This is a genomic window from Bacillus sp. AFS029533 (assembly GCF_002585125.1).
In the GTDB taxonomy this organism is placed as follows: domain Bacteria; phylum Bacillota; class Bacilli; order Bacillales; family Bacillaceae_G; genus Gottfriedia; species Gottfriedia luciferensis_B.
The window spans coordinates 1-57,671 of record NZ_NUQC01000026.1 but is presented as its reverse complement, the minus strand read 5'-3'; the positions used below and the strand labels follow the sequence as shown (position 1 = coordinate 57,671).

Annotated in this window: 47 protein-coding genes (1 of these 47 running past the window's edge); 31 read left to right on the top strand and 16 right to left on the bottom strand. The window is 33.0% G+C overall.

The features are described 5' to 3' along the window. The 7 genes from COE53_RS15160 to COE53_RS24030 all read left to right on the top strand — a co-directional run. On the top strand, positions 1-146 hold the 3' end of the coding sequence (locus tag COE53_RS15160) for a PTS sugar transporter subunit IIB (RefSeq protein ID WP_069035316.1). 160 nt of this gene lie to the left of the window's left edge; only the last 146 of its 306 coding nucleotides appear in the window; its start codon lies off the left edge, out of view; the stop codon is at positions 144-146. 22 nt (positions 147-168) lie between these two features. After that, positions 169-1,485 (top strand): PTS cellobiose transporter subunit IIC, encoded by a 1,317-nt coding sequence (gene celB, locus COE53_RS15155; protein ID WP_069035315.1) that lies wholly within the window; start codon positions 169-171, stop codon positions 1,483-1,485. A 162-nt stretch (positions 1,486-1,647) separates the two neighbouring features. Continuing rightward, on the top strand, positions 1,648-1,968 hold the full coding sequence (locus COE53_RS15150; RefSeq protein ID WP_069035314.1) for a PTS sugar transporter subunit IIA: 321 nt from the start codon (positions 1,648-1,650) through the stop codon (positions 1,966-1,968). 16 nt (positions 1,969-1,984) lie between these two features. Beyond that, positions 1,985-3,316, top strand: a complete 1,332-nt coding sequence (locus COE53_RS15145) for a 6-phospho-beta-glucosidase (protein ID WP_098948354.1) — start codon at positions 1,985-1,987, stop codon at positions 3,314-3,316. Beyond that, entirely contained in the window at positions 3,313-4,020 is a 708-nt protein-coding gene (chbG, locus tag COE53_RS15140; RefSeq protein WP_025569152.1) for a chitin disaccharide deacetylase, read from the top strand. The genes COE53_RS15145 and chbG overlap by 4 nt, the downstream gene beginning before the upstream one ends. 686 nt (positions 4,021-4,706) lie before the next feature. After that, a complete protein-coding gene (locus COE53_RS15135; protein WP_098948353.1) occupies positions 4,707-5,966 on the top strand; it encodes a helix-turn-helix domain-containing protein in 1,260 nt (419 codons plus the stop codon). After that, a complete protein-coding gene (locus COE53_RS24030; RefSeq protein WP_180242434.1) occupies positions 5,963-6,115 on the top strand; it encodes a hypothetical protein in 153 nt (50 codons plus the stop codon). The genes COE53_RS15135 and COE53_RS24030 overlap by 4 nt, the downstream gene beginning before the upstream one ends. 139 nt (positions 6,116-6,254) lie before the next feature. On the opposite strand, the gene COE53_RS15130 is transcribed toward COE53_RS24030, so the two are convergent. Then, positions 6,255-9,281 carry an efflux RND transporter permease subunit gene (locus COE53_RS15130; RefSeq protein ID WP_098948352.1) on the bottom strand — a complete coding sequence of 1,009 codons (3,027 nt, stop codon included), beginning with the start codon at positions 9,279-9,281 and terminating at the stop codon, positions 6,255-6,257. Between the two features lie 326 nt (positions 9,282-9,607). Between COE53_RS15130 and COE53_RS15125 the strand changes: the two genes are divergently transcribed. Both COE53_RS15125 and COE53_RS15120 read left to right on the top strand, forming a co-directional pair. Further along, the gene (locus COE53_RS15125) at positions 9,608-11,320 is read left to right on the top strand and encodes an ABC transporter ATP-binding protein (RefSeq protein WP_091023137.1); all 1,713 of its coding nucleotides are present in this window, start codon (positions 9,608-9,610) and stop codon (positions 11,318-11,320) included. Positions 11,321-11,353: 33 nt separating this feature from the next. Continuing rightward, positions 11,354-12,103: a class I SAM-dependent methyltransferase gene (locus tag COE53_RS15120; RefSeq protein ID WP_091023139.1), complete on the top strand. Its 750-nt coding sequence runs from the start codon at positions 11,354-11,356 to the stop codon at positions 12,101-12,103. Positions 12,104-12,166: 63 nt separating this feature from the next. On the opposite strand, the gene COE53_RS15115 is transcribed toward COE53_RS15120, so the two are convergent. After that, positions 12,167-12,565, bottom strand: a complete 399-nt coding sequence (locus COE53_RS15115) for a DUF5412 family protein (protein WP_069035308.1) — start codon at positions 12,563-12,565, stop codon at positions 12,167-12,169. Between the two features lie 58 nt (positions 12,566-12,623). After that, positions 12,624-13,535, bottom strand: a complete 912-nt coding sequence (locus COE53_RS15110) for a bifunctional helix-turn-helix transcriptional regulator/GNAT family N-acetyltransferase (RefSeq protein WP_069035307.1) — start codon at positions 13,533-13,535, stop codon at positions 12,624-12,626. Positions 13,536-13,748: 213 nt separating this feature from the next. Here COE53_RS15110 and COE53_RS15105 point away from each other — a divergent pair, with 213 nt between their 5' ends. Next, on the top strand, positions 13,749-14,495 hold the full coding sequence (locus COE53_RS15105; protein ID WP_091023141.1) for a TerC family protein: 747 nt from the start codon (positions 13,749-13,751) through the stop codon (positions 14,493-14,495). Positions 14,496-14,553: 58 nt separating this feature from the next. Here the strand turns inward: COE53_RS15105 and COE53_RS15100 are convergent, their stop codons facing one another. From COE53_RS15100 to COE53_RS15090, 3 genes are all read right to left on the bottom strand, one after another. After that, positions 14,554-15,189 (bottom strand): FusB/FusC family EF-G-binding protein, encoded by a 636-nt coding sequence (locus COE53_RS15100; RefSeq protein WP_069035305.1) that lies wholly within the window; start codon positions 15,187-15,189, stop codon positions 14,554-14,556. A 633-nt stretch (positions 15,190-15,822) separates the two neighbouring features. Beyond that, positions 15,823-16,086, bottom strand: coding sequence for a CD3324 family protein (locus COE53_RS15095; RefSeq protein ID WP_069035303.1), 264 nt, complete (start codon positions 16,084-16,086; stop codon positions 15,823-15,825). Positions 16,087-16,391: 305 nt separating this feature from the next. Next, positions 16,392-17,294 (bottom strand): LysR family transcriptional regulator, encoded by a 903-nt coding sequence (locus COE53_RS15090; RefSeq protein WP_069035302.1) that lies wholly within the window; start codon positions 17,292-17,294, stop codon positions 16,392-16,394. Positions 17,295-17,832: 538 nt separating this feature from the next. On the opposite strand from COE53_RS15090, the gene COE53_RS15085 reads away from it, so the two are divergent. Continuing rightward, the gene (locus COE53_RS15085; RefSeq protein WP_069035301.1) at positions 17,833-18,519 is read left to right on the top strand and encodes a response regulator transcription factor; all 687 of its coding nucleotides are present in this window, start codon (positions 17,833-17,835) and stop codon (positions 18,517-18,519) included. Between the two features lie 76 nt (positions 18,520-18,595). Here the strand turns inward: COE53_RS15085 and COE53_RS15080 are convergent, their stop codons facing one another. After that, positions 18,596-19,360 carry a DUF2935 domain-containing protein gene (locus COE53_RS15080; protein WP_091023143.1) on the bottom strand — a complete coding sequence of 255 codons (765 nt, stop codon included), beginning with the start codon at positions 19,358-19,360 and terminating at the stop codon, positions 18,596-18,598. 224 nt (positions 19,361-19,584) lie between these two features. On the opposite strand from COE53_RS15080, the gene COE53_RS15075 reads away from it, so the two are divergent. Further along, on the top strand, positions 19,585-19,770 hold the full coding sequence (locus COE53_RS15075; RefSeq protein WP_091023146.1) for a hypothetical protein: 186 nt from the start codon (positions 19,585-19,587) through the stop codon (positions 19,768-19,770). A 101-nt stretch (positions 19,771-19,871) separates the two neighbouring features. Here COE53_RS15075 and COE53_RS15070 read toward each other — a convergent pair whose 3' ends face one another. Beyond that, on the bottom strand, positions 19,872-21,065 hold the full coding sequence (locus tag COE53_RS15070) for a M20 metallopeptidase family protein (protein ID WP_069035299.1): 1,194 nt from the start codon (positions 21,063-21,065) through the stop codon (positions 19,872-19,874). Between the two features lie 435 nt (positions 21,066-21,500). Between COE53_RS15070 and anmK the strand changes: the two genes are divergently transcribed. From anmK to COE53_RS15015, 10 genes are all read left to right on the top strand, one after another. Then, positions 21,501-22,649 (top strand): anhydro-N-acetylmuramic acid kinase AnmK, encoded by a 1,149-nt coding sequence (gene anmK / locus COE53_RS15065; RefSeq protein ID WP_286143760.1) that lies wholly within the window; start codon positions 21,501-21,503, stop codon positions 22,647-22,649. Positions 22,650-22,660: 11 nt separating this feature from the next. Further along, positions 22,661-23,755: a DUF871 domain-containing protein gene (locus COE53_RS15060; protein ID WP_098948351.1), complete on the top strand. Its 1,095-nt coding sequence runs from the start codon at positions 22,661-22,663 to the stop codon at positions 23,753-23,755. A gap of 187 nt (positions 23,756-23,942) precedes the next feature. Continuing rightward, positions 23,943-24,251, top strand: a complete 309-nt coding sequence (locus COE53_RS15055) for a PTS sugar transporter subunit IIB (protein ID WP_069035297.1) — start codon at positions 23,943-23,945, stop codon at positions 24,249-24,251. Positions 24,252-24,288: 37 nt separating this feature from the next. Continuing rightward, positions 24,289-25,581, top strand: coding sequence for a PTS sugar transporter subunit IIC (locus COE53_RS15050; RefSeq protein WP_069035296.1), 1,293 nt, complete (start codon positions 24,289-24,291; stop codon positions 25,579-25,581). Between the two features lie 403 nt (positions 25,582-25,984). After that, positions 25,985-27,319, top strand: coding sequence for a 6-phospho-beta-glucosidase (locus COE53_RS15040; protein WP_069035294.1), 1,335 nt, complete (start codon positions 25,985-25,987; stop codon positions 27,317-27,319). Between the two features lie 32 nt (positions 27,320-27,351). Continuing rightward, positions 27,352-27,669 (top strand): PTS lactose/cellobiose transporter subunit IIA, encoded by a 318-nt coding sequence (locus COE53_RS15035; RefSeq protein WP_069035293.1) that lies wholly within the window; start codon positions 27,352-27,354, stop codon positions 27,667-27,669. A gap of 50 nt (positions 27,670-27,719) precedes the next feature. Further along, positions 27,720-28,628 carry an N-acetylglucosamine kinase gene (locus COE53_RS15030; RefSeq protein ID WP_069035292.1) on the top strand — a complete coding sequence of 303 codons (909 nt, stop codon included), beginning with the start codon at positions 27,720-27,722 and terminating at the stop codon, positions 28,626-28,628. Between the two features lie 66 nt (positions 28,629-28,694). Further along, a complete protein-coding gene (murQ, locus tag COE53_RS15025; protein ID WP_098948350.1) occupies positions 28,695-29,585 on the top strand; it encodes an N-acetylmuramic acid 6-phosphate etherase in 891 nt (296 codons plus the stop codon). A 203-nt stretch (positions 29,586-29,788) separates the two neighbouring features. Continuing rightward, a complete protein-coding gene (locus COE53_RS15020) occupies positions 29,789-30,643 on the top strand; it encodes a MurR/RpiR family transcriptional regulator (RefSeq protein ID WP_069035290.1) in 855 nt (284 codons plus the stop codon). A 377-nt stretch (positions 30,644-31,020) separates the two neighbouring features. Next, on the top strand, positions 31,021-32,418 hold the full coding sequence (locus COE53_RS15015) for an Ig-like domain-containing protein (protein ID WP_098948349.1): 1,398 nt from the start codon (positions 31,021-31,023) through the stop codon (positions 32,416-32,418). Between the two features lie 116 nt (positions 32,419-32,534). Here COE53_RS15015 and COE53_RS15010 read toward each other — a convergent pair whose 3' ends face one another. From COE53_RS15010 to COE53_RS15000, 3 genes are all read right to left on the bottom strand, one after another. Further along, positions 32,535-33,869, bottom strand: a complete 1,335-nt coding sequence (locus COE53_RS15010; RefSeq protein WP_091023156.1) for a (Fe-S)-binding protein — start codon at positions 33,867-33,869, stop codon at positions 32,535-32,537. After that, entirely contained in the window at positions 33,866-35,278 is a 1,413-nt protein-coding gene (gene glcD / locus COE53_RS15005; protein WP_069035287.1) for a glycolate oxidase subunit GlcD, read from the bottom strand. Before glcD ends, COE53_RS15010 begins: the two co-directional genes overlap by 4 nt. An 86-nt stretch (positions 35,279-35,364) precedes the next feature. Beyond that, complete coding sequence (locus tag COE53_RS15000; RefSeq protein WP_069035286.1) at positions 35,365-36,483, bottom strand: CdaR family transcriptional regulator; 1,119 nt, start codon at positions 36,481-36,483, stop codon at positions 35,365-35,367. A gap of 247 nt (positions 36,484-36,730) precedes the next feature. Between COE53_RS15000 and truA the strand changes: the two genes are divergently transcribed. Further along, on the top strand, positions 36,731-37,474 hold the full coding sequence (gene truA, locus COE53_RS14995; protein ID WP_098948348.1) for a tRNA pseudouridine(38-40) synthase TruA: 744 nt from the start codon (positions 36,731-36,733) through the stop codon (positions 37,472-37,474). A gap of 44 nt (positions 37,475-37,518) precedes the next feature. On the opposite strand, the gene COE53_RS14990 is transcribed toward truA, so the two are convergent. The 5 genes from COE53_RS14990 to COE53_RS14970 form a co-directional block, all read right to left on the bottom strand. Next, a complete protein-coding gene (locus COE53_RS14990) occupies positions 37,519-38,748 on the bottom strand; it encodes an MFS transporter (RefSeq protein WP_098948347.1) in 1,230 nt (409 codons plus the stop codon). Between the two features lie 180 nt (positions 38,749-38,928). Continuing rightward, positions 38,929-40,119, bottom strand: a complete 1,191-nt coding sequence (locus tag COE53_RS14985) for a MalY/PatB family protein (RefSeq protein WP_098948346.1) — start codon at positions 40,117-40,119, stop codon at positions 38,929-38,931. Positions 40,120-40,139: 20 nt separating this feature from the next. Then, entirely contained in the window at positions 40,140-41,702 is a 1,563-nt protein-coding gene (gene malX / locus COE53_RS14980) for a maltose/glucose-specific PTS transporter subunit IIBC (protein WP_069035282.1), read from the bottom strand. 191 nt (positions 41,703-41,893) lie between these two features. Then, a complete protein-coding gene (locus tag COE53_RS14975) occupies positions 41,894-42,664 on the bottom strand; it encodes a MurR/RpiR family transcriptional regulator (protein ID WP_098948345.1) in 771 nt (256 codons plus the stop codon). Positions 42,665-42,849: 185 nt separating this feature from the next. Continuing rightward, the gene (locus tag COE53_RS14970) at positions 42,850-43,272 is read right to left on the bottom strand and encodes a VOC family protein (RefSeq protein WP_069035280.1); all 423 of its coding nucleotides are present in this window, start codon (positions 43,270-43,272) and stop codon (positions 42,850-42,852) included. 952 nt (positions 43,273-44,224) lie between these two features. On the opposite strand from COE53_RS14970, the gene COE53_RS14965 reads away from it, so the two are divergent. The 8 genes from COE53_RS14965 (at position 44,225) to COE53_RS14930 (ending at position 57,558) form a co-directional block, all read left to right on the top strand. After that, positions 44,225-47,734 (top strand): S8 family serine peptidase, encoded by a 3,510-nt coding sequence (locus tag COE53_RS14965; protein WP_098948344.1) that lies wholly within the window; start codon positions 44,225-44,227, stop codon positions 47,732-47,734. A gap of 179 nt (positions 47,735-47,913) precedes the next feature. Next, positions 47,914-48,768 (top strand): MurR/RpiR family transcriptional regulator, encoded by an 855-nt coding sequence (locus tag COE53_RS14960; protein WP_069035278.1) that lies wholly within the window; start codon positions 47,914-47,916, stop codon positions 48,766-48,768. A gap of 404 nt (positions 48,769-49,172) precedes the next feature. Then, the gene (locus tag COE53_RS14955) at positions 49,173-51,551 is read left to right on the top strand and encodes an immune inhibitor A domain-containing protein (RefSeq protein ID WP_098948343.1); all 2,379 of its coding nucleotides are present in this window, start codon (positions 49,173-49,175) and stop codon (positions 51,549-51,551) included. A 207-nt stretch (positions 51,552-51,758) separates the two neighbouring features. Continuing rightward, positions 51,759-52,823 (top strand): DUF871 domain-containing protein, encoded by a 1,065-nt coding sequence (locus COE53_RS14950; protein ID WP_098948342.1) that lies wholly within the window; start codon positions 51,759-51,761, stop codon positions 52,821-52,823. A gap of 92 nt (positions 52,824-52,915) precedes the next feature. After that, complete coding sequence (locus COE53_RS14945) at positions 52,916-53,524, top strand: methyltransferase domain-containing protein (protein ID WP_098948341.1); 609 nt, start codon at positions 52,916-52,918, stop codon at positions 53,522-53,524. 91 nt (positions 53,525-53,615) lie between these two features. Next, positions 53,616-54,707: a threonine aldolase family protein gene (locus COE53_RS14940; protein WP_069035274.1), complete on the top strand. Its 1,092-nt coding sequence runs from the start codon at positions 53,616-53,618 to the stop codon at positions 54,705-54,707. A 56-nt stretch (positions 54,708-54,763) separates the two neighbouring features. Continuing rightward, positions 54,764-55,162, top strand: a complete 399-nt coding sequence (locus COE53_RS14935) for a VOC family protein (protein ID WP_069035273.1) — start codon at positions 54,764-54,766, stop codon at positions 55,160-55,162. 173 nt (positions 55,163-55,335) lie between these two features. Continuing rightward, positions 55,336-57,558, top strand: coding sequence for a glycoside hydrolase family 65 protein (locus tag COE53_RS14930; protein WP_098948340.1), 2,223 nt, complete (start codon positions 55,336-55,338; stop codon positions 57,556-57,558). The last annotated feature ends 113 nt before the right edge of the window (positions 57,559-57,671 follow it).

Sequence of the window (57,671 nt, the reverse complement as noted above, 5' to 3'; positions counted from 1 at the left end):
GGCCCCAAGTAAGGTACCTACTCCCACAATTAAAAAAAGAAGGTTTACAAAAAGGAATACCAGTTGATGCCATCAATCCGGTTCATTACGGGATGTGTAAAGGAGCAGAGGTCCTGAAATTTGCAATCGATTTAATAGGTTCATAATTTCATATAGGGGTGATTTATGATGGCCAACTTTACTCAAACGTTAGAAGAGAAAGTAATGCCTATTGCTGGAAAAATTGCAGGTCAAAGACACTTGCAAGCATTACGTGATGGAATTATTTTAACACTGCCTCTTATTATTGTCGGTTCTATTTTCTTAATCTTAGGCTTCTTACCGTTTGACGGATATCCGGATTTTATGGCAAAAACATTTGGTGCCGCTTGGCAAACAAAGCTTCTTTATCCGGTAAGTGCTTCATTTGATATAATGGCGCTCATTGCAGGATTTGGTATCGCATATCGACTCGCTGAACATTACAAAGTAGATGCGTTGAATGCTGGTGCGATCTCGATTGCTTCATTTATTTTATCAACACCATACTTCACAATGTTTACACCAGATGGAGCAACTGCTGCTATTAAAGTAGGCGGAGTACTCCCTATGGCATTTTTAGGTAGTAAGGGTCTGTTTGTTGCTATTATAATCGCGTTGTTCTCAACTGAAATTTATAGATGGGTAATTCAAAGGAATTTTGTTATTAAGATGCCGGATGGTGTACCACCTAGTGTAAGTAAATCATTCGTTGCATTATTCCCTGCATTTCTAGTTATTCTCTTAGTATGGATTATTCGTTTATTAATTGAACATACACACTATGAAACTTTACACAATGTCGTTGGGGATCTATTACAAGATCCACTTAGTAGACTTGGTGGTTCATTAGCTGGCGCGTTAATTGCTGTATTATTAATTCAGTTATTATGGTCCGTTGGTTTACACGGTGCGGCAATTGTTGGTGGTGTAATGGGTCCAGTATGGTTAGCAGCAACTGATGCAAACCGTTTAGCTCTTCAAGCTCATCATGCAATGCCAAATGTTGTTACACAACAATTCTTTGATATCTTCATCTACATGGGTGGTTCTGGTGCAACAATTTGTTTTGCACTTATGATGCTATTATTTGCAAAGAGTCAGCATGCAAAACAACTAGGAAGGCTATCGATTGGACCTGGTATTTTCAATATTAATGAACCAATTACATTCGGTGCCCCTGTCGTAATGAATCCATTGCTATTAGTTCCATTTATTCTAACGCCATTAGTACTTGTTGTAACCACATATATAGGAATGAAAACGGGATTTGCTCCAAAAACACATGGTATTGCAATTCCTTGGACGACTCCACCAATTATCGGCGGTTGGCTAGCAACTGGAGGTAACTGGAGAGGCTCTGCAATGCAATTGATTAATCTTGTTATAGCATTCTTAATTTACTTCCCATTCTTTAGAATGTGGGATAAACAAAATTTACAAACTGAACAAGGCTCACCAAAATAAGAAAAGCAAAAAAGGGGATTGCCCAGACTACCTGCTAAGCGCTCGCTTTCAATTTGTCTGGGCACCTTTAGATTTTTGATTCTGTGTAAACACACTGGAAGCTTGCCTATAGGCAGGCTCTTGGTATTGTATTCTTACATTCTAGTAAAGGGTGTGATTCTAGTGACAAAAGAAGAATTGTACAACCTTTCCTTTCAGTTAATCTTGCATAGTGGAAATGCTAGAAGTCTTTCAATGGAGGGAATGTATGCAGCAAAAGAAAAGAATTTTGAGCTAGCTTTTGAGAAGCTTGCAGAGGCAGATCGCGAGTTTAGTCAAGCACATCGCTTTCAAACTCAATTGATTCAAGCAGAGGCTGGTGGAGAAGATTTTGATACGCCAATTCTATTAATTCATGCACAAGATCATTTAATGACAGCAATGACACTTAAAGATTTAGCAAGGGAGATTATTGAACTGCGGCAAGAGGTAAGCAACCAATAAAAGGAGGCTACATAGGATGGGAAAATCAATCAAAATTGCGACAATTGGTGGAGGATCTAGTTATACTCCAGAGTTAGTGGAAGGTTTTATTAAGCGGTACAATGAGCTTCCATTACGAGAGCTATGGCTTGTAGATGTTGAAGAAGGCAAAGAGAAATTAGAGATTGTTGGTCAATTAGCAAAACGAATGTTTCAAAAGGCAGGTCTTCCAGTAGAAGTTCATTTGACACTTGATCGAAAAGAGGCACTTAAAGATGCTGATTTTGTTACAACGCAATTTCGCGTTGGTTTGTTAGATGCGAGGGCAAAGGATGAAAGAATACCTTTAAAATATAGTGTACTTGGTCAAGAAACAAATGGACCAGGAGGATTATTTAAAGGTTTGCGAACAATTCCAGTCATTTTAGATATTGTAAAAGATATGAGGGATCTATGTCCAAATGCGTGGTTAGTAAATTTTACGAATCCCGCTGGTATGGTTACTGAAGCGGTACTTCGTTACACCGACCATCGAAAAGTAGTTGGTTTATGTAATGTCCCAATTGGAATGGAAATGGGAATTGCCAAATTATTAAATGTTGAGCATTCTCGTGTTCGGATTGATTTTGCTGGATTAAATCATATGGTTTATGGATTAGATGTGTTTGTTGACGGTGAAAGTGTAAAAGAACAAGTCATTGAATTATTAACGAATCCAGAAAACTCTAGTTTTGTTAAGAATATTCAAGGATATGGATGGGAACCTGAGTTTCTTCGTGCTTTAAATGCACTACCTTGTCCTTATCATAACTATTATTATAAAACTCGTGAAATGGTTGAAAAAGATATAAAAAATGCCGAAACTGTAGGGACTCGTGCTGAAGTTGTTAAAAAATTAGAGGATGATCTTTTTGAACTTTATAAAGATCCAAACCTCTCAATCAAACCACCTCAGCTCGAAAAACGCGGAGGAGCCTATTATAGTGATGCGGCGGTTCGCTTAATTTCTTCTATATATAATGATAAAGGTGATATTCAACCAGTTAATACGATGAATAATGGTTCGATTGCTAGTATTCCTAATGACTCAGCAGTAGAGGTTAGCTGTGTCATTACAAAGGATGGGCCAAAACCAATCGTAATGGGGGATTTACCGGTATCTGTAAGAGGGCTCGTTCAACAAATCAAATCATTTGAAAGAGTAGCTTGTGAAGCAGCGGTAACAGGTGATTATGATTTGGCAATTCTAGCATTAACGATTAACCCGTTAGTGGCATCGGATAAAGTTGCTAAGGAAATTGTTGATGAAATGCTAGAAGCACATAAAAAATACTTACCTCAATTTTTTAAAGAGGTGAAAGTTAAATGATTAAATTAATTGTGAATGCAGACGATTTTGGTTATTCAAGGGGAATTAATTATGGAATAATTGATGCACATAAAAATGGGGTTGTTAACTCAGCTACGATGATGATGAATATGCCCGGCGTAAGTCACGCAGTAGAGCTAGCAAAAGAAAATCCAAGCCTTCAAGTAGGAATCCATCTTGTTCTAACATGTGGAAAGCCCCTTTTAAATGATGTTCCAACACTTGTTAATGAACATGGTAATTTTAAAAGTAGACATGAATTCTTTGAAGATAAAAATATATCACTGGATGAATTAGAAAGAGAATGGACTGCACAAATAGAAAAATTCTTAGAATCGGGCCTAAAACCAACCCACTTTGATAGCCACCACCATGTTCATACCGTACCTGAGTTTTTACCAGTCGTACAGAAGTTAGCTCAAAAATATAATTTAAGTGCTAGACGTATTTCTGAAAATGCTTTACAAGGAGTCGCTCCTTTTACGGATGTATTTCTTCATGATTTCTATGGGGAAGGCGTGACAGATGATTATTTTGAAAAGATATTAACACGGGTTCAGAACGGTCAATCTGTTGAAGTCATGTGCCATCCTGGATATCTTGATCACGAGATACTAAACAATTCTTCTTACGCCAAAGATCGAGTAAAAGAGACACTAATTTTATCTACTGTAAAACTACCAAGAGTGATTGATTTATTATAGAGTAATTTAATTAACTAGCATAGAGTCTTTATAGGACAACTCTATGCTCAGAGTGTTGAAATATATAATGGTAAATAGGGAAAACGGACATTAAATGAACATCTATTTAATGTTAAAATTATCATTTTTTGGATGGCTATTAATGGTTTTAAATGTTAATATGTTTGAGCAATTTCATGATTCCAAAAACACTAGTAATGATTTTTTTTCAGAAATTAAAAAAATATGAGCTAATTTTTAGAAAAACAAATTCAATTAATTAGTTTAAGTAATGTTTGATATTAATTAACATACAAACTGATTAATAAACAAAACAACTGTTAGGTTACTCTAAGTAAAGGCTATTTGATTAGGGTTTATTGCAGACTTACTTTGATGAATAAGTTGATTGGAACGGAAGGATGATCGACTCCTATGGGATAAGCGGGAANNGCCCCATGGAAAGCGAGCATCCTGTAGTGGAAATCAACATCACTCTACTCCTTTTACGAAAATTTAGTAATTTAATTGACAAGGTTGTTTTTCAACAGCGTGAGCATAGAGTCTGTATTAGGCTCTATGCTTTTTTAGTATATATATATAATTAGAGTTTTATAATCTTGGGAAAAAATGTAAGATGAAATAGGAGTGGTTTTACACTATAATGAATATTAACAATATTAAAATAATATTTAAGGAAAATACCTATGAAAATTGGAAAAATTATTAATTACCATCGAAAAAAACAACAGATGACACAAGAACAACTATGTGATGGAATTTGTTCAATTTCTCATTTAAGTAAGATAGAGAACAACTCAAAAGAGGTTAATATCGAAACCTTAAACTTATTGTGTATGAAGCTAGGTATATCAATTGAAGATGAAAAAAATAAAGTTAGTCACATTAAATTAAAACTACAGGAGTTCTATGATGCAATTGAACGACTGCATCATAAAAAAGCAAATATACTCTATCTAGATCTCACAGAATATAAGGAGTTCGTCCAATATACAGAATTACTTTATGTATATCAATTATACATGCTAAGGTATACTTTGTTTTTAAATCAGGTCGATTTGGCAGAGAAATTAATTGAAAAAATGGGTCAAAATACGAAGATGTTTTCTGAGTTTGAACTATTTGTTTGGAATGTTTTAAATGCAATTTTTAATCATAAAAGGAATAATTTTATTAAATCTTTAGACTTACTGGAAGAGGTAAAAGATTTAAGAAAACAGTATCGTGACGACATTACTGAATATTATTATTTAAAATCCTTAATGCATTGTAGATTAGGACAATCTGCATTAGCAATCTATTTCGGTAATAAAGCTCTTGAAGTTTTCAAAAAAAGAAATAATATTATTAGAATGTTAGATGTGAAAACAATTTTATCAATCCATTTAACTGAAACAGGTGAATATGAAAGAGCAGAAAATTTATTAAAAGAAATACTAGATGATGCAGAATTAATTCAAAACACAACAATTGAAGAAATGGCTTGGCATAATTTAGGTTTTTTATATGGGACACAAAATTTTTCAGAAAAAGCGTTGGAGTGTTATTATAAATCACTTGCGTTAATAGAGAAATATACTGAGAGTTATTACCTTACAATAGGTAATATTGCTACTCATTTGCTAAAGCTACAAAAAAATAAACAAGTTGTGAATATGTTAGAACAAGAACTAGAGTCATTCGAAGATACAACAAGAATAGAATATGTGAAATTACGAGTATTATATTTTGAAGCAAAAAATGAAGAGAAGGCACTAATCCTGTATTTAGTGGCAGACGGCTTACCAATTATGGAGAAACATGGTAATCGAATGAAGGTTTATGAATACAGTGAACGAATTGCTGAATATTACCAAAGACAAGGCGACACACTTTTAGCTAATAAGTATTTACAAATCAGTTTACATCAAATGAAGAAGACACATAATACAGGAGTTCTCAGATGAAAAAGAAGATTAAACTTATCGCTCTTTCCTTAGTTATTACTGTTCTGGTGAGTGTAGGAATAAATACGATTCAAAGTCATTATTCGCCAAACAATGAAATTTACGCATCAAATAAGCAGGAAGATGATCCAAAACCTCCAGGAAGTTGATGCTGGTATAAACAAGAAACACAAGGTTAATTCATTTTCCTTGTGTTTTTGTTTTAATTTGAATTTAACCGAGTTCAAAAATTGAGGATCTTTAACCAAAGAAGGGATATCTCTAAAAAACGAGATATCCCTTTTTTATTTACAAACTTACTGGCTTACTAGTATCTTGCTGTCTACGCTGTTTTCTAGACTTTCTAAAATAAAGTAACTCATAAATAACAGGGATGACAATTAGTGTTAATAATGTTGAAACAGTTAGTCCGCCTATTACTACAACTGCAAGGCTTTGGGATACAAGGCTACCAGTTTCGGCTTTTTTGAATAGTAATGGTAGCATTGCGCAAATTGTAGCAACAGCCGTCATAAGAATAGGTCGAATACGAGTTACTGCAGCATCGATAATTGCTTCACGAAGAATCATTTGTTTTTCCTTTTGTTTTACTCGATCTAGTAATACGATTGCGTTTGTCACGACAATTCCGATAAGCATCAGTGCTCCTAATAGTGCTGTTGGTTCAACGGATATACGACTTATAATTAATCCAAGCACAGCTCCAATCGCCGCTAAAGGTAGAGAACATAGTATAGCAATTGGTGCACGGAATGTTTTAAATGTAATAATCATGATTAGGAAAACTAATCCGATTGAGACAAGCATGATCATATATAGATCTGAGAAATCTTGTGATTGTTGAGCAAGAGCCCCACCAATGTATACATTTACACCATCAGCAATTTTCATGCCTTTTGATTTTTTATCTCCAAAAATAACTTTATTTAAATCTGCATTAATTTTTGAAAGCTTATCTGGCTTTACTTCGGCAGAAATACTTAAATACGGATCGCCATCTTTATGATATAGATTAGAAGACTTTTCTTCTACTTTTAGTGTAGCTACTGATGATACTGGAATCATTCCAGTTTTCGTCATAATCGGTACTGATTTTATATCCTCAGGAGTTTTAGGTTCTAATATTGGTTCAAGATAAACATCAGTCGGTTGTTGATCAATTGTAACTGTACCAAGTGGACTTCGATTCAACATAACAAATAATTGTTGTGATAGTTGCTCTGCATTACCTTTGGAAGGGTCAACCTCTAAAGAATAAACAGTTTTTTTATCTTCCTCATTTGTAGTTACCTTTTTAACTCCATCAATATTTTTAATCTTATTTTTAATTTCGCCTGCGGTATTCTCTAAATCATTTAAATTATTTCCGACCACATCGATCGTAATTTGGGTTTTAGAACCTCCAAATAAACTAGATGCCATCGTAGTTAATTCTGCATCTGCATAGTTAGACTTTTGCGTGTTGATTTTTTTTACGACTTGGTCAGTAAGTTTTTTATCGTCTAATGTAATTAAATAGATTGCTTGAGTAGAAGAGCGGACATCTCCATATTTTGCAGCATCAGCTGTACTACCTAATTGAGTGTAAACTCCTTTTATCCCTTTTTGTTCAAGAATATACTTTTCTAGTTTAAGAGTGTTTTCTTTTACTTTTTCGACTGGTGTATCACTCGGATACGTTAAAGTTGTTTGAACAAAATCTGAAGAAGAATTATCTGTTGCCCCTTTTGGCATAGCGAAATAAGTACCAATTGAGCCGACAAATAATAATAATGAAACGACAACAATTACCCATTTATGATTCAATGACCAAGTAAGAACTTTTTTATATCGTAATGAAGGATTATGTGCTTTTAATTTAGCATTTTTAAGGAAGAATGCACTTAATAATGGAACGACCGTCAATGCAACAAATAATGAAGCTAATAAAGAGTAAGTAATGGTTAAAGCAAAAGGAAGCATAAAATCTTTAAGCCCCGTGCTAATAATTCCTATTGGTAGAAATACAGCAACAGTCGTTAAAGTTGAGGCTGTGATTGCACTTCCGACTTCTTTCGTAGCATCAATAATCATTTGAACAGAAAATTTCTCTGATTGAGTTTTTCTAAAAATATTCTCAATAACGACAATACTATCATCAACTAATCGTCCAACTGCTACAGCTACTCCACCGAGTGTTAAAACATTCAGTGTAATACCAGACTCTGCAAGTAAAAATAATGTTAAACATAGCGATAGCGGAATTGAAACAATGGTAATTAGTGTTGAACGTACATTTCTTAAGAATAGCATGATGACAATCGTAGCAAATAATGCACCAAGTAAAACTTCCTTAATCATTGCATGTACAGAAGTTTTAACCATATCCGATGTTGCGACCATGACATCTGAATTCATATTTTTATATTTCTTATTTAAGTGTTTAGTAGCTTCTCTTACATCCTTTGTAATACTAACAGCATTAGAATTACTATCCTTTGTGACGATTAATAATAACCCGTCTTTTCCGTTGATTCTTGTTAGATTGTTTGCTGGCTTTTTCACTTCAACAGTTGCAATATCAGCTAATTTAACATGATCAGCGACCATAAGACTCTTTACTTTGTCTATATTATCTAAATTCCCAACAACTTTTATATTACTAGTTTTATCATTTATAATACCTTCGCCAACTGAAACTGCAGAATTTTGGCCTCGAATAATACCCATGACTGTTTCTAGTGATACTTTATTCTGCGTGAGCTTCGCATTATCGATTTTTACAGAAACAAAAGATTTTTCTGTACCATATGTTTGAACGTCAGCTACGCCTTTTATGTCTTTGAAATATGGAATAACTTTTTTGTTTGCAAAATCAATATTATTTGGACTTAATCCATCCTCGAAAGTGATTGCAACATCTGCGATAGGGATCATGGAAGTGTTTAATTGTACAATTGTAGGTTTACTAACATTTTGAGGTAGAGTGATTTTATTTAAAGATTCTTGGACTTCTTGTTTAGCATCCTTCATATTTGTTCCTGATTCATAATATACATCAATTTTTGAAAAACCATTGCTTGTGCTCGAATAAATATGACTTTTACCTTTCACACCAGAGACGGCATTTTCGATCGGAGTAGTTACTTGATCCTCCATTGTTTTCGAATCAGTACCTTGGCCCATAACAATGACAGAAACAATTGGTTGGTCTGCTGCAGGTAGGAATTCCATCGGAAGCTTTTTGTAACTTAGTACTCCAATTAATAAAATGAGAACTGATAAAAAGGTAATGGCGGCTTTATTATTAAAGGCCCATTTTGTAAACCACGACATTCAAGTTATCCCCCTTTATGGTAAAAATATCCAGTAACACACAAGTTGAATCGTAACACAGTAATCTTGAAAATAAAACACATTTTATTTAGAATTTACAAAATATTTAAAAGCACAATTCGACATTTAAACAGGTAAATGAATTAGTACATACTTTATTAAAGTATGAGACTATTGGTCTTTTATACTTGTTTAATGAATTCAGTTTTCCGATATTTTTGTTGGTTAGTTGGAAAATTCTGAAATGATAGCACACTTAAAACACATGTGGTAAGGTATTAACATCTAACGACTAGATTAATCAATAGAATTCGAGGTGCTGTATTTTGATTAAACGTTTTTTTAGTTATTATCGCCCGCACAAAAAGCTATTTTATATAGACTTTTTTTGTGCAATATTAGTTGGATTAATGGAGCTGGGATTTCCTCTAGCAGTGTCTTGGTTTATTGATAAACTGCTGCCTGAAGGGAATTGGAGTAAAATTATCTCAATTAGTATTGGACTTTTAGTACTTTACTTAGTAAGTTCTGGTATGCAATTTGTAGTAAATTATTGGGGCCATAAACTTGGTATTAATATTGAAACTGATATGCGTCGTGAGTTATTTAATCATGTTCAACGTCAATCTTTTCGTTTCTTTGATAATACGAAGACTGGTCATATAATGAGCCGTATTACAAATGATTTAATGGATATTGGTGAATTAGCGCACCATGGTCCAGAGGATTTATTTATTGCAATTATGACCTTCATCGGTGCATTTTGGATTATGCTAGCAATTAATGTGAAGCTTGCATTAGTAGCAATCATAATCGTTCCATTTTTAGTATGGTTGATTTCCTACTCAAACATGAAAATGAATAAATCATGGAGTAAAATGTATGGAAATATTGCGAATGTAAATTCACAAGTTGAAGATAGTGTTTCAGGCGTGAGGGTAGTTCAATCTTTTACGAATGAACAATATGAAATGAAACGATTTAATAAAAATAACCAATACTTCCGTAAAACGAAACTAAAAGCTTATAAAGTTATGAGTGTGAATTTACTAGGAATCTATGTATCTACTCGATTAATGACACTTGTTATTCTAGTTTTTGGAGCTTGGTTAAGTTTTACGAAAATTTTATCGTATGGAGAATTAGTAGCGTTTATTTTATATTTAAACATTTTATTTAAACCGATTGATAAGATTAGTGCTTTACTTGAATTATATCCAAAGGGTATGGCAGGCTTTAAACGTTTTACTGAATTGATTGATAACGAGCCAGACATTGTAAATACTCCTGATGCAATTGAAGTAATTAATCTAAGAGGGGATATTAAGTTCAAAAATGTTTCTTTTGGTTACGAAAACAAACGTAGAATCTTAAATGATCTTTCCTTCTCTATTGAGGCCGGTAAAACAATTGCTTTTGTAGGACCTTCAGGAGCAGGGAAAACAACAATCTGCTCATTAATTCCAAGATTTTATGATGTTTTAGACGGTGCGATCACAATTGATGGAATTGATATTCGAAACATGACGAAAGAATCGTTGCGATCAAATATTGGAATCGTACAACAGGATGTCTTTTTATTTACAGGTACATTAAAAGAAAATATAGCTTACGGTAAGTTAAATGCAACCGATGAAGAAATAGAAGAAGCAGCTAGAAAAGCCCACTTAACTGATTTAATTGCTTCATTGCCTGATGGTTATGAAACTCAAATTGGTGAAAGAGGATTAAAGCTTTCTGGAGGACAAAAACAACGATTAGCAATTGCTAGAATGTTTTTGAAAAATCCACCAATCCTAATATTAGATGAGGCTACCTCAGCATTAGATACAGAGACAGAAGCAATTATTCAAGAGGCATTGAATGATTTATCAAAAGATCGAACAACATTAGTCATTGCCCATCGATTAGGTACAATTAAAAAAGCAGATCGTATTTTAGTCATTACTGAAGAAGGAATTGCTGAAGATGGTACCCATACAGAACTACTATCACAGGAAGATGGGATATTTGCTAGACTTCATGCTCATCAAATTTAACCTAAAAAACATTTTTTAAGAAGGTGTTTTGTATTGATTGAAAATTTTACTGGTAAGGCAGATCTATATTCGAAGTTTCGCCCAAGTTATCCTAAAGAATATATCAATTATTTACTCTCAGAAAATCATTTAAATGAGGGGAGTGTTATTGCAGACATTGGTTCAGGTACGGGTATTTTAACTAGGCTTTTACTTGAAAAAAAGTTAACTGTTTTAGCAATTGAACCAAATAATGATATGCGAGGAATCGCAGAGAAGGCCTTGAAGGAATACGATCAATATAAGTCAATTAATGCAAGAGCTGAAAATACATCTTTAAAAAATAATAGCGTTGATTTAATAACAGTAGCGCAAGCATTTCATTGGTTTGATAAAGAAAATTTCCGTTTAGAATGCAAACGGATCCTAAAAGAGAATGCAAAAGTATCTCTAGTTTGGAATAGTAAAGATTTATTAAGTCCATTAATGACTGAATTGCAGGAGATTTGCAAAGCAACTTGTCCTAAGTTTAATGGGTTTAGTGGTGGAATAGAAGAGCCCCCAAATGTTACTAACCAATTTTTTAAAAACGGGAACTATGAAACGCTGGTTTATAGAAATGATTTGGAAATGGATTTAGAAGGATTTTTAGGTAGAAACTTATCTTCTTCTTTTTCTCCATTAAATGGGGAAAAAGAATTTGAACCATATCGAACTGCACTTACAAATTTATTTAATAAGTACAGTTTAAATGGCAAAATCATTTATCCTTATATTACAAAAAGTTATTTAGGTTTTGTGTAGATATGGCAATATAAGTAGAAAGAGCATCTTAATCGATGCTCTTTTATTATTGAAAAAATAACATTATTTTCCTACATAGATAATTTTAGTTCCGTTTACGTGTTGATCCATTTCGTACGTCTTAGTGGACTTTGGATAATTAACTTGTATTTTCTTATTATTTATCCAATCTATTTTAAATAAATCGTCTGAAACAAATGTATTTCCTGAATTATTCGTTAACTTCTGATCTGAATCCATTATAGATAGATGATACGAATATCCAGTTGTAGCACCACAATTTCTTTCGAAAATATAAGCTACCTTATCGCCTTTAGGAGAAACTTCTTTATGGGTAATTTCATTTCCGCACATATCTCCAAATAAATAATCTAAAGTATAATAACCAGCTAAACAGATAGCTGTTATAATCCCTACAATGATTGAAAATATTTTTATAATCTTTATCAATTTGTTTTTCATTATTTTCTCCGTCTTAACGTCTAAAAGTTATCCCGTATAATCTTATATCATTACTTTTTTATGAAAGTACTAAGTCCCATCTTTCCTCAATTAACTCAGATCCAGTCCATTCAAAGTTAGGTTTTTCTTCAGTTAAAGTAAAATTATATTTTTTATATAGATGACGTGCGGTCTCTAATGTGCTTACAGTCCATAAAAATACATGTTCGAATTGATTTTCCTTACAGAAGTTGAGTGCTGTTTCGATTAGCTTTTTACCGATACCTAATCCTTGGGATTTTTCATCTAATACAAACCATCTAAGTTGTGCTACTGACTCATTTGTCTTTGTAATAGCAATTGATCCGACGATTTCTCCATTTACTTCAGCGACCCAAAGTTCGCCTCCATTAGGATTCAATAAAAATTCGCTTAATCCTTTCATTACATAATATTCAAATACACGTCCAAATTGGTAGGTTGTACTATAAATCTTTCCATGAATATAAGCGACATACCCAACATCGCCAGGTTTAAATGGTCGAATCAAAATTTCAGGATTAGGTGTCTGATTTAAAGAGAAAATGGATTCAATTGTTTCCATTGATTTAACTAGCTCTTTTACTTCAGGAGTAGAAAGGCTTTGAATCATACTTTCTACTCCAATGTTCGCATCATTAACTAATTTATTGTAGATTTCGTTTCCATTTGCTGTTAAATGAAGTGTATATTGACGTTTATCTTCAGGAGATTGGATTTTTGAAATGATGTTTTCATCATCGAATCGTTGAATAATGCGACTTAAATAACCACGGTCAATGCCGAGTTTTTCGATAATATCTGTGGCAGTACATCCGTGGTTCTCGTTGATTTCCGTTATGATTCTAGCTTCGGTTAATGGAAAAGGGTGATTATAGATTTCTTGATCAATTTTTCCCAATACATTAGCATAATGTCTGTTAAATTTGCGTATTTTTTCAACATAATTCATATTTTTCTCACCTTTAATATTCTGAAATTTTAGATTACTAATAATATAAACTAATAAAGTTGACTAAGTCAACTATCTTGAAGGTGATAAAGGTGTGAATGGTGAAAATTGTACTAGAATATTCAAAAATTTGGATAAGGAATTTATAAAAAAGGGAATATAATTAAAAAGTGGTTAAAAATAAGTTAAAAGTAAATTAAATAGGGGGAAAACATGGAACCAACTTTGTTATTAGAGTACGGTTGGGTATTAATAATTCTAATTTTATTAGAGGGGTTATTATCGGCCGATAATGCACTAGTACTTGCTGTTATGGCAAAACATTTACCAGAGGAACAACAAAAGAAAGCGATCAATATTGGTTTACTTTTAGCTTTTATTTTTCGAATCGGTGCCATCTTTATTATTTCATTTCTTTTTAATGTATGGCAGGTTCAAGCAATCGGAGCGGCGTATTTAATTTTCATAGCATTAAAGCATTTATTTAAAAAGCATGATGATGATAAAGGAAAAAAGGAAAAAAGCTTTGGGATGACAGTTGCTCAAATATCATTAGCAGATATTGCATTTGCGATCGATTCTATTTTAGCAGCAGTAGCGCTAGTCATTGATCTACCTAATACAAAAATGGGTAATATAGGTGGCATGGATGGTTCTAAATTTATTGTCATTGTTATTGGAGCAATTGCCGGTTTAATTGTTATTCGCTTTGCGGCAGGTATTTTTGTTAAATTGTTGACAACACGTCCAAGTTTAGAAACAGCAGCTATGCTTTTAGTTGGATGGGTAGGGGTTAAACTACTAATGCATACTTTGGCACATCCATCTCTACACATTATTTCACATCATTTCGTTGAAGGACCAATCTGGAATACGATTTTCTGGTCAGTCATGCTATTAATCGCTTTAGGTGGTTGGTTTCTCTCTAAAAAGAAATCAACAGATACTAACGTAGAATAAATGATAAATAATAAAAAATCGCTTAGGTTTGTAGCACTAAGCGATTTTTTAGTTTTCGCTACTTAACCAACATAATAAAATCATGCAGTTTATCTAGCGACATAATATTTTGATTGCATACTTGGCTATCCTTGCAAATGTAATTTCCTCTTTGTGTAAAAGTACCTTCAATTTTTCCCTTTGTTTTTGTCATGAATAATCCTAAGTCACCGTATTTATTACATATTGTGCAGTTGCCTCTTTTTTTCATAGGATTAAAGGTACCTTGTAAACCAATTAGTTTGTCATTTAAATATGTGACAATAAACTTAGAATTCGAGCCTAAGTCATCCCATCCGATATATGTTGTCTCAACTAAATCAATATTTTGTAATAAGGGAAGCTTTAATTTTTTTGCTTTTGGAAATAGCTTTTTGATGGATTGTTCTGATACTTCTTTAAAAGGAATTATATAAGGCTTTAGTTGGTTCAGTAAAACATCTGCTTGATCAGAATTTTTAATTGTGCTAATTGGATTGAAGAGTAGATGTTGCTCTTCAGTTAGTTCAGGAAATAAACTTAGAATTCTATCATTAACTAGTGAATGTAAAGCATTTAAAACAGTTTTATCATTTACTGTAGAATGTCCATTTGTTAAGACTTGAAGTTGATGTTTAATAAAATTATATTGTTCTGTTCTAATAAAAGGTTTCATTTATATCACTCCTAATTTGAGAGGAAAGTTCGATTTATAACTTAACATCTTTAATTTACATCAAAAAAGCGAATTTATATATGTTGAGTTTATCTAATAAACAAAGTTGCCATAAAAAAATATTGATTCAGTGTTTTGTCAGAGTGTTGAAATATAAAATGGTCAATAGGGAAAAATGACATTAATGAACATTTATTTAATGATGAAATTAATCATTTTTTGGATGATCTATTAATGGTTTTATATGTTAATATTTTCGAACAATTTCATGAATCCAATAACAAATGTAATGATTTTTTTCAGAAGTTAAAAATATTATGAGCTAATTTTTTAGAAAAACAGATTCAATTTAATAGTTTAATTAATGTTCGATATTAATTGACCTACAAGCTGATTAATAATTAATATACAACATTTAGGCTACTCTAAGTAAAGGCTATTTGATTAGGATTTATTGTAAACTTTTTTTGATGAACAAGTTGATTGGAACGGAGGGNNGCCCCATGGAAAGCGAGCATCCTGTAGTGGAAATCAACATCACTCTACTCCTTTTACGAAAATTTGGTAATTTAATTGATAAGGTTGTTTTCAACAGCATGAAAAAAACACTGATATTAATCAGTGTTTTTTGATTTATTTAGTATATACAATTTTTTTTATCGTTTCGATTGAGAGAAAATATTCTTTCGCTAGTTGCTCAATTGATTGACCGTTTTTAAATGCTTCTTTAATTGCTTTATTTCGATTATCAATTAGCTTTCTTGTTCCTGAACGTGAGCCCCATTTTTTGTGGACTTTTTCAGTTTTTGGAATATAAAGTGTTTCTCCCTGTACGTATTTTTGTATTTCCAATAATAACTTTTCAGGTAAAATAGCAGTCGCTTTTATATATGCCATCTTTGCCAGCCCCTTATTCTTATTTAGTAAATAAGGTGCAAAGCCGTTGAATCAGAACTGCTTACTTGGGCGATTAGTAAAACCTGCCCATGCAAAGTATCGCCTTTCTAAATCTAGGCTTTGCATGGGATGTTGATTTATCTGACAAACTAACAGTACTTGTCATAATAGATCACCTCCTAAAGAAATCATGAAAACTTTTTACTTATTATAAATTATATCTGTTCAGATTGCATTTGTTACTTATAAATAATATGAAAAAGGAATAGAAAGCCTTTTAGATGGGTTGTTCCTATTCCTTTTCATTATTTATTTAACTGAAATAATATGTGTTTAATAATCTCACTGGATGAACTTGATAGTCCATGTTCACGCGAATAAATAGCCCATATATCCTGATAGATGTAATTAGTTTCATCAGTATATGTAATCGGTATTACTTTGAGTTCATCATTACGAAATGTAGGGTAGTTTTTTACTGTAAACTCATGAATAAATGAAAAACCAGCACTTTCCTTAACGACGTTTAATAGTAGTCTAGGGTTATTTGTAGTTAAGATAACATGATTCGTAATACATTTTGAAAACTTTTTTACTATGCCATTTTTTGTATTTTTTAATATTACTATTTTCTCATTATTTAAATCTGCAGGTGTTACATATTCATAATTGAATAATTTTGAATTCTTTCCAACTACTATACCTACTCTAGCTCTACTGATTAACTTTTTACCCAATTTTGGATATTTATCTAATTCTTCTTTCTCTATTGGTAGAAAACCAACATCATAACGATCTGGATTAAAACTTTTTAGTAACTGCTCTTGAAGCATTTCCTCAACGTCAATGGAGATTTGAGGATTTTCTAAATTGAAGTTTGTTACTGCTTCTTGAAAAATATCAAAAAATGCTGTTGCTGCAGCGATTTTTAACTGTTTTTCTTTTTTTATATTTAAGTTAAAAAGTTCCTCATTTAATTGCTTAATATTCGATAATATATTTATTGCTTTCATTATTACAATATTTCCCTCAGGAGTAGGAGTAGTTCCTATCCTTGAACGATTAAATATTGTTATATTTAACTCTCTTTCTAGTTGTGAAATAGATTGGCTTATAGCTGATGTAGAGATATATAACTTTTCGGCAGCTTTAGATATTGATTTTTCACTTGCTACATAAACAATATACTCTAATTGTTCGAAATTCATAGTAATCTCCTAATAATAAAAAATTCTAAAACATGTAGTAATTTAAGAACATAAAAACTTAAAAGATAGTGGACATCGTTGATTAAAATTTAGTAATTTCATTAATTTTGAGGAGCTAATAAAATTATATTGTGGATATGGTATGAAGGAACACTTAAGATAAGAAAACAGTTTAATGATACACCTTTTTTACTGGAAAATCTTGTACATAGGTAAATTTATATTATTAAAATAATTCTTGAATTTTGTTCGTAATCTCTTTTTACTAAAGAAGCAAGAAGTTGAAACGTTGCAAAGTAAAATATTTCCTTGGGAAAATTATAGTAATAAAAAAATATCTGTACATAGATATCATAATATAAGACCGTAAGTTTTTGAATCCTTTATTTTAACGATTTAGTTTAAATTTTAATAAAAATAATCTTATGTTTAAGAAGTACTTAACTTTAATTTCAAAAATATTTAATTTATTTAATCAATTCAAATATGTACAATACAAATGTTGCTATAAAAAATTTGCAAATTGGAGGTGGCAGTAATGTTAGCAAAATTAGTTCCAAATCATCCAAGAAATAATAATACTGTTATTTTTGTTGAAAATTCGCTTTTCGTTGCGGGTATTCGTACAATATTAGAATTTAATCGAATAAATGCTATTAAAATTAATTTAGAAGATAGTTTTTCGTTGCAGGAAGTAAGTAATTCAATTCTTATAACTCAAGTTTCGGGAGAAGAAATGGTAAGGCATGCAAGAAGTATTATGTTACATGATGATTCTTCGAAAATTATTACCATTAAAAACTCTTTAGACTTTTATGAAATAGATCGTTTATTGAATGTAGGAGTAAAAGGTATTTGTTTAACAGATGTTGACGAGGCATATTTAGTGAATACTGTTAAGCTAGTGCAGGGTGGACAATTCATGGTAGACAATCGCTTTACGAATGAATTGATAAAAGAGTACAAGTTTCTTAAGGATAATTCAATCCATTTTATGCCGCCCAATGATTCATATATAAAAGAACTACTTACAAATAGAGAATACGAAATACTTCACCTTTTAGTAAAGGGCTTTTCAAATATCCAAATTGGTAAGGAATTATTTATTTCGAATAAAACAGTCAAAAACCACGTCGCCAATATTTTGATGAAATTAGACGTACCAGATCGCTTAAATGCAGTCATTAAAGTAATTAAAAATAACTGGATTTCAATAAAACAATAATTTCATTAAAGTAAAAGAGCACTCTATTAAACACACCATATTACGTGTTTAATAGAGTGCTTTAATTTTCAAAAAATTAATTATTAATGGATGAAGATTCTTCTAATTTTTTTAAGAAATACATTTCTTCTCTGTACATATGATCTGCCATTAAAGCGGAAAAGTTACTCAACATTTGGCTAGAAATATCTAATTCTTCGATTTCTTTTAGAAATATTTGAAATAGCTGAATTTCTAATTTTACGTCTTGGTTCATTCTTTTTAATGCAGGAAATGTACTTAGTTTAGTACGTAAATATCCGGTGAGTTCTACTGCTTTTAGATAAAAGTGTTCAAAATGCTTTGTGAATTCATGACTTTTCTTTCTTAGCATATTTTCTGTACCATCGAGATTCGTATAAATGGCATCTGCATGACCTGCCGCATCTAGCACCCATAATAAATGATGATGAAGTTCATTGAAGATAGGTGGGGTTTGATTTTGTTTTAAGTAAGATAGTACTAATAAATATTCTTCCAATTCATTAACCATATGGTTTAAAAATGTAGGTGTTAAGTAAATCGAAAAATTAGCGTCAGTTATATGTTTCGTTAGCAATGAAAGTTTAAAATCGCGCAATGCTAAAGCACTTTTTTCTGCTTGAATTGTAATTTCGTTCATATTTTCATTGTTATTTACCCTAGTAAATAAATTATTAAAAATTACGTAAAATGATTTTGCAATCTTAATTTCTTCCTCTTGCTTAGACGGTAATGCATCCAATATAAATTGAGAATGATCTCTTAACACATGTAACCAGAACGAATGCTCAAAATTGGCAGTTTGTACAAAATCCGGCATATAATCCCCCCTATAAACTCTACATGGTAATTATATTAATGAATGTCCTAAAATATTAAATTAAAAGCAGGAAGAGTTAGTAAAAGAATTAGGTAAATTGGAGTATCTTATGTTTGTTTTTTAAATTTTTATTGGTCTAAGAGGCGCTATAGTTTTCATTAAGAAAGGTTTATTTATCAATTAAATAGAATTAATAAATAGCAATTTAAAGAGGGAGAAAATTAATGAGAAAATATTTAAAAGGAAAAATGAGTATTTCTCGAATGGCTTTTGCGTGTGCCTTTTATGCAACTATAACTACAATATTTGAGGACTATTTTCATAATCGATATATTTTCGGTGTATTTGGTGGTTTAGTTACAATTTTCGGATTTATGCTCGCTATACTTATATTTAGGAATGACAACTAATCTATTAGACCTACCTCATAGTGTTTATAAAACACTTTCAAGCCAATATATGAAAAAAAAAGTGAAAACATTGCTCGATCAATGATTTCACTTTTTGTCTATTACTTATCAAGAGTTGTATCCCTCAATAGATTTAATACTGATCGGGCCATTAGTTTTACACCAATTTTTATTGCATCTTCATCAACCATAAATTTTGGATGATGCCATCCATACGTTATATCTTTTTCTTTATTTCCAGAGCCTAACCATATATAAGAACCAGGCACTTTTTGTTGATAGAATGAAAAATCTTCTCCGCCCATTGTCGATTCTGCAGTCACAATATTTTCTGCTCCGACTGTTGAGATTGCTGCTTCTCGTACTACCGAAGTAACTTTTGAATGGTTAAATACTGGTGGCAGTAATACTTGATAATCTATTTCTACTTCTCCTCCAAGTGAATGTACAAGATTTTGAACTAGTGTTTGAAAGTTTTCTTGAATTTGCTTTCGAATTGTTTCATTTGAAGTTCGCACTGTGCCTTTTAAAACTGCAAATTCAGGGATTACATTATTTGTATTCCCAGCTTGAAACGATCCAACTGTTATGACAGCAGAGTCTTTTGGAGAAATTGTTCTGCTAACTAGAGTTTGTAAAAGGTTGACGACTGCACTGCCTATTACGATCGGATCAATTGCTTTTTCAGGAAGTGCTGCGTGACCGCCTTTCCCTTTAATCTTAATTTCAAAATCATCTACACTTGCCATTAGGAAGCCTTCTTTAATTCCAATCGTACCAACTGGAAGATCCGGCATATTATGAAGTCCGATAATAGCTTTTACATCGTTAAGTAAGCCTTCAGCGATCATTTGCTCAGCGCCACCCTCAGACTCCTCAGCAGGTTGAAAAATCAATCGAACTGTACCAGGAATCAGGTGTTTTAATTCCTGTAAAATAAATCCAACTCCGAGTGTAATAGTTGTATGAACATCATGTCCACACATATGAGCGATTCCATCAATAACTGAACGAAATGGCAAATCAGATTCTTCTTGAATTGGAAGTGCGTCAATATCAGCTCGCAGGGCAACAATCGGCCCTGAATTGCCACTGATCTCGGCTGCAGTTCCTGTTTGACTATTCAACTGAATTTTTTTGATATTAGCTTTTTCTAATTGTTGATTGATAAAATTCGTTGTTTGAAATTCTTGATTACTTAATTCGGGATACATATGCAAATGTCTACGGATCTCTATTAGTCTCGTAGAATATTGATCTGCTAATTCATCTATTTGTGTTTCTAAATGCTTCATCTTAGATACTCCTTATTGTTAGGTAGAATTTATGTTTGATTATGTAAAGAATTGTATAATTATTCTGTTGTTCAATCAATACTTTTTTACTAGTTACTAATTTTTAGAAGATAATTATGCCTATTTGTCAAAGTGATGAATGGGTTTTTAGTAATTAGTTTTATTTGGTTTTTTCTTTAAGTATTATTTTTATGAGAGAGAGTGAAATGAGTAATAATGCATTATGCGGAAAATTTTTATGCTAGATATGAAATGAATCTTGGTAGATGTGTAGCTACTAAATCAGTCTGTAAAATCTTTTTCTATTTGCTAATTTCTAAAAAACATCTACAATTATTTTTTGAAAAATTCTAAATAAACTTTCACTCTTTTCTTTTACAAATTTGAAATTCTGTTTTAAGGTATTATTAATAAAAATATGAAGGAGTGAATGATTTGGGATATGCAGTTGGGTTAATGTCGGGTACATCTTTAGATGGAATCGATGCAGCTTTAGTAGAAATCACTGGATGTGGACCTGAGACAGAGGTAAGAATGATTGATTTTATGACAGTTCCTCTTGAGGAAGGTTTATTAAAAGAAATTCAAGATGCGATTACACTTGTTTCTTCAAACGCTCAGCATTTATGTAGTTTAAACTTTAAGCTTGGCTATGCTTTTGCAGAAGCAGTAAAGGAAATTTGTAATAAAAACGAATTTTCATTAGATCAACTTGAATTTATTGGATCGCATGGTCAAACGATTTATCACCAGCCTGAAGCTCATGGGGAATTCATTCAATCCACATTACAGTTAGGTGAGCCAGCAGTTATTGCATATGAAACAAAAACGAAAGTAGTTTCTAATTTTCGAGTGATGGATATGGCAGCTGGTGGATATGGAGCGCCGTTAGTTCCACATTCTGAGTTATTACTTTATAAAAGTAAAACTAAAACGCGTTTACTACAAAATATTGGTGGGATTGGTAATGTTACGATCATTCCAAGGAATTCTACAATCGATGATTTAGTAGCCTTTGATACAGGTCCAGGTAATATGATTATTGATGAAATTTGTAAGCGCTATTTTAATGTTCCATATGATGCAAATGGAGATTTGGCTGCTAAAGGTAATGTAAATGAGAGATTACTAGAAAGATGCATGAGTATTCCTTATATTTTAGCACCTATACCTAAAACAACTGGAAGAGAGTTATTTGGTACACAGTTTGTTGATGAAATATTGGAAGAGTTTAGTGATCTCTCACCAATTGATTTAGTGACTACAATGACGATGTTTACTGCAAAATCGATCGCTGAAAATTATAAAAAGTATATTTTACCAGACCATCCAATTGATGAAGTAATTGTAGGTGGCGGAGGTAGTCATAATAAAACGCTACTATGTATGCTTCAAGAATTATTAGGTGTGGATTCCAAAGTAATAGTTCAAGAAGATATTGGTTTTTCTTCGGATGCAAAAGAAGCAATTGCCTTTGCGATATTAGCAAATGAAACTTTAAACGGTTTACCAAGTAATGTACCTGGAGCAACAAAAGCAAATCGTTTAGTTGTTTTAGGAAATATTACACCAATACCATACTAGGAGGATTCATCGTGAAAAAATTAGGGATTTCAATTTATCCAGAGCACTCAACTGTTGAAAAAGATAAGGCTTATATTAAATTAGCTCATCAATATGGTTTTAAACGAATCTTTACATGTTTATTATCAGTAAATGGTGACAAGGAACAGATTATAAAAGAGTTCAAAGAAATAGTTGATTATGCAAATAGTTTAGAAATGGAAGTCATTGTTGATATTGCCCCTCGAGTATTTGGTACATTAAATATTTCATATAATGATTTATCATTTTTTGCTGACTTAGGAGCTTATGGAATTAGACTTGATATGGGATTTACTGGGAATGAAGAGTCTATTATGACTTATAATCCATATGGATTAAAAATTGAAATTAACATGAGTAATGCTACGAAATATCTAGAAAATATTTTAGCCTATAAGCCTAATCAATCTAATTTAATCGGATCTCATAATTTTTATCCTCATCGTTATGCAGGTTTAAGCTATTCACATTTCGTAAAATGTAGCGAAGAGTTTAAAAAGCATGGTATTCGTACAGCAGCATTTATTAATTCACAAGCTGCAACATACGGACCGTGGCCAGTATCAGAAGGTCTTTGTACTTTAGAGATGCACCGTAATTTATCAGTCGTAACGCAAGCGAAACATTTATTTTATTCAGACTTAATTGATGATGTTATTATCGCAAATGCTTATGCATCTGAAGAAGAGTTCAAACAACTTGCGGAGCTAAATCAGAACGGTAAAGACTTATTTACACTAAATATTGACTTACATGATTCAATTACAGATTTAGAGAAAAAGATTGTTTTAGATGAGTTTCATTTTTACCGCGGGGACGTATCAGATTACTTAATTCGTTCAACTCAGTCTCGCGTTAAATATAGAGATGAAGAGTTTAAACCTACTTATACTCCACCTATTCGTAGAGGCGATATTTTAATAGAAAATGAATTATATGGACAGTATAAAGGTGAATTGCAAATAGCACTACAGGATATGGAGAATTCAGGGAAAACGAATGTGGTTGGACGCATTGCAGAGGAAGAAATCTTCCTATTAGATTTCTTACATCCTTGGAGTAAGTTTCAGTTTAAGGAAAACTAAATGATTAATATTTAAGAAGATGTGAAAAAATTTTTTACATCTTTTTGAAATTTTATTTCACTTTTTTTCGGAAAATATTGAAATTTATTTTTGGTGGGAATATAATAACTTTATAGAAAACGTTTTCAGTATTTTGTGTATTCAGTATTTTTTTAAAAACAATTTATCTAGATCTAGGAGGAATAAAATGAAAGTACTTTTTGTATGTGCAGGCGGAATGTCTAGTGCAATTGTTGTGAATGCGTTAAGAAAAGAAGCAGAAAAAAATGGTATCCAAATGGAAGTCCTAGCAGTAGGAACCCAAGAATTCGGTGAAGAGGTTAAAAACGGTTGGGACGTAGCGATGGTTGCTCCACAAGTACGTCATCGTTTTGATAGCTTTAAAGCTGAGGCAGATGTAGCGAACGTTCCATGTGAAGTAATACCGCCTATGGCTTACACACCACTGGGAGGACCAAAATTATTAACGATGGTTCAAGAGATTACTAAGAAATAAGTTTAGTAGACATTAAAAATGAAAAAGGGGGAGAATCATGAACGGTTTTATTAATTTTATGGAAAAAAATCTTTCTGGCCCAATGGCAAAGATTTCTGAGCAAAAACATTTGCGTTCAATTCGTGATGGAGTTATTTCTGCACTACCTTTTATTATTATTGGTTCTTTATTTTTAATTATTGCTTTTCCTCCATTACCAGAAAAATGGGCAATCTCAATTTGGGCAAAAAAGCATATTTTTGAGATTCTAATTCCATATCGTTTAACAATGTATATTATGTCGCTATATATTGCTTATGGTATTGGATATAACTTAGCGAAAAACTACAAGTTAGATCCATTATCAGGTGCCCAATTATCGGCTGCAGCATTCTTATTAACTTTAACACCTCAATTAGATGATAAAGTTGGAATGGTATTACCGATGGGGAATATGGGTGGTCACGGATTATTCGTGGCAATGTGTACGTCAATCTTTGCTGTTGAATCATTGAGGTTCTTTAAGGAAAAGAAAATTACGATTAAAATGCCAGATTCAGTTCCACCATCAGTGGCTCGCTCGTTTGAATCATTAATTCCTGTTGCTTTTGTTGTATTCGTATTAACTTTAGTAACTGTTGTGCTTAAAATTGATTTACATACTTTAGTTGATAAAGCAATCTCTCCTTTAGTTAGCGCTGGGGACAGTCTTGGAGGAGTATTAGTACCAGTATTCTTTATTACGTTCTTCTGGATTTTTGGTATTCATGGAGACTCGATTGTTGGTACGGTGGCAAGACCACTTTGGGAAGTATATTTAGCAAAAAATGCTGAAGCGGTTGCGGCTGGACATGCTATTCCTCACGTAGCACCAGAAACTTTCTTCCAATGGTTTATTTGGATTGGCGGTTCAGGAGCAACAATTGGACTAGTACTAGCAATGTTATTTTTCTCAAAATCGAAGTATACAAAGGCTGTTGGTAGATCAGCGATTATTCCAGGTATCTTTAATATTAATGAACCAGTAATTTTTGGTGCACCAATCGTGTTAAATCCAATTTTAATTATTCCATTTGTATTAACACCATTTATTACAGCAACACTATCATATTTTGCTACTGTTGCAGGGTTTGTAAAACCTACTTATATAATGGTTCCTTGGACTTTACCTGCACCTATTGGAGCATATTTATCTACTGGAGGAGACTGGAGAGCGATTGTACTAGTATTCATTAACATCGCAATTTCATTCTTTGTGTATTTACCATTTTTTAAAGTTTATGATAATAAGCTTGCACAAGAAGAAAATGTAGAGACTGTAACTGAAAAAAATACTAGTATTTCATTATAAAAGTAAAAAGGTTGGACTGTTTTCTAGAACAGTTCGACCTTTCTTTATTAAATTTAAAGGGTGATCAGATTGAAAGAATCTAGTTGGTTTATAAAGTTTAATTATAAAAGTGCAATTATATTTTTCTCCCTCGTAATAATCATCAATTTATTACTTTGTCCTCTTTTTCAACAAATAGGATTTGCCTACCAGACATCATTATTTATTGCAAATAGTATTGCTTGTAGTATTGGATTGCCTTTTGTTGTTTTAAAACTTGAAGGGAAATACAAGAATAAGAGTCAAGCGTTAAAATTTATTTTAGTTTCTACGGCTGTTTGTACAATAATGAGTTATTTTCTGTTATTCCCACTATAAAAGAATACTATATTGAGTTCTTAAAATATTATGAGGTGAGATAATCATGAATAAAGGTATTAAAATCGTAACAATAGGTGGCGGCTCTAGCTATACCCCAGAATTAGTGGAAGGCTTTATTAAAAGATATGACGAGCTACCTGTAAGTGAGTTATGGCTAGTTGATATAGAAGCAGGGAAGGAAAAGTTAGAGATTGTTGGTAATTTAGCTAAACGAATGGTAAAAGAAGCTGGAGTTCCAATGGAAATTCATTTAACGTTAGACCGAAAATTTGCGCTAAAGGATGCTGACTTTGTAACGACTCAAATGCGAGTAGGTTTACTTGAGGCAAGAATTAAAGATGAACGTATACCTTTACAATTCGGTATGATTGGTCAAGAAACAAATGGTGCAGGTGGTCTATTTAAAGGTTTAAGAACAATACCTGTATTACTTGAAATTGCTGAAGAATTGCAGCAACTTTGTCCTGATGCATGGTTGATTAACTTTACAAATCCAGCTGGAATGGTTACAGAAGCATTACTTCGATATAGTAAACATAAAAAGGTAATTGGAGTTTGTAATGTACCAATTAATATGACAATGACGATTGCTAAATTGTTAGAAGTGGATATTAGTCGTGTACATATTGATTTTGCAGGATTAAACCATATGGTATATGGACTTCATGTTTATGTTGATGGAAAAGAAGTGACTGAATATGTCTTAGAGCTATTAGCAAATCCAGAAATACAAATGACCATGAAAAATATTGCTCCATTACCATGGCAAAAAGAATTTCTTATGTCATTAGGTGTACTTCCTTGTCCATACCATCGTTACTATTACAAAACGAAACATATATTAGACGAAGAATTAGAATCTTTCAAAACAGGTACTACTCGAGCAGAGGTTGTTAAGAAGTTGGAAGATGATTTATTTAAATTATATAAAGATGAGAATTTAGCTATTAAACCGCCTCAGCTTGAAAAACGAGGTGGAGCTTATTATAGTGATGCAGCTTGTAGCTTAATTACATCTATTTATAACGATAAAAAGGATATCCAAGTATTAAACGTTCAAAATAATGGTTCAATACAGGGAATTCCGAATGAATCGGCTGTAGAGGTAAATTGTATCGTTACAAAGCAAGGTCCAATTCCGATATCAGTAGGTGAATTACCACCTCAAATAAATGGATTAGTTCAGCAGATTAAATCATTTGAACGAGTTGGAGCCGAGGCAGCTGTTACTGGTTCTTATGATAAAGCATTATTGGCATTAACGATTAATCCTTTAGTTCCGAGTGATGAAGCTGCAAAGGATGTACTAGATGCACTTTTAGATGCTCATAAAGAATACTTACCATTATTTTATAAAGAAGAATTGGCAGCTCGATAAGGATAGCAAAACAAAAATTAAGGAGTATGAATATGATGATGACTAACGAACAAGAAATTTTTGAAATTATATCACACGGTGGGAATGCAAGATCACTAGCTTACGAGGCATTAGAGGCTGCGGAAAAAAATGATTTTGAAACAGCAGATCGCTTAATCGAAGAGTCTCATAAAGAAATTGGTCATGCACATAAAACACAAACGACTTTAATACAAGCTGAATTAAATGGTCAGCCAAGTGAAAAGTCGCTATTAATGATTCATGCTCAAGATCATTTAATGACTGCAATGAGTGAACAAAAGCTTATAGAGCATATCATTCGTTTACATAAAAAATTAGCCGAGAAATAATCGGTTCATATCGTCATAGAATAGACGAAAGAGGGTAGGGGGCAATTTAAGTGAAATATGTTATAGGTCTTGATGGTGGAGGAACGAAGTCAGAAGCTATTGCTTATAATTTAGAAGGTGAAATTATTAGTCAAGGTTATTCTGGTTTTAGTAATTTACTAATCAATGAAAAAGATGGAATTAATCACATTATAGAAGCAATTGAAAATTGCTTGAGCCCTTTATCAAAAGAGAATTGCCTGTTCTTATTTTTAGGAATTGCTGGAATTGGTGGAGTGAAAGACCGGGGTCCTTTAGAAAAAGCATTAAAAGATGCTTTTGATATCCCATTTAAAATTGTTAATGATGCACAAATTGCACATGCAGCATTACTAAATGGACAAAGTGGTGTATTAACAATCGCTGGCACGGGTTCAATTTGTATTGGAATACATAAAGAGCGTACTGTAACGGCAGGCGGATGGGGACATCTTCTAGGGGATGAAGGAAGCGGATATTGGATTTGCATGGAAATCTTTAAAAAGATTACACAGGAATTTGATGAGGGTATCCCATTAAGTTATTTATCTTTGAAAATGCTGGAAAAATTGCAGTTAAAAGAAGCAGAAGAACTTAAAAAATATATTTACCACAATACAAAAGCCGAGATTGCTTCACATGTTCCATTTATAGTTGAAATGGCCAACATAGGTGATTTAATGACATTGTCTGTTCTAGAAAGAGCAGGTCAACTTCTTGGGAAAACGACGATTCAAGCCATAAAAAAGTTAAATCTTCGAGAAGAGCCAAGAGTTGCAATAAAAGGAAGTATTTTAAGTAAAATACCCGTCGTTCAGAAAACGTTTATTCAAACAATTCATGAGCACTATCCAACAGTAACCTTTTATACGAACGAAATCTCTTCGACCTTCGGAGGATATCTATTAGCCATGAAAGAAATAAATTCACGTAAGGAATAATTAAGTGAGGTAAAACAGGAAGAACAGGTAGTACAAAAAATCCTGCTTTATGATTGAGGTGTAATTGTGTTAGAGAACTTAACAACTGAAATTAGAAACAAGCGTACGAGTAACTTAGATCAACTAAGCGTTGATGAGTTTTTAAATATAATGAATGAAGAGGACCAAAAGGTGGCTCTAGCAGTTAGAGAACAAATTCCGATGATTTCAAGGGTAGTTCAACTAGTTGTTGAAGCATTTCAAAACGGAGGACGTTTAATTTATACAGGTGCTGGTACAAGCGGACGAATTGGTCTGCTTGATGCAGTTGAATGTCCACCTACATTTGGAACGAACCCTAGTGAAGTCATTGGATTAATTGCAGGCGGAGAGAGGGCCTTTATTAAAGCTGTTGAAGGTGCCGAAGATAGCGAAGAGCTTGGTAAGGCAGACTTATTACGAATATCACTTACAAAAAATGATATTGTGATCGGTATTGCAGCATCAGGACGAACGCCTTATGTATTAGGTGCTTTAAAGTATGCAAATGATATTGGAGCAAAAACTGTAGCGGTAGCATGTAATAAAGATTCAAAAATTGGAGAGGTTGCCCTCCAAAAAATTGAAGTAGATAATGGTCCAGAAGTGTTGACAGGCTCTACACGATTAAAAGCTGGAACATCTCAAAAATTAATTTGTAATATGATTTCGACAGCTTCAATGATTGGAATTGGAAAAGTATATAAAAATCTAATGGTAGACCTGCAATTAACGAATAGTAAACTAGTTGATCGAGCAAAAAGAATAATCGTTGAAGCTACTGGCTGTGATTATGAAACGGCAAGTAATTACTTACTGAAAGCAAATAATCAAACGAAAGTAGCAATCGTTATGATTTTAACCGGAATGAATTATGATGAAGCAATTGTTAGTTTGAATAAAGCTAGTGGTTTTATTAGCAAAGTAGTAAAAAATTAATTAGAAGGCGACAACTAGTCATTTTTTTCACTAGTATGTCGCTTTTCTATTTCATATCAAAATATGATTCAGATTTTTCATTTTATACTATATAATTTTGTTGTAATCATGTGGTCAACACGGTTAAAGAAGCAATAAACGCCGGATAAAGATTTTTATAATTCATCATTTTATATAAATAAAAAGAGAGTTGAGTAGATTAAATGAATGCACTAAATGGCGGTTTAATCATGTTAAACGAAATGCTGTATAAACTTCCACCATCTGAAAGAAGAGCAGCTAAATATATAATTGAAAACCCAGAAAAATCGATTCAATATACAGTTTTTGAACTTGCAGAAAGAAGTCAAACAAGTAATTCTGCAATTATTCGATTATGTCGTTCACTTGGTCTAAAGGGTTTTCAAGAGCTTAAGCTGCGAATTGCAGGTGATATTATCACAACAACAGAAGTAGGATCAAGAGATATCAATTTAGGGGAATCAACTGGATCCATTATTAAAAAGATGATGAATAACAATATCCAGGCTATCAAAGATACTAGTGATATTATTAATGTGAGTGATTTAGAGGAAGCTGTTCAAGCTTTAACAAAAGCGAGAAATATTTATTTCTTCGGTGTAGGTGGATCAATGGTTGTTGCCTTAGACGCACAACAAAAGTTCTTACGTATAAAAAAATACACCTCTGCATTTACTGATTTGCATTTGTTAGCTGTTCAAATAGCGAACCACGAGGAGAATGATGTCTTAGTAGGAATTTCATTTTCTGGCGAAACGCTAGAGGTCCAGAAAGCATTTCAAATTGCAAAGGAAAACGGCGTGAACACCATTAGTATCACTGGATTTGGTTCCAATTCTGTATCAAACTTAGCGGACATTAAATTATTCAATTCTCCACATAGGGAAGCAACATTTCGAAGTGGAGCAACGTCTTCAAGGATGGCTCAACTACATGTCATCGATATTTTATTTATGGCGGTCGCGACACAAGAGTACGATCAAACAATTCAGTATATCGATCAAACAAGAACGGCTATTTCTTCGTTAAAAAAATAAAAGTAAGGTTCAAGGCTAAAACAGGAGATAGGCAATTTATATAAAAAGCACAAGGGAATCTAAGTTCTTTGTGCTTTTTATTTTTAAGACAGTTAGTATGATGAGCAGTTGGGTGCTCAAAAAAATGAAAGGGTGAGTTGGTAGAATATGGTTAACAACAAAAATACAAAGGAGGATTAGAAAGCTGCTTGGGAAGGCAGAAAAAACGAAAATGCTATTGTGATTGGTGTTGTCCAATTACTTTGGCCGGAGCACTGTTTGGTGGTCATAAAGTTTTGTTAGTATAATGCGAAATTTGTATTGCACATAGCTAATTATTAAAGGATACTAATAAGAGATTCACTATAACGAACGAAATACAAAGGGGAAAGAATATTATGATGAAAAAGGGAATTTTATCTTTAGCAACTTTAGGTTTATTAGCTTCACCATTTTCTTTCACAACTGCTCATGCTGAAGGAAACTATTATAATTTATTAAAGAAAAGCAGTGAGAGCCACGTTGAAAAGCTACCTACGAAAGTGCCAAAGGAGTTTCACACGTTTAATGACTCAAATTTTAAGTCACACCTTGACCGTTTTAATAACAAGTCATCTATTAAACTATCAAGCTACAACACGGCAGCAGATGATGAAGATAATCTGTATGAGACAGAATATAACGATGATTTCGATTATGCAAATGATTTACCATTTTCTCCTTTTATGATTGGTCAATTACTTCCATATGGAGATTTCGATTTTTATAAAGTAGTTGTACCTACGGATGGGGAGGTAATGGTAGCTGGAACTACTAATTCAGATGCTATTGACCTACTTTATGGTCTTGTAGAAAAAGATTTCGTGGATAATGGTAACATTATACCTACAGGTGATGATTATGATGACGAAACTGGTTTTGAACACCAATATTACCAAGTAAAAGCAGGTACATATTATGTGGGCGTAACTGACTATGATTATGATGAGTATGATGATAATACTGCAGATGATTTCTACGGAATCTATACATTATTTAATGATAATGTAAAACCAGCCAAACCAACTGTAAATAAAGTTGATAATAACGATTTAGTTGTAACTGGAAAGGCTGAAGCTAATTCTACTGTAACCGTTAAAAACGGTAGTACGGTATTAGGAAGTGCAAAAGCGACATCTACTGGAACTTATTCAGTTAAGATTCCTGTTCAAAAAGCTGGAGTAACGTTAAGTGTTTATGCTAAAGACGCTGCTGGTAATACGAGTGTGGCTGGAACAACAAAGGTTGTAGACGTAATTGCGCCTGCAAAACCAACTGTTAACAGAGTTGATAATAATGATGTAGTTGTAACAGGTAAAGCTGAAGCTGGTTCTACTGTTGCGATTAAAAGAGGGACAACAACACTAGCGACTGTAAAGGCTACAACTACTGGAACGTTTTCAGCGAAAATCGCGGTTCAAGCGGCTGGGACAAAATTAACGGTAACTGCTAAAGATGCTGCAGGAAATACAAGCGTAGCGACTACAGTAACTGTCGTTGATGTAATCCCACCATCTAAACCAACGATTAATCGTGTAGACGACAATGATTTAAAAGTTACTGGAAAAGCTGAAAAAGGTTCAATTGTGACAGTTAAAAAAGGTACTACTGTATTAGGATCTGCAACAACTAACTCTAGTGGAGTTTATTCAGTTAGTATCAAAGCACAGAAAAAAGGAACAGTTATTTCTGTAACTGCAAAAGATAAAGCAGGAAATACAAGTGCTGCTGCAAAATATACAGTTGTAAGTCATTAATATTTACATGGGATCCAAGGATTCTTTCCATGGCCCTTTGATTTTATAAAATCAAAACGTATAGTAGGGTAATAAAAAACACAAGGAAAATTAATTTCCTTGTGTTTTTTTTAGAATTAATTTGCTTTATATTCAGCGGCTTTTAAAAGTAAATCAACTATGTGTACAACTTCCATATGTTCTGATTGATTCTCTCGATCTACACCTAGCTTCATTTGTAATAAGCATCCAGGGTTAGCAGTTACAATTGTAGTAGCTTGTGTTTTTGTTGCTTGTTTCATCTTGTAATCTAGTATTTGCATTGACATTTCGGATTCGACGATATTATAAATACCAGCTGAGCCGCAGCAACGATCTGCATCTTTCATTTCGTGATAATATATATTTTGAATTGACTTCAATAATGTTCTTGGAGCAGAAGCGGTTTTCATGACATTTCTTAAATGGCATGAATCCTGATACGTAATAATTTGTTCTGGTAAACTTAATTTCACTTTGTTATGAAACTCAACTTCTACTAGAATTTCTGATATATCTTTTAGTTTATTTTTAAACGCAAGAGCTCGATCTTTCCAATTTGGATCATCTTTAAGAAGATGATCATAGTCAATTAGGAAACCACCACAGCCACCTGCATTTGTAATGATATAATCTACTCCGAGATTTTCGAAGGCTTCGATGTTTTTCTTTGCCATATCTTTTGCAATGGACTTTTCACCACTATGACCATGTAATGCACCACAACACGCCTGGTCTTTTGGTATGACAATTTCACAACCAGCTAATTGTAAAAGCTTCATCGTTGCATTGTTTGTTTCTAAGAACATTGTATCCATTAAACATCCAGAGAAAAATGCAACCTTCTTTACTTTTTCTTTTAATGGTGGCAAATAGTCAGGGCGTGACTTCATTTGTTTCATAGTAGGGACCTTTGGTAAAACCTTTTCCATTGCAGATAAATTGTTTGGGATCAACTTCATAATACCAGCTTTTCTTGCTACGACTTGAAGGCCTGTTCGTTGATATAAACCTAATAAACCAACTGCAAGTCTCATACGTTTTTGATGCGGGAAAAGTTCTTTAAATACAACTTTACGAACAGCTCGTGCAGGGAGTGAATGTTTTTTGTGTTGAGCAATAATATCTCTAGCTTCTTCTAGTAGATGACCGTATTTCACACCAGAAGGGCAAACAGGCTCACATGCACGGCATCCAAGACAAAGCTCAAGTGTACGTTCCACATCTTCATCTGGTTCAATTAATCCATCCGTTACTGCTTTCATTAAAGCGATGCGACCACGTGGTGAGTGTGATTCTTTTTGACCGGATTCAATATATGTTGGACAGCTCGGTAAACAAAAACCGCATCGCATACAGTTTAAAAGCTCGTCTTCGTTCATACGCTCTTTAAATTGTTGTCCGATAGCTTGTTGTTCTTGAAGTGTTGTCATTTTGACACCACCATTCTTTTACGACTGTCTTTTGCAAAGACTTTGCCTGGGTTCATAATATGATTCGGATCTAAAGCTGATTTGACAGCGAGCATTGCGTTAATGCCTTCTTTACCAAGCTTTAATTCTAGATAAGGAGCTTTTACGATTCCAACACCGTGTTCACCTGTAATCGTGCCACCTAGTTCAATTGCTTTTTCAAATATCTCTGCAAATGCCATTTCTACTCGTTCCATTTCTTCGTGATTACGAGCATCCGTAGGACAAGTAGGGTGTAGATTTCCATCTCCTGCATGACCGAATGTACAAATTTTTACATTATGTTTCTCAGCAATCACATTAATTGCAGAGACCATTTCAGCAATTTTAGAACGAGGGACAGTCGCATCCTCTAAAATTGTTGTTGGTCTTAATTGTGCAAGAGCTGAAAGAGCAGAGCGTCTAGCCGTACGTAATGCTACTGCTTCTTCTTCGGACTTAGCTACGCTAACTGAAATACATTTTTCTTGCTGACAAATTGATTTTATTAATTCGATATCTCTGTTTACAACTTCACTAGGACCATCTTGTTCAATTAATAAGACAGCTTTTACATCGGTTGGTAGCCCAATCTGCGCAAAGTTTTCAACAACTTCTAGTGTAGGTTGATCCATAAATTCTAGGGAAGTAGGAATAATTTTATTAGCGATAATTTTAGAAACCGTTTTGGCTGCATCTTCCAAGCTATCATATAATGCAAGCATTGTTTTTTTCGTTTCTGGCATCGGAATAAGCTTTAATGTAGCCTCGGTAATAATACCTAAAGTTCCTTCAGAACCAACAAATAAACGAGTAAAATCATATCCAGCAACATCTTTTGCTAGCTTTCCACCAGTTCGAATGATGTCTCCGTTTGCTAATACGATTTCAAGTGCGATTACATAATCACGTGTTACACCATATTTTAATCCACGTAAACCACCTGAATTTTCATTAATATTTCCACCAATTGTAGAAATTTTCATTGAGCTTGGATCTGGTGGATAAAATAAACCTTTTTCTTCGATTGTATTGATCATATCAAGAGTCACTAAACCAGGTTGAACTGTAATTGTTAAGTTTTCTTCATCTATCTCGAGAATATTGTTTAAGTGTTTAAATAAGATCACGATACCGCCATCTGTTGGACAAGTACCACCGCATAAATTCGTTCCAGAACCTCTAGGAACGATTGGAATGTGGTTTTCGTTACATATTTTAACGATTTCGGATACTTCTTTAGTAGAACGAGGACTAATGACTGCATCCGGAAGAGCTTGTAAATTTGGTGTAGCATCGTAAGAATATACGAGTCTCTCCACTTTTGAATCATCATAATTTTCTTTTCCAACAATTGCTATGAAACTTTGTGCAATGTCATTTGTAATCATAAATAAATTCCCCCCATTATCTTAATTCAAGTATAAAGAGTAAATAGATGAATTTACTATAGAGGAACATACAGAAAAAACACCATTTATCGGTGTTTTTTTGTAGAATCATCTAGTAGGTATGTTCCGATATACAATTTAACTAAATCTTGGATATCTTTTGGATTCAATTTCGTTAATTCAGTAATTTTACCTAGGCGATATAGAAGTGTGTTTATATGAATATGTAAGGATTGTGCGGTATTTTTAAGAGATTGATTTTGATTTAAATACTCTTTGATTGTAATAAATAAATCTTCTTCACTTAATAAAGGTGCAATTGTCCGTTCTATAAATGTTTTCTTAATCTCTTGTGAAAGTTCCTGCAGAATTAAATCAATTGTTAAATCTTCATCAAAAATAATTGAACTTGATTTTAATGCAACTTTTAATGCTCGATCCGCTTGATGATATGATTGATGCAATTGTTTTGGAGAGATTTGTTGCCCAACGCCTGCAGAAATGGGTGAGTTTAATCGACTTTTTATGATCTCATATAAATCATGTATTCTTTGTAGTATATGAATATCTTTATTCGTATCGTCAACTTTCATCAAAAATACAATTCGATTATTGCCCCAACGAACAAATACGTCATCTTTATTACGATTCGCCAAATCAATTATTAGTTGTCTTGTATCGATTGGGACCATTTTGGTATTTTCCCATTCAAAAATAATAACCTGCCTAATATAATTTAAATCGATATTTAGCATAGTAGAACGTTCATAAAAATAATCATCCCACTCAATATCTTGAATCCAATCAAATACAAACGCTTCTAGCGTTCTTTGTTGCAAATCAATTTGATCTGTATAATAGTTTTCTCTAATCAATAATTCTGTCATTCTACGAAGCATTTCTCCAAAAGGGGAAATCTGCTCGGGATTTCCTGTAATGCCAATTACTCCGACTATTTCATTTTGAAAATAAATAGGAAGATTAATTCCAGCCTTCACACCATTTAAACGATTTTCATCATCAGATGTGATTGTGAATGTTTTTCTTTCATTAATTGCAATTAATGAGCCTTCATGAAATGTGCCAGTTCGTGCTGGGTCTGTACTTGCTATTATGATGCCATCTGTATTAATAATAATGATATCTTCATGTATTAACTTTCTAACTTCATTAATAATCTTTAGTGCCAACTCATCAAGTACCATGTCAAACTCCCTTAAAAATTGTTACTATTAGTATAATGTAAAATGTCTTATTTCTACTATATAGTCTTAAAGTAGTTTGTGAAAAAGTGAAAAAAGTTATGAACTTAGAGCCAATAGGCTAAAAATAGGATATGTAATAAAAAAGTGGTAAAGTGTTAAGAGCAGGAAGTAAAAAAGATAAGTACTTTAAAATCTTAACGTTAAAGACAAAATAGTACATACATAGAGTTAGATAAAGGAGCAAGAGATGAACAATTATAAATTAGTCATTCAATATGATGGAGGCCGTTATAAAGGCTGGCAAAGGCTTGGTAATGGTGAAAATACAATTCAAGGTAAAATTGAGAATGTACTATCAGAAATGGTAGGAAGAGAAATTGAAATTATTGGAAGTAGTCGAACTGATGCAGGTGTACACGCATTTGAACAGGTTGCTAATTTTAAAATAAAAGAGAACATGCCTGAAATCGAAATTAAAAGTTATTTAAATCGTTATTTACCTAGAGATATTAGTATAAAGGAAGTTTCGATTGAATCTGACCGTTTCCATTCAAGATATAATACTAGTTCAAAAACGTATATATATAAAATTTGGAATGAGGAATATACGAATCCATTTATGCGCAAATATAGTATGCATGTAGAAGAGAAACTAGATCTTAAAAAAATGAAGGCTGCAGCCAAGTACTTTTTAGGTGAACATGATTTTACAGCATTCTCAAATGCCAAATCTAAAAAGAAGTCGATGGTACGAGAAATCTACTCGATTGATTTTGAAAAGATAGACGGATTTCTTCAAATAAGAATAAGTGGAAATGGTTTCCTATACAATATGGTAAGAAAAATCGTAGGAACACTAATTGAAGTTGGAGCAGGTAGACTACAAGCTGAAAATATATCGAAAATAATTGACTTAAAGGATCGTGCTCAAGTGAGTAATCTTGCAGATCCGGGTGGGTTATATTTGGAGAAAATAGAATTTAAGTCTTAATTTAAATATAAAAGCATTGGAATGTATGGATTCCAATGCTTTTTTTACTTATGTTCGTTAGCATTTTTCTTGTTATCTACTACTAAACAAGCTCTTTCTTTAAATAAAATCATAAGGAAAAATCCAATAAGCATTAAGATTAGCATGAAAAAAACTGAATGATTCCACGTTGTCTGCTCGCCTTTAATTAGCTGCATTGCTCCAATTACAATAACAGCTCCTAAATTCCCTGCCATTAAAAGTAGTCCTGTAGCTTCACCGGAAACTTTGTCACCAACTAGCTCTTCTGTAGCAGACAATAGCAAAGCAAAGGCTGGTAAAAATATGAATCCAAGTACACTGCCTATTACAATTAGAACAGTAAAATTCCCTGAAGTACAAACAGGATAGATTAATAGTAGGGAGCCGATTATAGTGACTAATAAGAAGGGCTTTCTTTTACCAATTTTATCTGAAAACAGCGGGATAACGATCGAACCAATAATGCCACCGACTATTACCGTGCCTCCTATAATTCCGGCTTGTTCTGATGAAATTCCGTACGGTTTTAAGATTTGTTCAAGCCAGGATGTTAGTCCATTAAAGACTCCTAAGCCTAGAAAGGAAACAATGTTTAGTAGTAAAAGATTTTTGTTTTTCAATAATTTAAATGTAGTACTAAAACTTCCTGAAGTACTGGAATTTCGGTTGAAATCTGAATTATGATGACCGATGAAGTAAAAGACGAGTGTTGCAAGTATAGTTAAAATTGCCATGATGACTAATGTGGCTTGGAATCCAAAAAGATCTACAAGAAGCGGTGTCCCTGCTAAGGCTACTGCCATACCGACGAACATACCGACTGTACCTATGCCAGTGGCGGTAGCTTGTTTATTTTTCGGAAACCAATCAACTACTAAACTTGATATTGCATTTAAAATATAAGGTTGGCCAATCGCAATTCCTATTTGACCAATTAGTAAAAACGAGAAGCTTGAATCAAAAATTCTAATAGTAGAAAAAACTGACATGAAAATGCCACCTAGTAAAATGCTAAATCGATAGCCAGCTCGATCTATTACTTTACCTGAATGAATAGAAAATACGATATAAATTAATGGAAATACAATTAATAACCGATTAATATCTGATTCTGAAACTTCATAATGCGATTTTAAATATGAAATTAGAGGTGCAAAATTTAACCAAAGCATTTGACTAATTCCAGCAAGTACAGCAAACGAAAGTAAGACATACCAGTTTGATGAATGCTTAATAGCTTTAGTGGAATACATTCTAACACTTCCCCAATTTATATTCTAAAAAAAAGCGATTTAATAGAATATATGTTACTTTGCTAATTAATAACTACTTGTTAACAAAATTGAATAAGGGATATTTAACTATTTTCTTCAAATGAATAAACCTCTAAAAGTAGTTTTTTGATTTTCTACTTTTAGAGGTTATTAAATTAACTAGTTATTACTTTTTAAGTAATCTATTGCCTTTTTTAGACGATTTAATCCCTCAATAATCTTAGGCTTTGGGCAGCCGATATTCATACGGATAAATCCTTTACCAACTTCACCATAGGTCTCACCGGGCATGATGGCAACTTTTGCATGATGAACAAGTGCATGTTGTAATTGCTCGCTAGAAAAAGGTAGCCTGGAAATATCAATCCATGCTAGGTATGTTGATTCTGGCACTGTAAATTTAAGATTCGGAAGTTGTTCGTTAATAAAGTCTTCTACTGTTTTTAAATTATCATGAATATATTCGGTCAATTCATCAACCCACTCTTCACAAGTTTTGTAGGCTTCAATTGTCGCTAACGTCCCAAAAATACTTGCGGATGAAAGGCCATCTCGATTTTTCAATGATAAAAGAAAAGCTTGTTTTATCGTTTCATTAGGTAAAATCATATATGATCCACCTAGTCCAGGAGTGTTAAACGTTTTACTCGCGGAAGTGCATATACACACATTTCTCAAGTCACTGCCAGTGGTTATAATCGGACTATGGGAATAAGGATCATGTACAACATCCATATGAATTTCATCTGAAATAATAAATACATTATGTTTATTACATAAGCCATCAATTATATCTAATTCATGTTTTGTCCAAACACGTCCTGTAGGGTTATGCGGGCTACAAAGTAGAAGGACCTTGGCACGCTCGTGAGATAGTTTCTGTTCTAAATCTTCAAAGTTGATTCGGTACTTACCATTTTCGTAGATTAATTGATTGTCAGAAATGAAACGATTGTTATCTTGAATGACTTTAAAGAAAGCGTCATAAGCCGGAGTCTGGATAACGACATGATCACCTTCATTCGTCAAGTATTCGATTAGTTTTGAAATTGAATAAATGACACTTGGACTATAAACAATCCAATCTTCTTTTATTTCACAAGAGAATCGGTTACGAAACCAATCTATAATTGCTTCTTTAAATTCAGTATGATTCCATCGCGTATAGCCAAATATACCGTGTTTCATTCTTTTTTCTATAGCGTGTATTACTTCATCGGGACTTTGAAAGTCAGTATCTGAAATCGAGAATGGTAGTAAATCTGGCACTCCAAATCGATCTTCAATATAGTCCCACTGTGTACAATAAGTACCGGTCCGATCAAATATCTGATCAAATTTGTATTTCATTTCGTACAACCCCAATTTATTTAAGATGATAATTTTTCTAATTGTGTTTTAAGAATACCAACTTGTGGACCAATAACGACTTGTAAATTGTGTTCGTCTAACTTTACAACACCAAGTGCACCACAATCCTTTAGAACTTTTTCATTAACTATATTCATATTATCTACAACAAGTCTTAATCTTGTAATGCAGTTATCTAGTGATTGAATGTTCTCTTTGCCACCTAAAGCAGTGAGAATTTTTAATGCTTGGGCATTTGTGCCTTTCACCAATGGTTCCTCACCTTGTTGATCATCAATTTTTTCTTCTCTACCAGGAGTTTTTAAATTAAATTTCAAAATTGCATATCTGAAAACTGAATAGTATACGGTAAACCAAATTGCCCCTATTACAGGTACAAGATACCACTTTGTTTTTACTCCTTGTAAAACGCCAAAGATAATAAAGTCTAATATTCCACCATCTGTGTTACCAATTGTTAAATGTAATAAAGCCATTACCATAAAACCTAGACCCGTTAAAATAACGTGGATGAAATATAAAGGTGGAGAAACGAACAAGAACAAGAATTCAATTGGCTCAGTGATACCGGTTACAAAAGTTGCAATAACACCAGAGATTAATAACCCCTTAATTTTATTACGATTTTCTGGACGGGCAGTATGATAAATCGCAAGCGCTACTGCAGGTAAACCAAACATGAATGTTGGCATTTTTCCTTGAGATAAGAATGCTGTCGCTGATGGACTGATCGGAGCACCGGCTTTTAATTGTGCATAGAAAATATTTAGAGCTCCTGAAACCGTTTGACCATTAACGACTTCAGTACCACCAGCCTCTGTGAATCGAATCATTGCAACTAAAATATGGTGAAGACCAAATGGAAGTAGTAAACGCTCACCAGCACCGAATAAAAATGGCCCGAAAACGCCAGATTTTTGAATTAAACTTCCGATTCCTGTAATAGCAATTGCGAAAATCGGCCAGATCATCGGAATGATGATCCCAACAACTGATAATGCAAGTGTCGTTATGATTGGAACAAAGCGAGCACCACCAAAAAATGCAAATGCATCTGGAAGTTTAATACTATAAAAGCGGTTGTGCAATAAATAGACAATAATACCAGCGATGATACCGCCTAATACGCCCATTTCAATTGTTTGAATGCCCATAACCATACCTTGACCAGCTTGGCGCATTTTATCTACCGCTACTAATTGATTTGTTTCTGTTAAATAAAAATTAATCGATAAGTGCATGATGACGTAACCAACAAATCCCGAGAAAGCAGCGACACCTTTTTCATATCGTACAAGTCCAAACGGAATTGCCATTGCAAATAAAACTGGTAAGTATGAAAATGCAAATCCACCAATAGTGGACATAAAGCTAAAAATAACTTGGAGTACGGAGTTTCCTAAAAATGGGAATGTCTCAATAGTTGTCGGACTAGTAAATGAGCTTCCGATCCCTAATATAAGACCCATAAAGGCTAATAATGCTACAGGCACCATAAAGGTCTTACCTAGCCCTTGAAAAAATTCCCAAAGTTGTGATTTAACGGACTTCTTCTTTGCCATGTTTTTAGCTCCTTCGTTTTTTATTATGTCTTAAGAATACTCACGGCAAAATTGTTTAACAACCGTTTGAGGTGTTTATGTAAGCGTGTACATTTTTTGTATATTGCTTACTTTAAGTAGCTTAATAAGTTCATAAAGAAAAAGAGTCAGTAGTGGTCTGGTAATTGACGACTTCTGTCTCTTTTAAATACCTAACATATTTTCATTTCGTTTAAATAGGCAATAATAATGAAATCTAGTACCATACTTAATGGAAACCTTGATGTCATATCAAGCTCACCAAAGTATGTGCTTGTAATATAAGCTTGAAGAGATAGATTAACTTCTTTTTGTAAACGATTTGAGTGGCTGCCAGTTATGGCGATCGTTTTAACATTCCGTTTCTTTAAAATATGGGCAAATTCTAACATATGTAAAGTCTCCCCACTAAATGAAACTAGTATGGCCAAATCATTTTCAGTTAAACTATTTGCAGCACTACGTAGCTCGTCCCAATCAGTTCGCGCATTACATAACTTTCCTGCAAACATGAGTTTTCTAGAAGCGTCGACACAAGCGGGAAGGGAGTTACCAACTCCGAATATTTCTACATGTGTACTTTGCTTTAGATAATTAGCAGCTAGTTTAATCTTTTCTTCATCAATAAATTCCAATGTTTTTTCCATTTCTTCTTTCATTCTCTCTATATGAGTATTAAGTAGATAGGAGGTAGAGGAAACTGGACTTTGAACTTTATTTGTTTCCATTGAAAGGGTATATTTTAAATCTTGAAACCCACGAAAGCCTAATTGCTGGCATGTTCTACTAATTGTTGCTGTAGATACATAAAGCTCTTTTGATAATTCATCAAGATTCAGCTTCGTAATATAATCCGTATTTTGTAAAATATAATCCAATACTTGTTTTTCAAGCTGGCTAAGTTTTTCTCTATTTTGTGATAATCGTTTTAATAGTATTTGCATAAAATTTCACCTACTTTTAGAGAACTAGAAATATACTTTATTATATAGTAAATATTCTGAATGAAAAGAAATATAGAGTTAGGAGCAAGATGAGAGATTTCTCAAATGAGGAAGTGTAGTAGAAATATGTAAAAAAAGGAAATGAATCCTATTAACAGGGTTCATTTCCTTTTTTTATCTATAATTTAAAATTCACCAGTACCGTGATTAAACATCCAATGAATGCCGAATTTATCTGTTAGGCTACCATAAGCTTTACTCCAAAATGTTTCTTGAAGTTCCATTTCTACTTTACCGCCATCACTTAATTTAGTAAAGACAGATCTAAGTTCTTCTAAGTCCTCACTTAAAAAAGATAAATGAATATTATTACCTTGGTTAAAAGGGAAACCAGGGAAAGTATCAGAGAACATAACATTGCTACCGCTAATGTTCAGTCTAGTATGCATAACTAAATTTTTCGCTTCTTCAGGTAGTGGGTATTCTGGATTTGGGGGTGCTTCACCGAAAGTCATAATTTTTGGTGTTTCTGTGTTAAATACAGACGCATAGAATTCAACTGCTTCACGTGTATTACCATTAAAATTTAAATAAACATCGATTGGCATTTTTTTCACTCCTAATGTTATGTATTAAGACTTTAAAAGCCTACAAATCCATTCTATCCAAAAAAAGGTAATTTAACAAACTAAGAATTGTAAATTGTATGAAAAATTCTGATTTTTTTTGAGGTGGGAAATTGTATTAATCGTTAGAGGAGGAATTAAAAATGGGAAATGGCAAATAAATTCGTGTAATCGCAATTAAAAATGGGAAATGGCAAATAAATTCGTGTAATCACAATTAAAAATGAGGAATGGCAAATAAATTCGTGAAATCGCAATTAAAAATGGGAAATGGCAAATAAAATCTTGGAACCGCAAATAAACAGCAATTAAAACAAAAGCATAACCAATAAGTACATCCAAAACAATCAAAGTGCATCTGATACCATTGAAATACTTCCTATATTGAAGTATTTTTTTCTGAAATCTACTTCATTGATAATCTAAAAACAATTTTTACACAAAAATGCTTCATTATCTATCAACTTACCAAACCTTCCAATGTTCAGGTGGAAAATAAGTAGAAGTTTGTCGTAAAGATGGTAAAATCTGATTGTTCAGATTACTTTTAATAGCATATTTTTACCTATTCATAAAATAATGACCCCAATTGAAAATGGCAAAATGCTTTTTTTATCTAATACAAACTAATATAACTCCAATTTGTCATAACCTAATTAATACAATTTTCCCAAGTTAATAAAATTTTTTCGAACATCCTCGACTGAATATGTCAAAATCCACTTTTTTTCTACTTGAATTCTTTAAGTTCTCTCCAAATTGAATATGCCAAAAGTCCGGTTGAATAACCCAATATGATTATAGGGGCAACGTAATTAAAATTAAACTAGTATCAAGTTTCTTAGTAAAGCATTAGCAATTAATTAAATCAGTTTGGTTGAATCTATTTTTAATAGATTCAGAACATTAAAGTTTATTGTAGAGGAGATTAAAGATGAAAAAGAAAAAAAGCTTTCCTTACAAAGTCCTTGCAACGACAACTTTAGCTTCAATGTTATTTACATCAACTGGATTTGCTGAAGGAACAAATGAAAATCAAGTGCCGGCTCCAAGTTTAGATGAGATTGCAAAGCAGGGTCAAAAGATTTTTGCTGAAGAACAAAAACAAACTGGGGAAGAAGCTGTAGACCCATTCGGTTATAAGGTTTTAAATGATGCTCATGCTTATAAACCAAATGAAAAAGTTCGCGTAATCGTTGAGGTTGAACAACCAACAACTTCTGATGAATCTACTCAAACTAAAAAAGCGCGCTTTAAAGAAAAACAAGATCAAGTCATTTCAAAGATTTCAAAGGAAAGATCCGTACCTAAAATAAATCAACGCTTTTATGAAGGATTTAATGGTTTTAGTTTGGAGACAGAATATCGTAACTTAAAAGAAATTCAACAAACACCAGGCGTAACGAATGTACATATTGCAAGAAAGTTCCAACCTTCAATGGGAGCAAGTAAAGAATTAGTACAAGCTCAAAAAGTTTGGCAAAGTTACGGATATCAAGGAGAAGGATTGTTAGTAGGAATTGTCGATACAGGTATTGACTATACACATAAAGACATGACAATCACTGATAAAGGGAAAGCAAAAGAAAAATGGAATCAAGATAACATTAAAAGTAAACTTGCAGAAACAAGTGTAGGAGATGTTTGGTATAGCGATAAAGTTCCAACAGGTTATGACTGGGCAGATCATGATACAGATGTTATTCCGCGTGTTGCCGGGAATGAGCATGGAATGCATGTTGCTGGTACAGTAGGTGCAAACGGAGATGAGTCTAATGATGGTGTGGAAGGTATTGCTCCAGGCGTTCAGTTATTAGCAGAAAAAGTATTCTCTGATAACGGAAACGGTGGTGCGTATGAAGATGATATCATAGCAGGTATCGAGCACGCTGTAACGATGGGCGCAGATGTTATTAATATGAGTTTAGGTACCGACTCAGGATTTGTTAGTGAAGAAGATGATCCAATTCAAAAAGTAATACGTGAAGCAACTGAGCAAGGTACGCTTGTAATCGTCGCGGGTGGAAACTCTGCTTATAGTACAAAAAATAATTTGCTACAATCTTCTTTAAAACCATATGCTGAAAATCCGGATATTGGTACAGTTGGGGAACCAGGTGTAAGTCCTTTTGCGATATCTGTGGCTTCATATGAAAATTCAAGTATACATATGAATACGCTAAAAGAGGAAAATGGGATACAGCTTCCATACCAAGACCAATCACAATATAACTTTAACCTATCAAAAGTATTATCACCATTAGAATCATATGAAATGGTATATGTTGGAGAAGGTAAAACGGCTGACTTCAAAAATCTTCCTGACTTAACAGGAAAAATTGTTATAGCAAAACCAAATGAAAGATATGCTACTTACAATTATATTCAATCTGAAGCGAAGAAAAAGAACGCAAAAGCAATCATTCTTGTTCCAGCTGATGTAGATGTCGACTATCCATTAGTTTATTGGAGTCCTTATTTTAATGTTCAGGCAGCTACAACAAGTAAAGCGATAGGGAATGAATTAATTACTAAGTTAAAAAGTGGTTATGTTGTAAAAATGAAACCGTCTAAAGGGGTATATGTTGATAACCCAGATAAGAATACGATGTCATATTTTTCTTCCTATGGGGCTCCACATACATTAGACTTTAAACCTGAAATATCTGCACCAGGAGGAAATATTTACTCAACGATACCAGGTAATAGCTATGAGGTAATGAGTGGTACATCGATGGCATCACCACATGTTGCTGGTGGTTCGACATTAGTATTACAATCACTATATGAAAAAGGATTAAAACATTCGGAAAGTACAGCTTTAAAAGCAAAAATTGCTTTAATGAATACTTCTAAACTAATTCAAGATCCTAGTACAAATAATGAAGTACCATATTCACCTCGTGTACAAGGTTCTGGACTAATGCAAATTCAAAACGCAATTAAAACACCTGTACTTGTGACAAGAGAGAAAACTCCACTTGAGCAAGCAGGAGCTGTTGCATTAAAAGAAGTTAATAATAATATTCACTTCAAATTAAATGCAGAAGCTCTTCAAAATCTGAATGTAAAAGATTTAGAGTATCAAGTGTATGTAGATGTATATACAGATGGCAGAGAAACAAAAGAATTTGACCTAGACAATGATGGGAAATTAGATTCAAAAGAATATTTAACATTAAAAAGTGAGCGTGTACAAGGTGCTAAGGCAACTGTAAATGGTGAAACAGTAACAAGCACAGTAGGAAAAACATTAAAAATTAAACCGGGACAAGAAAAAAATCTTGATGTTCAGATTCAACTTCCATCAAGCTTAAAAGACGGTTCATTTGTCGAGGGTTATGTACGTTTAGTTCCTTCTGGAAATAATAGCGATTCAGCAGTTCCGTTATCAGTTCCTTACATGGGGTATTATGGAAAATGGGATCAACCAAAAAACATTGATCCAGCAGCATATGAGAAAGATGCATTCTTAGGCTATACAACTCTTTGGAATGATGAAATAGGAGCAGAAGGGGTATTCCCATTAGGTTATGATCCAAGAACAGGAAGTTTTAATATGGATCGAATTGTAATGTCTCCTAATACTCCATTGAAAGAAGTATATCCATCATTTACAGTACTACGTAACTTAGCTAAAACTGAAATGTACGTAGAAAATGATAAAGGTGAATTACTACAATACTTAGGTGATTTTAGTGAATATACTGGTAAGCCATGGAAATTCCGTAAAAACATTATGTCTTTTAGAGACTATTTGAATACTGGATATGGTTGGGATTTGAAAGATCAAAATGGTCAAGTGGTGAAAGATGGCGTTTATAACTATGTAATCAAAACAACGCTTGATTATAATGGTGCTAAGCCACAAATCGTAAAACTTCCATTGCATATTGACTCAGTTGCTCCAGTTGTTTCGGATATAAAAGTAACACCTAAAAATGGACAATACGAAATCTCGTTCAAAGCGGATGATGCTGGAAGTGGCTTTAATGGTGCGATTGTTTGGTATAACGGCAAGTATAAGCCATTGGCTCAAGGTGAAACATCTACTCTAGTAAAAGAAGAACCTAAGAGTGTTGTAGTATTAGGATCAGACTATGCACTTAACCAAAGTTATACAGTTTGGGGAGATCCTTCTTATATTAACGATGGAATGCTTGTTAGCTATTTCAGTGTGTATCCAAATAAAAATGTAAATACAAAAACGCCTGCAGGAATCAATGCATTTGCAAATAACAATGTAAATTGGAAAGTTTATGTTAAAGATGCAAATGGTAATGTAATTGATTCAATGGATGTACAAGATAAAAATGAAATCCATTTAAAATGGACTCCAGAAGCAAGTGTTCCAAATGGTACGTATACAATATCTGCGGATGTATCTAGTAAAGATGGTTTTAAAGTATCAGTAAAACCACAAACAGTTACTGTACAGCAATAACGATAAAAAAAGTGTAGGAAGAATTTTTCCTACACTTTTTTATTTTTTATAAGTTTTTAAATGTAAAAAGTACTAAAAAACAACATTAATTTGGTTATTAATATGATTTTCTAAACATTTGGTTCATAATAGAGAATAATAGTATTTTGTATGTTTTTTAGCAGAAAGGTGTTTAGTAAATGAAACATTTAACAATCTTATCAAAAATTGAAAATTATATGGATCGATTTACGCAAGCCGAAAAGAAAATCGCTGTTTATATAATGGAGCATGCTGAAATTGTCCCCAACTTAACGACTAAAGATATTTCTAACAATACTGGAGCTAGTGAAGCAAGTGTTGTTAGATTTTGTAAAACAATTGGAATTGGTAGTTTTAAAGCCTTTAAAATAGCATTAGTTCGAGATTTGACTGTAGCTGAAATGAATATTAATGATTTTTCTGTAATGGATAAGAAAGACACACCGTATGATTTATTTAATAAAGTAACTTATGTAAATAAAGCGGCTATTGAAGCGACGGTATCAACTCTAGATAAAAGAGAATTAGATAAAGCAACCGAAGAAATTGTAAAAGCTAAGAAAATTATATTTTATGGAGTAGGCGGTTCAGCCGTATCAGCTATGGACGGAGCATATAAATTTGGGAAAATTGGCTACCATGCGATTATGTCCCCTGACTTCCATATGGTGATCACTTTAGTAGGTCATATGGAAGAAGGCGATATTTTTGTAGCTGTTTCTAATTCTGGGAAAACTAAGGATGTATTAGAGCTTGCTCGCTTTGCTAAGAAAAAGGGAGCAACGATCATTGCGATTACAAAGCTTGGCAAGTCTCCGTTATTTAAGGAAGCTGATATCAAGCTTTGCACACCTGATATGGAACAAGATATTCGAATAGGAAGTATAGCCTCTAAAATGGCACAACAAAATATAATCGATTCATTATATGTCATATGCTTTAATCGAATCGGTAATAAAGTATCTAGTAAACTTCATGAGTATAGTGAAGAAGCAGGAAAATTAAGAAGGTAATCTGAATCTAGTCAAGGAAGATAGGTAAAAAAAATTTACTTATCTTCTTTTTTGTTATAGTGATAAGGAAAAAAATGTCAAAATTTGAAAAGAGAAATTTACATTAAATAGTTACAATTACATGTATTATTTTTAAATTTTATATTTTAATTCAATTTTAATAATTCTAAAGTGCTAATTATAAAAACTAGTTAAAAAGATTAATATAAGACTAAAGATAGATGTTATAAAAAAGCAAGTTATAAAAACTGACGAAATTCGACGTACTTTTATGTGGTAAAGTAAAAAAAATGTAAAAATATTATGAATTTTGTAAGTATTTGATGAATAAAACCCTCTATAATCCTAAGAATTTTTAGAATATTATTAAAATGTACTTTGAAAATTATTAAGGGGGGCTTATTTTGAACAAGTTTGTAGTAACTAGTTTTGCATCAGTAATGGTTGCCGGAACTTTATTTTCTGGGATTCCATTAAAAACAGCATCATCTGAAAGCTTAAGTAAAGTACATAGTGCATTAGCTAAGCATTCAAAAAGTTCTTTAGATTTATCGTTAGTTAATGACGAAAAGTTATTAGATGCATTAATTAAACGTGGTGTAGTTTCTGCTAATGCTTCTGAAGCACAGAAACAAGCTGCATTACAAAGTTATTTAGCGGTTAAAGGTCAAGCGGATCCAGTAACAGACAAAGATCCAATTGCTAGCAAAGTAAAAAAAGCAGATGCTGCTAAACACGGTGAATTTAAAGACTTCAATAATGGCCTATTACACGGAAACGGTAAGAAAAATGGTCAATTAAAAGGTACTCCTGATCCAGTTCAAGAGTCAGCTTCACCAGGTATTCAAAAGAAGGGTAAACTTTTAACATTAATGGTAGAGTTCTCTGATCTTCCTCATAACAATATTAAGAAGAATGAAACAGACAACTGGTACCCAGATTTTACTCAACAACACTATGAAGATATGATTTTTGGTAAAAATGGTGTGAAAGGTCCAAATGGAGAAAATTTCCTTTCACAAAAACAATATTATGAACAACAATCTGGTGGAACTTATACAGTTGATGGTAAAGCATATGGCTGGTTAAAAGTACCAGGAACTGCAGCATATTACGGAAAAGATTCTAAAACTGGACATGATAACGTAACACCAGGTGGATCAAAACAATTAGTAATTGATGCTTATGCTGCTGCAAAAGCTGCAGGAGTTCCTTTACAAGATTACGATTTAGAAGATCCACATGATTTAGATGGAGACGGTAACTACTGGGAGCCAGATGGTTTAGTTGATCACCTTCAAATCATCCACTCAGGTATGGGACAAGAAGCTGGCGGTGGAGCACAAGGAGACAATGCAATTTGGTCTCACCGTTCTGCTAAATTTGTAGATCCAGATGGACTTGGTAGTGGCTTACCAGGATTCTATGACTATACAATGATGCCAGAAGACGGTGCAACTGGTGTATTTGCACACGAATATGGTCATGATTTAGGATTACCAGATGAGTACGATACAATTTACTCTGGTGCTGGTGAAGCTGTTGAATATTGGTCAATCATGTCAGCTGGTTCTTGGGCAGGAACAATTCCTGGAACAGAGCCAACAGGTTTCTCTCCTTGGGCAAAATCATATTTCCAATCAACTTTAGGTGGAAAATGGACTAACCCAACTGTAGTAAATTGGGAAGATGTATCGACAAAAGGTACTCAATTCTTATTAGATCAAGCAAATTCACCACTTGGCCAAAACAACCAAGCTGTTCAAGTGAATTTACCTAAAAAAGTTTTACCAGTCAATAAACCGGCTGCTGGCACTTATGAATACTGGGGTGGACAAGCAGACGAAATGGATAACAGCATGGTAACGAATGTAGATTTAACAGGAAAATCTTCAGCAACATTAACTTTTGACGCTTGGTACGATATGGAAGAACAATGGGATTTCGCATTTGTTCAAGTTTCAACTGATAATGGAGCAACTTGGAAATCATTAGGAAACACTCACACTAGAAGTGATGTTGTAGCTGAAGGATATCCAACAATCTTAAATTCAATGCCTGGTTTCACTGGAAAATCAAATGGATGGGAAGCACAAAGCTTTGACTTATCAGCGTATAAAGGTCAAAAAATTCAGCTTCGCTTACGTTCTGCAACTGACTGGGGTACTTCAAACATTGGATTCTTTGCTGATAATATTAAAGTAGTAGCAGATGGTGCAACAATTGTTGATGATGGTGCTGAAAATGCAACTTCTCCTTTCACATTAAAAGGATTTTCAAAATTCGATGGAAATAAATATGCAAATCATTACTACTTATTAGAGTGGCGTAACCATAAAGGTGCTGACGAAGGTTTAGCTCATATTAAACGCGGAAACTCTCTAATGAGCTACGATGGCGGTTTAGTAGTATGGTATGTTGATGATAGCTTTACAGAAAACTGGTCAGGTATTCACCCAGGTGATGGATTCTTAGGTGTTGTTGATGCTCACGACGATACGAATTTATTATGGAACTATGGCGCTGAAGCAAGTTCTCGTTTCCATGTAGCGGATGCAGCATTCGGATTAAATCCGACATCAGGTTATAACATTGCTTATTCTACAGGAGAAAAACTGAATTCTCCAAGTCAAGAAGGTATCTCTTTATTTAATGATAGCAAAGACTACAATAATGCATTCTTACCAGATGCTGGTCGTAACATCGGACACTATGGCTTAAAAGTTCGTGTTAATGGTCAATCTACTGACAAATCAGTTGGATCAATCGTAGTTTATAAATAATAATGAACTTAAGAAAGGCAACTTAATGTTGTCTTTCTTTTTTTGTTTTTAAGTGATTAATAGGAAACCACTAGACAAACTAAGAATATATTACTTTAATGTGAAATGTTATTTCGTGTATATAATGTATTATGTTGACTTTTTATTTCGAAAGTTTAAAATGATAACCAAATAGTATAAATCTAACAGTAGGAAGAAGGATAGACTATGCTAGGTATATCAATCTATTTATCTGAAAAAAATATTGAGAAGAATAAAAAATATATCGAAATAGCTAAAAAAAATGGATTTCATTCAATATTTACGTCATTACACATACCAGAGGATGACCCTTCAACTTATAAAACACTTCTTCAATTACTTGGTAAAGATGCGATAGAAAATGGAATGGAGCTTATGGCAGATATTTCAGCAAAGTCACTTACACATTTAGGGTTAGATTACTCAAACGTCAGCGAATTACAAAAATGGGGTGTTACTGGACTACGAGTAGATTACGGATTAAATGAAAAACAAATAGCAGATCTTTCTAAAAGAATGAAGATTGCTCTTAATGCTAGTACACTTACGCCTGCATTTTTAGATGAATTGCTGAAATACGGATTACAAACTAAAAATGTAGAGGCTTGGCATAATTTTTATCCCCGCCCAGAAACCGGATTAGCAACAACTTATTTAATCGAAAAAAACAAATGGTTAAAAAACTCTGGTATTTCAACAATGGCATTTATTCCAGGAAATGATGAAATGAGAGGACCACTATTTAAAGGACTCCCAACATTAGAAAAACATCGTGAAATTTATCCTCTGCTAGCTTACTTAGACCTAACTCAAAACTGTTACATTGATAAAGTTTTAGTTGGTGATATTAGCATAAAAATAGATACGATGGAAGCTCTTTCAAAAACAAAAGATTTTATTGAATTAAGATATAGACCGTATACACAAGAGGAAGAAACCCTTTCCATAGTGGAGCAAGTCCACACCAATCGCGAAGACCCTGCACGCGATTGTATTCGATCAATGGAATCTAGATTATACGGTAGCTTTGGCGAGAAAAGTCTAAAACCAGCAAATACGATCATAAGAAACAGGGGTTCTATTACTATCGATAATGAATTATATGGCAGATATGGAGGAGAGCTACAAATTATGCTTAATAATCTACCAAGCGATGAGAAAGTAAATGTAATAGGAATGATTATTGAAGACGATCTATCATTATTACAATATATTGGAGCGGGTAAGAAGTTTAAGTTAAAGCGTGTTTAAAACACGCTTCTTTTTGTATGGTTAGACTGAACTATTTAGAAACAGTATGATAAAGGTACTTACAAAATATTAGTTCGAATGGTCGTGGAAAAATGGACGATAAGTATTATGATAACCTACTGAATATAAAAACAGAGGGAGAGCAAAAAGGATTTAATGAATCTTTTCATTATCATCGTTATGAGCCAACACCTTATAGCGCTTTACAACAACTATTTAAACAATACATGCCCTCAAGCAATGACCGAATAGTTGATTTTGGATGCGGTAAAGGAAGATTAAATTTCTATATAAATAGCTTATTTAATGCTACTGTTGTTGGAATTGAAATGAATGAAAAATATTATAACCAGGCTGTTGAGAATAAAAAGAATTACATAAAGAAATCAAAGGTGAATGAAGACAAGATTCTGTTTTATTGCTGCTTGGCTGAAGATTATCAAATTAATCCATTAGATAATTGTTTCTATTTTTTTAATCCATTTTCAATCCAAATTTTTATGAATATCGTAAATAATATTTTAATTTCAGTTGAGCAAATAAAAAGAAATGTTGAAATCATTTTGTATTATAGTTCGGATGATTATATTTATTTTTTAGAAAACCAGACTGCTTTTGAATTAAAACAAGAGATTCTATTAGCAGATGCTTATATGAAAAATCAAAATGAAAGATTTTTAGTCTATCGTTTAAATTACTAATTTTATAAGATTCAAGGATTTATTGGTCTTTATATAGAATTTTTTTAAGTGGGTTAAGAGTAAATTTAATAGTCGGAAGGAAGATTTCAATTTGAAAAACATTAATCCTTTTATAGAATCGTTTAAAAATACAAACAAACAATTAGTGGGTAATGGATTTAGAAATATTCAAGTACTAAGGGATGCTCTAAATGACTTCAATGGTAGTGAAGAAAGCGATCTTTATGGAGCAGGGAATTTTATTGAAGATTTTCAAGAAAAAATGGCAGAGTTTTTAGGTAAAGAATCATCAGTGTTTTTTCCTAGCGGAACAATGGCTCAGCAAATCGCATTAAGAATTTGGTGTGATCAAAAAGGAATTAATAAAGTTGCTTATCATCCTTTATCACATTTAGAAATTCATGAAGAAGATGGTTTGAAAAAACTACATAATATACAGCCTATTTTACTAGCAGATAAAAGTCGTGTTATTGAGTTAGAGGATGTTTTAGCAATGGATGAGGAAATCTCTTGTTTATTACTAGAATTACCACAACGAGAAATTGGTGGACAACTACCATCATATGAAACACTAGAATCAATTTCTTCATACTGCCGTGAAAAGGGAATTAAATTGCATTTAGATGGTGCTAGATTAATGGAAATTCTCCCATACTATAAGAAGACAGCTTCTGAATTATGTAGCTTATTTGATAGTGTTTATATGTCATTTTATAAAGGCATCGGGGGAGTAGCGGGAGCAATTCTTGCTGGTGACCGAGATTTTATCGGCGAATCGAAAGTTTGGAAAAGAAGACATGGAGGAGATTTAATTAGTCTTTATCCTTACATAATAAGTGCAAATTATTATTTTGATCAAAGAGCAAATAAGATGGGGCAATACTATGAAGATGCAGTAGAGTTAGCCAAATTCTTTAATAGTTGCCAAGCAATCAACACTGTACCAACTATTCCTGTTTCTAATATGTTTCATGTCCATTTTAATGCTCCGATTGAACAGGTTAAAATCATACTACAATCTATTCATGAAGAAACAAAAATTGGTATTACTGGTAACTTAAGACCAGTTAATGAGGAAGTTTGTTATTGCGAGATTAGTATTGGAGATTTATATTCAACAATCTCTAAAGAGGATCTTCACAGTATTTTTAACAAATTAAACGAAGAAATGAAATCACTATAAACCAAGATTGTTTAAGCAATGAATTTTTAATATAAATGAAAAGGGAGCTGACTTTAATGCAAAAAATTACAACGTTTTTAATGTTTGAAGGACAAGCAGAAGAAGCAATGAATTTTTATATGTCACTTTTTAACGATTCAGAGGTTGTGAATATTAAGCGTTATGGAGCAGATATGGGTGAGTTTGAAGGGAAAGTAATACATGCTACTTTCACATTAAACGGCCAACAATTTATGTGCATTGATAGTACCGTTAAACATAAATTTACGTTTACACCAGCTGTTTCATTATATGTGACTTGTGAAACAAATGAAGAAATTGAAAATGCATACAAACAATTAAGTCAAGACGGTGAAGTATTAATGCCTTTGCAATCATATCCATTCAGTGAAAAGTTTGTATGGGTGAATGATAAATATGGTGTATCTTGGCAATTAACCCTCGCAAAAAAATAATAAAGAACTGTATGAAAAATCGTGTTGGAAACAGTGACACGATTTTTTTTATTGTCAGTAATCTTATTTTTAACAAATCAACCACTATTTTTTTATAATATCAAGTTTAAAATAAGAAGATTTATTGCAAACTTTTACTATATGAATTTTTATAAAGGTGAGATTTTAACGATATGAATGAAGTAAATATGATTTCTGAAAAAGAATTTGACGAGCAATTAATTAATAAATATGCAAGTTTAATGGCATTAGGTAATGGTTACTTAGGTTTAAGATCTTGTCATGAAGAAGACTATGAAGGACAAACTAGGGGGATGTATATAGCAGGAATCTATAATCAGTTATCTCCAAGTCAAACGACAAAGATTGTGAATCTTCCAGATCTAATTGGAATGGAAATTGAAATAAATGGTGATATTTTTTCGAATGCAACTGGTCAATTTACATTTTATGATCGAAAATTAAATATGATGACCGGCGAATTAATAAGAGAGGTAATTTGGAAGAATAATGATGGAAATCGATTCCACTTTTTGTTTCAGCGTTTTGTTTCAAAGGATGATTTACATTTACTTGCTTCAAAAATTACTGTCACAGCTTTAGATTGTAATGCCAAGATTAAAATAAAAACAGGTATTAATGCGGAGTGTGTCAGTCAACAAAAGAATGAACTTACAGAAGAATTAGTAAGAATCATGGATAATAGAATTATGCATGGTGTTTATCAAACTACAGAGACTAAACATAAAATTGCTATCGCAACATGCTGTGTAACTCCTGATGAGAGTGAAGTTTCATATTTTACGTTGAATAATCAACTTCTAGCCTCGATTACACAAGATCTCGTAGTTGACCGAACTGTTGAGTTTTCAAAGATTAGCTCAGTTTATACCTCTAATGATATGTTACGGGAAGAACCTTCTGCTGCTAGTGTTAATACTGTACAGAAATATTTACCAGAGGGTTATGATAATTTAAGAAATAGTACGACTATCAAATGGCAGGATTTTTGGAAGCAAAAAAGAGTGGTCATTACTTCAAAGGATCAAGCAGATCAATTAGCACTAGATTTTTCTTTGTACCACATTGAAGCAATGACCCCTTGTCATGATGATCGATTGAGTATAGGCGCAAGGGGATTAACTGGTGAGGGCAATAATGGTTTAATATTTTGGGATACAGAGATGTTTATTGCGCCGTTTCACTTATTTACTGAACCAGAGATTGCTAAAAGATTACTAAGATATCGCTATCATCATATTAAAGAAGCAAAAGTGAATGCTTACCAATCAGGTTATGAGGGTACATTATTTCCTTGGGCAAGTGCTTTTTCCGGAAAAGAAGAAACACAAAAAGGTTCAGTGGATAATACAAAACCCGAGATCGTTCAAAGCTCAAATTTAGCAAAATCAAGTGAACATATTGTAGCTGACATTGCGTTTGCTGTCGTACAATATTATGAAAATACGCTAGATGAAAGCTTTATGGCCAATGATGGACTTGAACTACTCAAAGAAACTGCTCGCTTTTGGGTGAGTAGGACAACTGATACAAATGGCGATTTAATTATTAAAAATGTCATCGGTCCAGACGAATATACAGATCAAGTTGATAATAATGCTTATACGAATTACATGGCTTTTTATAATGTGCAGAATGCGTTAAATTATATGGGGAAATACAATGATCCTGATGCAGAATTACAGCAAAAATGTACTGATTTTTTAAAACGATTATATTTACCAAGCCAAAATGATGAAAATGTCATCCCACAAGATGATACATTTTTAAGTAAACCCGAGATTGACTTAACGGAATACAGACAATCCATTGCAAGTCGGGATATTCTATTAGATTATTCCCTACAAGATCTATATGAACTACAAGTGTTAAAACAAGCTGACGTTGTCATGTTGCTCTATCTTTTCCCAGATTTGTTCTCAACGGAAATCGCTAAAAAGAATTTAGAGTACTACGAAGAGCGTACTGTTCATGATTCGCCAATAAGTAAAGCAATTCATGCAATTGTTGCTGCAAGATGTGACTACGGAGAAGAGTCTTACCAATTATTTCAAGAAGGATGTTTAATTGATTTAGGACCAAATCCAAATTCATCAGATGATGGAATTCATGCTGCGCCTATGGGAGCAAATTGGCTAGTAGCAATCTTTGGCTTTGCAAATATCACCATGGACATAAATGGTTTAAAAATTGAGCCAAAATTACCTTCAAATTGGAATGAAATGATTTTTCCTTTCACATGGCAAGGAGCAAGACTTGAAATAACAATATCGAAAAAATCAATAACAGTCACAAAGGAATATGGTCCACCAGTATCATTAGAAATTAATGGTGAAACATTTAATTTAACAGATAAAATAAAGGTTTCGCTTTAAGAAGAGAGAAAAAAGGAAAAAACAAAACACAATCTTTTATTGAGATTGTGTTTTGTCAGTTAGTTGAAATAAATTGGAGTTAATTTTGAAAAGTTGCATGTAGACTAAAAAAC

What these genes read in the sequence shown, in the direction of transcription:
- COE53_RS15020 (WP_069035290.1), top strand. Translation starts at nt 29,789, where the DNA reads ATGAATGCACTAAATGGCGGTTTAATCATGTTAAACGAAATGCTGTAT.
- COE53_RS14990 (WP_098948347.1), bottom strand. Translation starts at nt 38,748, where the DNA reads ATGTATTCCACTAAAGCTATTAAGCATTCATCAAACTGGTATGTCTTA.
- COE53_RS14970 (WP_069035280.1), bottom strand. Translation starts at nt 43,272, where the DNA reads ATGCCAATCGATGTTTATTTAAATTTTAATGGTAATACACGTGAAGCA.
- COE53_RS15040 (WP_069035294.1), top strand. Translation starts at nt 25,985, where the DNA reads ATGAATAAAGGTATTAAAATCGTAACAATAGGTGGCGGCTCTAGCTAT.
- COE53_RS15135 (WP_098948353.1), top strand. Translation starts at nt 4,707, where the DNA reads ATGAAAATTGGAAAAATTATTAATTACCATCGAAAAAAACAACAGATG.
- COE53_RS15090 (WP_069035302.1), bottom strand. Translation starts at nt 17,294, where the DNA reads ATGAATTTCGAACAATTAGAGTATATTGTTTATGTAGCAAGTGAAAAA.
- COE53_RS15055 (WP_069035297.1), top strand. Translation starts at nt 23,943, where the DNA reads ATGAAAGTACTTTTTGTATGTGCAGGCGGAATGTCTAGTGCAATTGTT.
- COE53_RS24030 (WP_180242434.1), top strand. Translation starts at nt 5,963, where the DNA reads ATGAAAAAGAAGATTAAACTTATCGCTCTTTCCTTAGTTATTACTGTT.
- COE53_RS14985 (WP_098948346.1), bottom strand. Translation starts at nt 40,119, where the DNA reads ATGAAATACAAATTTGATCAGATATTTGATCGGACCGGTACTTATTGT.
- COE53_RS15000 (WP_069035286.1), bottom strand. Translation starts at nt 36,483, where the DNA reads ATGGTACTTGATGAGTTGGCACTAAAGATTATTAATGAAGTTAGAAAG.
- COE53_RS15080 (WP_091023143.1), bottom strand. Translation starts at nt 19,360, where the DNA reads ATGCCGGATTTTGTACAAACTGCCAATTTTGAGCATTCGTTCTGGTTA.
- glcD (WP_069035287.1), bottom strand. Translation starts at nt 35,278, where the DNA reads ATGATTACAAATGACATTGCACAAAGTTTCATAGCAATTGTTGGAAAA.
- COE53_RS14965 (WP_098948344.1), top strand. Translation starts at nt 44,225, where the DNA reads ATGAAAAAGAAAAAAAGCTTTCCTTACAAAGTCCTTGCAACGACAACT.
- COE53_RS15050 (WP_069035296.1), top strand. Translation starts at nt 24,289, where the DNA reads ATGAACGGTTTTATTAATTTTATGGAAAAAAATCTTTCTGGCCCAATG.
- COE53_RS14945 (WP_098948341.1), top strand. Translation starts at nt 52,916, where the DNA reads ATGGACGATAAGTATTATGATAACCTACTGAATATAAAAACAGAGGGA.
- COE53_RS14950 (WP_098948342.1), top strand. Translation starts at nt 51,759, where the DNA reads ATGCTAGGTATATCAATCTATTTATCTGAAAAAAATATTGAGAAGAAT.
- COE53_RS15085 (WP_069035301.1), top strand. Translation starts at nt 17,833, where the DNA reads ATGTTAGCAAAATTAGTTCCAAATCATCCAAGAAATAATAATACTGTT.
- COE53_RS15070 (WP_069035299.1), bottom strand. Translation starts at nt 21,065, where the DNA reads ATGAAGCATTTAGAAACACAAATAGATGAATTAGCAGATCAATATTCT.
- celB (WP_069035315.1), top strand. Translation starts at nt 169, where the DNA reads ATGGCCAACTTTACTCAAACGTTAGAAGAGAAAGTAATGCCTATTGCT.
- COE53_RS14935 (WP_069035273.1), top strand. Translation starts at nt 54,764, where the DNA reads ATGCAAAAAATTACAACGTTTTTAATGTTTGAAGGACAAGCAGAAGAA.
- COE53_RS15035 (WP_069035293.1), top strand. Translation starts at nt 27,352, where the DNA reads ATGATGATGACTAACGAACAAGAAATTTTTGAAATTATATCACACGGT.
- COE53_RS15145 (WP_098948354.1), top strand. Translation starts at nt 1,985, where the DNA reads ATGGGAAAATCAATCAAAATTGCGACAATTGGTGGAGGATCTAGTTAT.
- COE53_RS14930 (WP_098948340.1), top strand. Translation starts at nt 55,336, where the DNA reads ATGAATGAAGTAAATATGATTTCTGAAAAAGAATTTGACGAGCAATTA.
- chbG (WP_025569152.1), top strand. Translation starts at nt 3,313, where the DNA reads ATGATTAAATTAATTGTGAATGCAGACGATTTTGGTTATTCAAGGGGA.
- COE53_RS15100 (WP_069035305.1), bottom strand. Translation starts at nt 15,189, where the DNA reads ATGAAACCTTTTATTAGAACAGAACAATATAATTTTATTAAACATCAA.
- malX (WP_069035282.1), bottom strand. Translation starts at nt 41,702, where the DNA reads ATGGCAAAGAAGAAGTCCGTTAAATCACAACTTTGGGAATTTTTTCAA.
- truA (WP_098948348.1), top strand. Translation starts at nt 36,731, where the DNA reads ATGAACAATTATAAATTAGTCATTCAATATGATGGAGGCCGTTATAAA.
- COE53_RS14975 (WP_098948345.1), bottom strand. Translation starts at nt 42,664, where the DNA reads ATGCAAATACTATTAAAACGATTATCACAAAATAGAGAAAAACTTAGC.
- COE53_RS15015 (WP_098948349.1), top strand. Translation starts at nt 31,021, where the DNA reads ATGATGAAAAAGGGAATTTTATCTTTAGCAACTTTAGGTTTATTAGCT.
- COE53_RS15095 (WP_069035303.1), bottom strand. Translation starts at nt 16,086, where the DNA reads ATGGCATATATAAAAGCGACTGCTATTTTACCTGAAAAGTTATTATTG.
- COE53_RS15130 (WP_098948352.1), bottom strand. Translation starts at nt 9,281, where the DNA reads ATGTCGTGGTTTACAAAATGGGCCTTTAATAATAAAGCCGCCATTACC.
- COE53_RS14960 (WP_069035278.1), top strand. Translation starts at nt 47,914, where the DNA reads ATGAAACATTTAACAATCTTATCAAAAATTGAAAATTATATGGATCGA.
- COE53_RS15105 (WP_091023141.1), top strand. Translation starts at nt 13,749, where the DNA reads ATGGAACCAACTTTGTTATTAGAGTACGGTTGGGTATTAATAATTCTA.
- COE53_RS15110 (WP_069035307.1), bottom strand. Translation starts at nt 13,535, where the DNA reads ATGAATTATGTTGAAAAAATACGCAAATTTAACAGACATTATGCTAAT.
- COE53_RS15115 (WP_069035308.1), bottom strand. Translation starts at nt 12,565, where the DNA reads ATGAAAAACAAATTGATAAAGATTATAAAAATATTTTCAATCATTGTA.
- COE53_RS15075 (WP_091023146.1), top strand. Translation starts at nt 19,585, where the DNA reads ATGAGAAAATATTTAAAAGGAAAAATGAGTATTTCTCGAATGGCTTTT.
- COE53_RS15010 (WP_091023156.1), bottom strand. Translation starts at nt 33,869, where the DNA reads ATGACAACACTTCAAGAACAACAAGCTATCGGACAACAATTTAAAGAG.